This is a genomic window from Faecalicatena contorta, from assembly GCF_001404335.1.
GTDB classification, from domain to species: Bacteria; Bacillota; Clostridia; order Lachnospirales; family Lachnospiraceae; genus Faecalicatena; species Faecalicatena contortus_B.
In genome coordinates, this window is record NZ_CYZU01000018.1 from 1 (window position 1) to 55,647 (window position 55,647).

The following is a 55,647-nucleotide window of genomic DNA, read 5'->3' on the forward strand; positions in this document are numbered from 1 at the left end:
ACCACCGTCTGTTTGCTTTGCCCGCATTTTGCGGGCTTTTTTTATCAATTGGTTCGCCATTTGGCGAACTTTCCTATTATATAAGAAAAGCAGTGCTTCTTATGCACTGCTACTCTGATCGGGGTGACAGGATTCGAACCTGCGACCTCACGGCCCCCAGCCGTGCGCTCTAACCAAACTGAGCCACACCCCGCCTCACTTGTTCTATTATATAAGACTTTTGCCAAATTGTAAAGTGGAACCTTTTTAATTTTCTTCCATACTATAATATTGTAAATGATATGGAAGGAGATATCGCAAATGGCGAATTGTCAAAACAATATGCGCTACGGCAGACAAATGAACTATAATAACTGCCGCAGCATGCCGAACGGTAATAATAACTGCCGTCCTGCACCTGCCCCCATGCCAAGAACTGACCGCCAGTGCGGAGCACCGGAGCCTTGTGGATGCCGCACTCCAGAGCCACGCAAACCAGAACCATGTGGTTGCCGCACTCCAGAACCACGTAAACCGGAACAGTGCGGTTGCCGCGCTCCAGAATCCCGTAAACCAGAACAGTGCGGTTGCCACACTCCAGAACCACGTAAACCAGAACAGCGCGGTTGCCGCACTCCGGAACCATGCGGACATCATCCGGAACACCACAAACCAGAACAGTGTGAATGCCGCACTCCGGAACGCCATCCCTCACAGCCGTGTGGATGCCGTTATGATGCATTGGAAGATTTCCCAATTGCTATGGCATACGTGCCCTGGCAGAAATGGCGGAATTTATACGAACCTTGTAAAGGCTTCCAGAGAGGTACAATTTTTGAAGACCTCTCAAAACCATTTCATGGAAGAGGAGGGTGTAATCGATGAGTGAACGTCCATGCAAAAAAGATTTACTTGACCATATCAATGCGGTCAGCTTCGCGGTGGATGACGTGAAACTTTTTCTTGATACCCACCCCTGCGATGAAGATGCACTCGCTTATTTTCGCGAGTACAGCCGCATGAGAAATGAGGCTCTGAAAGAATATGCCGCATACTATGGTCCTCTTACAATTGATACCACTGTCTATTCCTGCGCTGACAGGTGGGACTGGATCAATGAGCCATGGCCATGGCAGGAAGGAGGATGTTAGTATATGTGGGGTTATGAAAAAAGACTGCAGTATCCAGTAAAAATTACACAGACCAACCCGAAAATTGCTCAGATCATTATTACACAATTCGGGGGACCCGACGGCGAACTCGCTGCTTCCATGCGCTATCTTTCTCAGAGATACACAATGCCTTACAAAGAGGTGACCGGTATTCTGACAGATATCGGTACGGAAGAACTGGCTCATATGGAGATGATCTGTGCCATTGTCCATCAGCTCACCAGAAACCTGACACCGGAAGAAATTGAGAAATCCGGCTTCGGTACCTATTATGTAGACCATACCCTTGCGCTCTGGCCGCAGGCGGCGAGCGGAATGCCGTGGACAGCAACTGTGTTCCAGTCAAAAGGCGATCCAATCACCGATCTCCATGAAGATATGGCTGCAGAACAAAAAGCTAGAACTACTTATGACAATATCCTGAGACTGGTGAAAGATCCAGAAGTCTGTGATCCTATTCGTTTCCTGAGAGAACGTGAGGTTGTTCATTATCAGAGATTCGGAGAAAGTTTGCGTATCGTTCAGGATAATCTGGACAGTAAAAACTTCTATGCCATCAATCCTGAATTCGATATTCGTCAGGACTGCGGCTGTAAATAAAGTGGCATCAGCAGGCTCTGTCAGTTGATGTAAACTCTTCATACGAACGGTTTATAAGTTTAAAATACAGGACGCTGCCTTACCATAAAGGCTGCGTCCTGTATTGTATTTATGCGGTATCTGCCGCTGTGTGTTCTTTTTATCCCTGCAGGAAATACATCGAAGAGGTCCTGCAGGTATATATCTGCGTTCCTATATGGCTATTCCGCCTTTGCACCTAATGTTACCTGATAGGTATTTTCAGTGTATTCCCCGTTACTTCCTGGAACCTGAACCGTCAGCGTCACGGTGTCACCTTTTGCATAATATCTTAACTGTTCTTTCAGTGTATTCATGCTGTCAATGGTAGTTCCATTCAATGCTGTTATAACTCCGCCCTTTGTCATTCCAGCTGCTTTTGCTCCGCCTCCGCTGGTAACATCTGTCACATAAACGCCAAGCGGCATATTAAATCTCTGCGCGTTCTCAGAGGTCACATCAATACCTTCGATTCCCAGATATCCTCTGTCTGCTTCCGCAACTTTGGATTTTGTCTGCTGATTCATAAGATTTGTAATAATATCTGACACATCGCTGATCGGAATTGCGTAGCCGACACCTTCAACAGAGCTTCCTACGAGTTTGGAGGAGTTAATTCCGATAACCTCTCCGTTTGCATTCACCAAAGCGCCGCCGCTGTTACCTGGATTGATCGCTGCATCTGTCTGAATCAGTCTGACATCGCTGGTTGTTGTTTCACCTGTCATAGTGTCTGTAGTCGTACTCTCACGATCCGTCGCGCTTATAACACCAGTCGTAACAGACTGGCCGTATCCGAGTGCGTTTCCGATGGCAATGGCCGGCTCCCCAACTTTCAACTGAGTAGAATCTCCCAGGGTAGCTACTGCAATCTTATCCATTGTATCTTTGGAAATCGTATCCAGCGGCACGGCAATGACTGCCAGGTCATGGGACGGGTCTGTCCCTTTAATATCTGCCTCAAGGCTTGTGCTGTCATCGAATGTAACTGTCAGTGTCTCACTGCCTTCCACCACATGATTGTTCGTTACAATCAGAAGTTCCGAGTCATTCTGGGCTATGATAATACCCGTACCTGCACTCTCGCTTTGCTGCTGAGATATGCCTCCGAAGAAATCCTGCACCTGCTGGACGCTCATATTGGTGATTGAAACAATGGAAGGCATAACGCTCTCCACAACACCGGACACATCCGATGTGATGACACTGGATGTTTTGGTAAGCGAACTGCTGTTAACCGGAGCCGTATTCTTGGCCGTTGTATTAGACGACTCATTCAGACCCAGTACCTTACTGCCTACAATATTAGATGTTAAAAATGTTGCGCTGGAGACAACTCCAAATAATAGAGCGCATCCGGTTACTACCACAGCCTTGGGCATTTTCTTTTTTGGTTTTCTGCTGTGACTGTTATGATCCGGCTGGCTATTATACTGAGCATTCCCCTGCTGTCCTTCGGGATTGTAATAATTATATTGGTTTTCCATACAAATACCTTCTTTCTCTTGTATTTTATATTGATATAATAGCCGCTCTTTGTGATGGAATTGTGTTTATTTATTTAACAAATTTTGAAACAGCAGTTATTTTATTCAACTGTTACCGATTTAGCGAGATTTCTCGGCTTATCCACATCGCAGCCCCTGCCTACAGAAATATAATATCCAAACAGCTGAAGCGGGATGATAGCCAGGGAATTTGTAAAATAACGGTTTGTCTCCGGTATATAGATTACATAGTCAGCTGCGCGCTCTACCTCGTCGTTGCCCTCGTTTGTAACAGCCAGAACAAACGCCCCCCGGGTCCGGACCTCCACCATATTACTGATCATCTTCTTATACAAATTCTCCTGCGTCAGAACCGCGGCTACAAGCGTCCCCTCCTCAATCAGGGAGATCGTACCGTGTTTTAACTCACCTGCAGCATATGCTTCCGAGTGTATGTAAGAAATTTCCTTCAATTTCAAGGAGCCTTCCATAGAAATCGAATAATCGATTCCCCTTCCGATAAAAAATACATCTCTGGCCGCCAGATATCGATTGGCAAATTTCTGAATTCTGTTTTTATTATTCAGAAGCAGTTCTACCTGATCCGGAATCCGTTTCAAGTCCTCAATATACGTCTTTAGTTCCGCATCGGTTATTTTTCCCCGTACTTTTGCAAATTTCATAGCCAGCAGATACATCGCGATGAGCTGACAGGAATATGCTTTGGTGGTAGCCACCGCGATCTCTGGTCCTGCCCAGGTATACATGACATTATCGGCCTCCCTGGCAATGGAACTTCCCACCACATTTACGATTCCCAGAACCTTGGCCCCTCTTGCCTTTGACTCCCTCAGGGCCGCCAGTGAATCTGCTGTCTCACCCGACTGGCTGATGATAACAACCAGGGTTCCCTCCTCAATGATGGGATCCCGGTATCTGTACTCCGAGGCCAGGTCCACTTCCACGGGAATCCTCGCCATTCCCTCGAATACATATTTACTGGTCATCCCTGCATGGTATGCGGAACCGCAGGCTACGATCATGATCTTGTCGATCTTTTGTATCTCCTCGTCCGTCATATTCAGCTCTTCGATCACGATATCACAGCCTTTGATGCGCGGTGAAAAGGTATCTGTAATCGCTTTCGGCTGCTCATACATCTCCTTCAGCATAAAGTGCTCATATCCGCCTTTTTCGGCGGCATCCACGTCCCATTCGATATGGGTGGACTCCTTTTCAATCGGTTCCTCATCCACATTGAAAAACTCCATGGAGTCCGCAGTCATTCTGACAATTTCTTCGTTTTCTATAAAATAGACGTCTCTCGTATACCTTAGCACTGCCGGCACATCGGATGCTATAATGCAGCCTCCCTCAGATTTGCCGACAATAAGCGGACTGTCCTTGCGTACCGCATAAAGCTCATCCGGATGGTCTTTAAACATAATTCCCAGCGCATAGGATCCCTCCATACGGTGCATAATCTTCGTGATCGTCTGCAGCGGATTTCCCTGGTAATAATAGTCCAGCAGATGGGCGATCACCTCCGTATCCGTATCCGATATAAATTCATACCCTTTATTTACCAGTTTGTTTTTCAGTTTCAGATAATTCTCTATAATTCCATTGTGTACAACGATGATACTCTCTTCTTTATTGAAATGCGGGTGTGCATTGACATCGGACGGTTCCCCGTGGGTAGCCCATCTCGTATGCCCGATTCCCACCGTTCCCGGCAGGGTCGCCCCGTCATGGGTCAGCTCATTCAGTACCTTGAGGCGGCCCTTGGATTTCTTCATCTCGATCTCCTGCCCGTCATATACTGCAATGCCGGCGGAATCATAACCGCGGTATTCCAGTTTTGCCAAACCGTCCAGCAAAATCGGGGCTGCCTGTTTTTCACCTACATATCCAACTATTCCACACATAATGTAACTCCCTTCATACTGTCTAACTCATCTGGTACAATAGTTCAGACAATTCTGAACTCTTACTTTTTCTGCATCTTACGGCAATGTATAAGGCGCCTGGTTAATTGCAAAATTAGGGTTATAGAACGGATCACCATTTTCCAGTATCTCCGGCCATTTCTTCTGAAATTTTTCTACTTCTTTCTCAAAACGTTTTAACTTTTCTGGAGTATCTTCGTAGCCTCTAGATTTTGATTCATAGTGATGCCACTCTGAAAATGCATTATAAACTATCAGTTTATCTGCTTTTCTTAATTTCAGGCAGAGATCCACATCATTGCAGGCAACAGCAAATTGTTCGTCAAAGCCGCCTACCTCCTCAAAAAGGGCCTTCTTGGTCATCAGGCACGCGGCTGTTACCGCACTATAGTTGCAGTTTATCCGGGCCCTCACCATATATCCATAGTCATCGCGCTTCAGTCCTACGTGTACATGTCCTGCATAATTTCCGAAACCAATGACTATCCCTGCATGCTGTACTGTATCATCAGCATACAGCAGTTTCGCTCCTACAGCTCCCACATCCTTCCGCATACAGATACCAAGCATCTCTGAAAGCGCAGATTCTGTTATCATCTCCGTATCATTATTCAGAAACAGCAGATATTCACCGGCAGCATACTGTACACCAAAATTATTGATAGCAGAATAATTAAATCCTTCTTTCCAGTATACTACTTTAACATTGGAGTATTGCTCTTCCAGATATTTATAATATTCAAAGGTTTTCTTTTCGCTGCTGTTGTTTTCTATGATAATAAATTCGTAATTTTTATAAATACTCCGTTTCTGAATTGATTTAATACAGAGGTCTAAGTCCTCTATATGGTCTTTATTTGGTATAATAATAGATATTTTAGGATCTCCCGGAGTCGCATATTTTACATGGTACATTCCCCACAGTCCCACGTGCTCAACAGACGCTTCGATTCCAACTCGTTTTAAGTGCTCTTCGATTGCATGTTTTCCTGCTTCATATGCATACATTTTGCTTGCAGGATCACCGGCTACAGAATTCATATGAATTCTCCAATGATATAATATTTTCGGTATATGCCGTATCTTATCAGACTCTTCAATGCATCTGAACATCAAATCATAATCTTGAGATCCGTCAAATTCACTTCTGAACCCACCAATTTTTTTAATAATTTCTGTCTTAACAACGAAGAAATGCGTAATATAATTATGGGAACGGAATAAGTCCATGCTGAAATCCGGCTTAAAATTCGGATCATTGAACTCCGAACCGTCTCCTGTCATCTTATCCTCATCTGTATAGAGTATATCGTATCTGTATTCCTGTAATGCACTTGCCACTTCAAAAAGGGCATCCGGTGTCAGTACGTCATCATGGTCAAACAGCCCCACATAATCTCCGCTCACTAAATCCAGCGCTGCATTTGTATTTCCTGAAATACCAAGATTTTCTTTTAGTAAACAATATTTGATTCTGCTGTCCATGACAGCATACTCCTCAAGAATTCTTTCTACGTTTTCGTCACCACCGCTTCCGTCGGCAATACACAGCTCCCAGTTCTGATAGGACTGATTCCTGACAGAATCAATCATCTCCCGTAAAAAAATCTCCGGAGTTTTATAAGTGGGAACAATAATACTGACTTTCGGCTGCCATGCAAATATGGTCTCTCTCTGCTTTTTCAAATCTGCTTCTGTTGCTTTATTTTCCTCAAACCACTGTTGATATGGTTTCCCCTGTGCATTTACACAGGACAAAATGTGATCCTTCAATCCATGCAATCCATTTTTCCGAAGGTACTTCATCCCTTTTTCTATGTTCTTTTTATTTAATGCCTTTACAAACCGTACTGCAAACTGCTTGCTGCGCTGTGCTCTCTCGTACTTTTTAAGTTTTACCGGATCAAGCCGGATCTTTTTCCGTTTCACCCCGTCTTCTATAACCAGTGTATAGCATTTTCCTGGATCGCATATAAATTCAACTATAAATCCGCATTCCACATTGTGCGCCTCAATGAGCCCTGCATCCTCTACATCTTTGCGCTTTGTCCTCTGCATTTTTACTTTTAGAGCCTTGCCCATATCATCCCTTACACTGACATGCACCTTATCTGTACCCGATGTAGATACTGCCCATCCTGATAGTATGATTTTCAGCGGCTCAACATGCACCCAGTCAATATTGTAAGAAATCGTACTCTCATCCTTTAAAGCAATGATCTCTTTACGGTCCATGGAGACAATACATTTTCTGTAACTGCCCCGGCGGATGTAAAGACGATAGCTTTCCGGAGTAACACCATTTTCGACATAAGTCTTTATGTGAAACCCGGTATCTGCAGCCGGACTATACTTTCCGTTAAACTTGCTTTGTACGTCAGGACGTACAATTTTTTTAATTCTGCTCTCCACCACTTTACCATTCACTTCTGATTCGTAGGTAAACGGCTTTCCTTTTTTCTCAAAACACCATCCATTTACACGAATATATCTTTCTGCCGGTTTTATTCTGAACTTTTTTTGATCAATATAATATTTAAAATCCATACAATCCTTCTCTTTCTGAATCTGCCTATTTGAATAACCTATACAAAAACTTAATGAACACTGCTACATATAATATAAATACCAACAGGACAATAAAGGTCTCCAGATCAAATCTTTCTGTTACTGCTTTAAGAATCATTGTTCCTGTTGTACTTACGCCTTTAATTGTGAGTTCCGTTCCTGCTTCTGTTTCAGGCTGAAAACTAAACCCTATTCCCTTAGATTCATCCACACTTTCGTTCTCAAAAATTATTTTGTACGTATTCCCCTTACAATTTTTCACAGTGTCAAATTTAAAATAATAAAAGCGTCCATTTGTTATTTTTTCAGCATCCGCAGTGCCCTGTGCCTCTAGCTTGCCGTCATTCATGTTTATCAATGAATATTTTACTTTCATTCCCGTAACATTCCCAATCACTTGGCACTTGGCACGAATTCCATCCAGTGTCTCCTCCTGACTTACAAAAGTCTGCTCTATTTCCGCTACAGCTCCTGTTGGAATATACTGACTGTTATCCACATTCTTATCATATACCAGATTATTTTTTCCTATATGGGCATACAAAAATGCAGCCGCGAGTATAAGAACAATTATAATCAGACTTTTTACTTTTTTCATCTTATCTCCTCAGCACTTATCAATAGCATTTACTATATTCTTCACAGATTTTCTCTGCATCTCCAAATTTTCTGAGCTTTCCCTTTTCAAGCCAGACAATCTTGTTGCAGATAGATTTTACCTGCTCAATGCTGTGGGATACAAACAAGATTGTTGTCCCGGAATCCATCATGTGGTGAATCCGCTCCTCACACTTTTGCTGAAAACGAAAATCTCCGACAGACAGCACCTCATCCACAATCAATATATCCGGCGTACCGATCGTTGCTATAGCAAACGCAAGCCGGGACACCATTCCTGAAGAAAAATTCTTAACCGGTACATCCATAAAGTCATGCAGCTCGGAAAACTCCACGATGTCGTCGTAATACCCCTCCATCACTTTCCTTGAGTATCCCAAAAGTGCCCCATTCAGATAAACGTTCTCCTTGGCCGTCAGATCAAAATCAAATCCTGCACCAAGTTCAATTAACGGGGCCACATTCCCATAGACTGCCACGGAACCCTGGGTAGGTTTTAATACCCCGGCTATTGTTTTAAGCATCGTACTCTTCCCGCTGCCATTGAGACCAATCAGTCCCAGAGAGTCTCCCTGCACAACCTCAAAAGATATATCTTTCAGCGCCCAAAATTCATCATAAGATACCTGATTTTTAATGCTCTTTATAATATATTCCTTAAAGCTGTCAAACTTTTCAGATGAAAGGTTAAACTTCATTGATACATTTTCTACTTTTACCACTGTTTTCCTATCCATACTCAACTCCTAAATATTTAAAATAAACTTATCCTGATTTTTATAAAAGACGTACAGACCAATCCCCAAAGACAAGCATGCCTCAACAAGTGCAATCAAAAATGAAGATAAGCTAAACATACTGTTGTTTAACATCACATCACGGAACATCATTAAAATATTAGTCAATGGGTTCAGCATGACCACTTTATATAACCAGTCAGGTAAAATCGACATCGGATAAATAACAGGTGTTAAATACAACAGACCTGTTACAAAAACTCCATATAAATGTATAATGTCTCTGAATTTAACTGTTACTGCTGACAGAATCAGACCGATTCCTAATGAAAAGAGTACCAGCAGGATCAACGGTATGGGGAATAAAAAGGCTGTCCAGTGAAGCTCTGTTCTTGTTGCCACCATAACAATCAGCATCGCTGTAAAGGATGCCATCAGATTAATCGTGCTGGAAAAAACTCTGGACAGAACAAATAAGTATTTAGGAACGTACACCTTTTTAATTAACGCTGCACTTCCTATTATAGCCGACATAGCACCCGATGTAGCATCTGAATAAAAATTAAAAATCACCTGACCGCTTAGAATATATAATGGGAAATTTTCAATATCGAATTTAAACAGATTTGAAAAGACCACGGACAAAATAATCATCATACAGAGTGGATTTAGTAAGGTCCATAGTACACCCAGAACAGACCTTCTATATTTAATTTTAATATCCCTTGCAACCAGTTCCCCCAACAGAGGTTTAAATTTCAAAAAATTTTGAATATATCTTGACAAAACAGTTACTTCTCCTCTTCTTTTGCGGTAGTTGAATCTATCAGAAGATACCCTGCAGAATAACGCGAACTGGCAGCATCCCGGGATACTGCCAGGTTCTTCCGCAAATTTTTCTTATCTATTATAGCACCCTGTTCCATATAGAGCAACGTTTTCTGTATCATGAAAAATGGCTGGTTTTCCCAGCCATTCTCTTTGATACATTCAACAGACTGTTACAAATCAATAAAATCTACTGAATAATCATCGTCATCTTTTTTCTTTCTGTTTCTGACTGAGGGTGTTTCTTCTTCATATTCTTCAAATTCGTCATCATAGGAATCATCGTCATCCTCATATTCGTCATTGAAGTCTTCGTCATATTCTTCGAAATCGTCGTCATAATCATCGTCATAATCGTCATCATATTCTTCCTTATCTTCCTGGAAACCGACAAACTGATCTCTGTCCCTCTTTCTTGACTTCGGCATATCATCCGGCTCATCCCCATCAATGTCATATTCATCATACAGGTCGTCCAACTCCTGATTCCTGCGGCTCAGTTTTACGCCCAGGACGATTATGATAATCAGCATGATAAGAAACACGCCCCATACAGCGCATAATATAATTGTCATATATTTATTTATAAAGTTTGTAAGCTTATCAGTCAGCGTATTGCTGCTCTCTTTTTTCTCTACCACTGGAAGCGTATATCTCTGGTAGGTCTTCTCTGTAGTATCATATTGGTAATATCCTTTGGTACCCTCACTGCTGAGTGCATATACTAAATAATACTCTTTTTCAGATGTATTCTGCCATGCAGTAAACACCTTTCCACCAATATCCGTTGTTGTCTCTTTATACTCTTCCGGCAGACCTTCTTTGTCCTTGTGGTCCATCAAAAAAATGGAAAGTGAAGAATTAACGTCCACTACCGCTGTCTGTGAAAAAGAGCCATCGTCACTGCTGTAAAGAAAATAGTCAGAATTGCCGTCGCTGTCCTGCAAATAGAATATATACTGCCCACTGGTCTCCTGAAGCATTGCCTTCGTCTTCTGACCGTCCAGTTCCGTATCCGCTGCCGCAAATCCATTTGGGATCACCGCCTCTGAAAAGTTTGCATTTACCGTATACTCTTTCCCGTCTACGGTTACTTTTAGCCCGTCTGAACCTGCCTGGCCTTCGTTTTCACCTGCTTCTTCCTCAGGAACCGGCGTACCACCCTGTATGGTCACCTGTGAAGTACCTAAAGTAAGATTAAGAGCTTCGTCATTGGCCAGATATGCCGTATATTCTTTTACCTCAAGTGTAGCAGTCCCTTCTTTTAGGGCCGTAAACTCCATAGAGTAACTTACTTCCATCGAAGTCCCGTCACCCTTTGCAGACAATTTGACTGTACCGTCGCCGCCAGTTGCATTTGTTCCACTTACAAATTTTAATATAGAAGGATCATAAGTGACTGTAATATCCGTGTCGCCCACAGCAACGCCTTCTGCGCCGGATATCACCTTTGCTGTGACCGTAACATTTTCTCCTGCCGCCGCTGAGGGGTCTGAAAACTGCAGAGAACCTTCTGCCGCCAATGCAACAAACGAAAAACATGAAACCGTCAGGCACAATGTCAATATTGCGGTTCCTATCTTTTTAAATGCTTTTTCCATCTTATCTACCTCTTTTGCCATCTTTTATTGTACTGCTCCACTTAACTGGTCTGAAGTTCCGCCTTCGGCTTCGCTCTCAGGATACTCGGTATTTCCACCTGTTCCAGAACTGTTTTCTCCGCTTTCCGGTACGCTGCTGCCGCCAGTGCCATCTGTATTCCCTGTACTTCCGCCGGTAACGTCCGTATTCCCTGCACTTCCATCATCATTTCCCTGGGGTGCATCATTATAATAATAGCTGCCCTCTTGTGGTTCGTAAGCTGCGGCCTCTTCATCCGAAATTATATTCGTAGCATAACTGCCTATCTCGGTACTTATCTCAGTTACAGTAGAGGACGGACTGTATCCATCATCACCAAAGAAAAATTCATGCAGCAAAAGGACATTACTCTGCAGTGTCTCCGGTACCACTGAACTGCCTACCCCGGATAAACTTGCAGTAGATTTATCGAACGGGAAACCACTCATATCTGTTAAATTATATTCAAAAGCATCTTTTGCATATGCTAAAATTTCTGTCAGTGAAAAATTAGTTTCAATCATCGGAAATACTTTATCAATGATCTTATTGATAGTAGTAAGATCAGCTGTCTGAGCTTTCTTTACAATCTGTTCCAATACCGTGCGCTGCCTCTCTGCCCGCTTGAAATCATCGCCCTGTGTATAGCGGATTCTGCAATAAGATGTGGCCTGTACTCCATCCAGTATCTGTTTGCCGGGCTGCGTCAGTTCGGTGGTCGTCTTACCTGTTACCCTTGATGTTTCCGTGCAGTAGCCGTTAGTCCAGAAAACTTCTTCTGACGTAAGATCCAGCTCAATGCCGCCCAGTGCATCTATAACATCGACCAGCGCATTAAAATTAACCGTTGCATAATGCTGTATGTCCATATCCAGATTTTTATTCAGCATGGCTACAGCCTCTTCAGGACCCCCAAAAGAATAAGCTGCATTTGCTTTATTGTATGATCCGTCCTCCTGCTGAAGCAGTGTATCCCTGAATACGGAACATAATCTGACTTCTTTATTCTCACGGTTCAGGCTTGCTATAATGATAGTGTCACTTCGTTCCCCCTCTTCGGGATTTCCCGGCCTGGTATCAAGGCCGAACAACGCCACATTCAAATATCCAGTTTCATTATGCTCAACTTCTGTCGATATATTCAGCTTTGATGCATCCAGCTTTGTGGTTTCTATCTTATTGAGCTTTGATGCCGCAAAGGCTACTCCGGCAGTTGTCAGCAGGATAACAGTCCCCCCAGCGATAGCCAGTGCTTTCTTCCATACTGCCCAAGATGCAAATCCTCTCTTCGCTCTTCTTCTGCGTCTTCTTATATTCTTTTTTCTCGCCATTGTAAATCCTTCCTAAAATATCGAATTCATGATCACAATTAATCATACAATACTTCCAGCTAAACTTCAATCTTAATTTCCGTATTCTTCCTGCTTCAATTCCAATATTTAGGATTTGAGGAGAGCTTTACTACTAGCCTTTGTGGAAGATGCTTATAACGCTGTCCCAGTTTATACCCCAGATACTTAAACCCACTTTTTATTACAAGCGGCATAATCAGCCAGGGGCTCCTTATCTTAATAAGGTATCCTGCCGTATCTCTCACCAGTCTGATTCCTTCACTCTCAGACTTAATGCCGCCAAATATATCTGGATTATCAACCTGTGAAACAGCAACATCAAAATTTCTCTTGAACTGTTGAATACAAGAATAATTATGTGAGTGAATCACCTTTGCTTCCGATGCATATACACAACTGTACCCCGCCTTCAGCATTCTCCCAGCCATAATCATATCTTCATTAAAAATTGCCTTTTTCACAAACCCCCCCAGCTCATCATAATAGGTTCTTCTGTATGCCGCACATACATTAGAACAAAAAAATGCTTTTACCCCTATTTTATCAACCGAATTTAAATCTTTTATACAACCTTCTGCCGGATAATTAAAGCTTCTCGTATAGCGTTCAATCACATCACACTTCTCGTCCGGCAACTGCCTTGCATAGGCACAGGCGACTTTATCATCCTTAAAAGCCTCAGAAAGATGCAATATAAGATCACGGTCTGCCGGAACGGCATCCTGGGTCATACAGATAAAAATATCGGCTTTACTTAAACCCGCAGCCATCCGGCGGGTTCCTCCGTGGTCAAACGCTTCCTTCTCAATCTCTTTCACTGTCACCTTGCTGTCCGGTCCCACAGCTTCCCAGGGAAATCGTCCCCCTTTTGTATGGATAATAAAAATATTCTGTATGGGATATGACTGCCTTTTCAGCCCTCTGATCAGCTTTTCAAATTTTATATCCGGTTTGTAAGCGGGAATAATAATATCTACTGTGGGTGTGTTCATAATTACTTCTCCTAATATCCTGCAGCATCTCCGTAATCAGCGCCACTGCTATCTGAGCCATCCGTATATCCATAATCTCCATTATCCTGGGTATCTGTAGATCCATAGGCATCTGTGCTTCCGGTTCCGCCTGCAGTATCCGTGTCTTCTGCACCGCCGGCGTTATCATCGTAAGAACCAGCGATTCCTGTCAGATAAGCTACATCACTGTCAATCTGCAGCACCTTGTCAGATACCTGATAATTATCCACACCAAACAAGAACTTGTGGAGCTGTCTCACATTATCAGCAAAACCAATTGATACGACAAAAGAACCCTCTAGCCCGCTTACTTCTTCCGATGTGGTAACATCAAACGGAAATCCCGACATTTCACCGATTGTATACCTTGCAGCACTTGCTGCCAGACCTACAAAATCGCTGGTAGACAAATTAGTCGAAACCTGTGGAAGTACCTGGTCAATAATTTTATTCAAAGTAGACAGGCTCGCGCTCTTCGCCTTATCAACCACCTTCTGCAGAACAGTTCTCTGCCGCTCGGCACGTTTATAATCATCCCCCTCTGTATATCTTATTCTTGCATATGAAACTGCCTGAATCCCATCTAAAAGCTGATTTCCAGGCTGGGTCAGTTCTGTTGTTTTTCTTCCTACTACCTGTGAAGTTTCCGTACAATATCCATTTGTCCAAAATACTTCCTCGGCAGTCAGATCGATTTCGATACCTCCAAGTAAATCAATCACATCTGCCAGGGCATTAAAATTCACACTCATATACTTGCTGATATCCAGGTCAAAATTCCGGTTCAGCAGTGCTATTGCCTCCTCCGGGCCTCCAAATGAATATGCGGCGTTCGCCTTCTCGTATGTCCCGTCGTCCTGCTGGGTCAATGTATCCCTGAATACAGATACAACTTTTACATTTTTTGTTTTATTGTCAATGCTTGCGATCATCATACTGTCGCTTCTTACTCCACCGTCCAGTTCTCCTTCTCTGGAGTCAAGTCCGAACAGCGCGATATTGGTAAATTCTCCCGTATCCTGATAGATCTCCAGGTTTGAGGTGTCAACCGTCTTAAAATCCAGTTTGTCCAATTTGGACATTGCATAAGCTGCTGCTCCCAAAACAAGAAGAATAATAATTTCAACTACAAGCAGTATAATTCTTTTTCTCATCTTTTTCTTATGTAACAAAGCACGCTGCTGCTTTGTCAGTTTACCCTTGGATTTTTTTCTAGCCATTTTCACTTCCCCTTAAAATTGATCTCTGCCTAATAGGCATTTTTGTTTACAAAACCCTTAAAAAACGTCAGGAACAATATTTTAAAATCAAATCCTATCGTCCAGTTCTCAATATAGTACAAATCGTATTCTATACGCTTTCTAATGGAAGTATCTCCCCTCAGGCCGTTCACCTGTGCCCATCCTGTCAGGCCGGGTCGTACCTGGTGTTTTACCATGTATCTGGGTATTTCCTCCCTGAACTTTTCGACAAAAAGCGGCCGTTCAGGCCTGGGGCCGACCAGGCTCATATCGCCTTTCAAAACGTTAAAAAGTTGTGGGAGTTCATCAATGCTTGTTTTGCGAATAAACTTACCTACGGTTGTTACTCTGGGATCATTTTTAGTAGTCCATCTGCTTTTCTCTTTTTCTGCCTCCTGCACTACCATAGAGCGGAATTTATACATGGCGAAGGGTTTGTTCTGCAGTCCCACTCTTTCCTGATTAAAAATAAGCGGACCGGGGGATGTCACTTTAATTGCCAGTGCAGTAAACAGCATAATGGGTGAAAATAATATAATTGCCACAACCGCGCCAAAAATATCGACGCTTCTTTTCACCACTTTATTCACGGTATTGTTCAGAGGAACACGCCTGATGTTAATCACCGGCAGCCCTAGCAGATCCTCAGTATATGGCTTTGTTGGAATAATATTATTATAGTCAGGAATGAATTTTGTATGCACACCTGATTTTTCACACATGTTTACAATATATTCAAGCTTATGATACTCGTCAATGCCAAGAGTTATAGCGATCTCATCCACTCTGTTTTGAGGCAGAATAATAAGAAGATTATCAATACTTCCAATGACTTTTACGCCTTTATATTCCGTGCCTCTCGGCTGATGGTCATCCAGAATTCCTCTGACGGAATATCCCCATTCCGGATTAGCCATTATCCGGTCAATATATTGTTCCGCAGCGCGGCTGTAACCAACCAGAATCATATGCTTCTGGTTGTATCCGTTTCTTCTGATATTGCGAAGAAAATATCTTATCAGGTTCCTGGACAAAACTTCCAGAAAAACATTTACCACAAAAAACACGAAAATCATTTTTCGTGAAAAGTTGGGCTGCTTTGTCAGGTAAAGAATCAGGATGAAGCCCAGCAGTCCTATCACATTTGCCTGGGTAATGTGCCATGCTTCCAGTCTTCTGCCTTGAACACGCCTTGGTGTGTACACCTGAAAGCATCCATATAGGATCAAATATCCAGGAACAATATACGTCAGCGCCCGCATATATATTTCAAAAGGCAGATACCAGCCATCTACCTCCATCAGTCCGCTTCTGAATCGCAGATACCAGGCAAGCGCATAAGAAGCTATGATGACCAGCCCGTCCAATACCACCTGCATCCGGTTCAGATATTTCTGATTGTCTTTAATCATTATTTTCACCTTGCTCGTTTATATATAATACCATATACTGCGGCTATGCCGCAGACCCGCACGCAGAACTTGTATTACGAGATGCCCTGCGGTATTCTTTAATAGTGAATCTCAATTCATAGATTAGGTTATACATTATCTGTTATATGATACAATACTTTCGGTAAAAGGACAAGTGAAATCTATGTGTTCTTTAACATTTGCTTAATATTTCCGTAATATAATTCGGTTTTTACAGAATAGCCAACTACCGGCCCAGATTGATTTTGTACCACTTGTCCGTCGGTTCTGATAAATATATAATTACGGTGTCTTCTGTTTCCTTTATGCTATTCTCCCCGGGCCATGGCTCCATTCCCGGTGTCAACTCTAAAGCATGCTCTATCTGCCCCGGTGTCGGCTGGTTCAGGCTATATCCTACTGTTTTCATAAAATTACACATCCTGGAGATATTTCCGTCATCCCATTCAAAGATGGCGCTGCCGACAGTGTCTGACTTTACGAGCCCTACGTCATCCATAGGTTCCATTCCAATAAACACAACTGCTTTCTTGTCATACTCAATCCCCTGGCTTTTGATATCGTACATCACCTGGTTCGCAACATTTTTGTCATATTCATAGGCCACATTTGCCGAGTAAAAAAGCATATTCATATTTTTCGCATTTAAAAACAGCAAGTAGGCCCCGCCAATCATCCCCAGCCGCTTAAGCAGTGGCTTCTTCAAAACAGAGAGGATCAGATACATTTCAACAGCACCTGAAAGGGCCAGTCCCAACAGAGTACGGCCATGCGTCTTGTAGGTGCCGAGGGCCAGATATAATATAAAGGGGGCGGCCGTCAGCGCGACTGTAAAAAACAGAATGCCCAGCCTCCTTACCGCATGTTTTTCTTTCAGAAAACTCCACACTGCAAAAACTACAAATAAAACAGTAACTATCCGGATCACTTCGCCGCCGTATATGTACTCTTCACCAACCGGAATTGCAAAAGATACCCTTGCAACATTAGCCAGTGCCATAAACAGAGCCTTCCCAATACCGCCCTCCTCAAACCATCCCACGTAATTATCTGCCAGATAAGTAGATGCTCCGAATAATTTCATTAGCAGAAGATTAATACCATAATACCCCGCAAGGCCGGCAGCAAATACGCCGGCCCATCTCACAAGTTTTTTCCCGAGGCCATCCATACCATCCAGATAATTTTTCAGGCAATACGCCACAACCGCAGTCACGTAAACACAGGTGTAAGCCTGATAAACAGCAAACGCATAAATCAGCATAATCAATGCATACAACCATTTTCTTCGGCATTTCTCTTCAATTGCCTCAACACTGAACATAAATCCCACTGCTGTACACAACATCCCTGACGCAATCTGTAAACTGAACATAGAAAAAGAGAACATTTCACCCATCACAAACGGTAAAGAGCAGAAGTAAGCCTGAAAAAAAAACAGCGGAACTTTTTTTGCTTTATCTCCAAATAAGGTGAAGCCAAACAGTGCTCCACCTGCGTTCCATAAGATAATAGCAAGGATATCCCATAAAACTGGCGCATACCGCCCATTATCCATGGAAAGAAAGTTAAATAAATCAATTCCCCATCTACCCTGGACAAACCATTTAGTAAAAGGTTCCTCAATCTGTATCCAGGTTTCTTCATCAATTGATACCCCCGGATTTACAAGCATATAAATAAAACACAGAAATGATAAAATACCCGCAGCAATAAAAACAGTCCTGTTTTTCTTAAAAAAATCATTCACTCTCATCTTATAGTTCTCCTGATAAACCGGAGTCTGCAGTGGTGAAACACTCCAGACTCCGGCCCTACTCTTATGTCACTGTCTATTTAGACTTCTTTTTCAGTTTTCTTTGTCCCCAGTCTGCGGCATAAGCCCATGTATTCACAAAAAGTTCCCATTCTATCCGGCAATAATGGAAAAAGAATTTCCACTGGAACGGCACTTTTCGGCACATATTCAAAGTTTTCAGTCCTTCTTTAAGTCCATCACGGTAATCCTTTCCAAATCCATTTTTACAGAAAAACAGATACTTCATTACGTAACCTGCCGTCAACGGCAGAAAATTCAATGCCAACTGAAATACTGGCATATTTTTGTAATTTAGATAAATACTGTTTCTTGCAGACAGTTTTACTTTAAACGTGTTATACTTTGATCCACTTGTACCACTGCCCACATGGCGAACCAGCGCTGTTGGACAGTAAGTATTTTTATATCCGTAAATTTTTGCTCGGTAGCCTATGTCTATATCCTCTAAATATGCAAAATGGCTTTCATCAAAATAACCTATTTTTTCGAAAACAGATTTCCGGTATATTGCAGCTCCTGCGCAGGCAGAAAAAATCTGGTCTGTCTTCCTATAATTCTTTACTGACCGACTTACTCCGCGGCAGATCCCCCAGCCCAGCAGTGTATACAGATCCCCTGCACTGTCGATCAGATCCGGGTGGTATAATTGGATCATCTTGCTGCTCACCGAAAAAATCTTACAGCTTCGTTTCATTGCCTTGACCATTTCCTCTACGTAATGTTTTTCAACAACTGTATCATTATTCAGAAGTATTACATAGGGGGTATCAGACATCTTTATGCCCTTATTCACAGCATAACTGAATCCATAATTTTTATCAAGCGCTTCTACTTGTATGTTTGGATATGAGCTTCTCATATAATCCAGGCTTCCGTCCGTCGAACCGTTGTCTACAACAAGTATCCTGAAATCTTGATAGCTTTGCCTTGCCAGAGATTTCAAACATGGCTCCATAAAATGCCTGCCATTATAATTTGGAATGATAATTGTAACTTCCATTACATATCCTCACTTTTATCTTTTTTCTATTCCTGTCATGTAGCGCATCAGCATCGTCGCACACGCTGCACGGTCAGTCGAGCTGCCCGGGGCCAGTGAACCATCACCGTTTCCGCTTATAATGCCTGCTCCTACGGCCCATTTAACCGCTTCCATTGCAAACTGGCTTGTCATTTTCCCGTCTGGAAATTGATCCAGACTGCCGCCAGCTGATACATTATAACCTCTGTATTTTGCATATCTATTCAGCATAACTGCCAGCTGTTCACGCGTGATTTCATCTCCCGGTCCGAAATATCCGTTTTCATATCCCGTAGTAATTCCTGCCGATGACGCCCATAAAGCCCCGCTTGTATAAAACTCATTATTCTTTACATCTGGAAATCTGGGTGAATATGACACCTCCGGTGACCCTGCCATACGATACAGTATTGTTACGAACTGCCCTCTGCTCACTTTTTCAGAGGCACCGAATGTGGTGGAATTCAGCCCCGTCATCAATCCATTCCAGTACATATAATAAACAGCATCATAACACCAGCTGTCCTTGCTTAAATCTTTAAAAGGCAGGGTATCATCCATCCAGAAATTCAGATCCACATTTCCGCTGATTCCATCCACTTTCCCTGAAGAGGTACACTGCCATATGTCGTAATTTCCGCTGTAATCACAGGTAGTATTATATTGTGCAACCCATTTCGACCATGAACTGTTATTGAATACAGGATCTGTCAAAAGCCTGCTCCACCAGTCCAGATTTGCATATATTCCTGTTTTGTAACCTGCATTTGAAATTGTATCACAGAAAGTTTTTGCTATACTGCCCAGCATCTTTGTTCCGACGCCTGCTGTGGAACTGTCTTCCATATCCAGATATACCGGATAGGATGGTGTATGTCCCCTTAAAAGGCGCAGAACATGCGCTGCCTCACTTTTCGCCATTGTGATATCGGTCGCATAGGAATAAATATATACTCCATATGGTATTCCAAGGCCTTCGCATTCTGATACATTTCTTGCCCACTGTGCATCGTCCTGGTATGAATAATCATCACCGTATCCACAACGCAGTATGGCAAAATCAATGCCATCACTCTTCACTTTATTCCAATCGATTATTCCCTGATGTTCACTGACATCAATCCCCTTTTTCGCTGCCCCCACAATTATATTTCCGGTATTGTTGACATAAACACCATTCACCTTTTCCCATGCATTAGGATGCTGTGCGTAAAGCTCAATCCCCGGAATCGGACTTCCGTCCTCATACCTCCAGCTGTTCTCACGTTTTCCCCCGTCTTCTGTTTGAGCTTCACCGCCTTCTGAATTGCCAGAATTTTCAGATGTAGACTGATCACTATTTGCTGCAAAATCAGCGCCGTTATCTGCTGCTTCATCCCCCGCTGCCTTTTCCACATTATTGTCTGTGTATTCGCAGTAGCCCCCGTCCGGTTCACTGCCATCTATATTCTGAATATCCTGTGCTATCGGATCTCCGCCCATCGCTGCTGCATTGCTAATCGTCCCACTGACCGGTGCTCCGAGCGTTATCATACCAATACCAAGTACCGCCGCAATTAATCTTCTTATGTGTTTTAACATCTAGCATCTCCTCTCTGTAGTTAACAATTGCCACCTGCTAAGTATATATACTTTTTCCTGCCCTTGTCAATAGAACACTTCAAGCACAAAGGCATATGCATCCTTTTTTATGGATACACATGCCTTCTTCTCACTCAATTCTAAAATAACTTCTCCGGATATACTCCCGCATCAACAAGTCCCCTTACCGCTGAAACCACAGCATCTTTATCTTCCTTATAAGTTACTCCAAACCATTTATCCCCGGACTTCAGCACCTTAACGGCCAGTTTTCCTTCTCCCAGCAGCTCCCCTATAATCGTTGGAAGGAGGTATTCGGCTTTTAGGTTCTCCTCATCTGTCATACTCAAAAACTCTTCAAAACCATCCACAAGTATCTGGAAGAAGTCCGGCCTCAGTCCCCACATGTTCATGGAAACCGGAGACTCCACATCAATCTCCCGGCTGCCGCATTCCTTCTGCACGACCGCCCGGCCGTCAACTTTTTCGATGTTATGGGTCTCCTCGATGTCTGCAAGCATGCCATTTTCATCCACGCTGCATACACCGCGGGTCACTGCCCCATTGTCGCTCAGTGTATTTTTTAACACAAAACTGATCATGCAGATCTCCATACCATCGCTTCGGGACTCCGCCGTGAGATATTCAAACCCTTCTTTGAATGCCTGCTTACCGTAATAATCATCCGCATTGATCACAAGAAACGGCGCGTCCACCACATCCTTGCAGCAGAGAATCGCCTGACCGGTTCCCCATGGCTTTGTTCTTCCGGCAAACCGCTCTTTATAAGGCTCTGGAATATCATCCACCTCCTGGAAGGCATAATCGACATCGATTACCTTCTCAATCCTGTTTCCAATCACTTCCTTAAAATCTTTTTCCAGATCCCGTCTGATTACAAATACAACTTTGTCAAATCCTGCCTCCATGGCATCATAGATCGAATAATCCATGATAATCTCACCGTTCGGCCCAACCGGCTCCAGCTGCTTAATGCCCCCGCCGAATCTGCTTCCAATACCAGCCGCCATAATCACTAATGTAGCTTTACTCATCTTTTTCTCCTTATTTCTGCCTTATCATAGACTGTATTCTATTCTCCTAAACCATCTTCTACAATACGTACCATCTCCCGGAGTGCGGTTTCCTCGTCGTCTCCTTCACAGATAATCCGAATCTCATCTCCGCTTTTAATGCAGGCGCCAAGCACGCTTAACACGCTTTTGGCATTCGCTGTTACATCCTCGGACTTTGTTTTCTTCTCCACCGTAATCTTGCTGCCATATTGCATGGCAGTTCTGCAGAACAGGCCTGCGGGCCTGAGATGCAGGCCTGTAGGGTTCTTTATCGTAACTTTTTCGCTTACCATGTGAACTCTCTCCTCCCGTTATTCTTCCTTTGTTACGCTTTGCTCCTCTTTTTCATCTTTCTCAGTAAGAGTAACCTTTACCGTTGGATTCTTCAGCAATGTAATATTGGAACCATTCGCGCCGTCCATATCCAGATCCACGTTTACCGGCACTTCGTATGACCCCGGTTTTGTATAAGTCTTTAAATCTATATATACTGCATTTTTCACATCCAATTTCTCAAGTGCTTCCTGAGCGCCTTTAAACTGCAGCTGAATATCTGTATTGTCCTCAAAGGATACCCTGAGATTATCCTGCACATTATTCACCCGGATGGATTCTGCGAGAAGCTCAATCGTTCGGGTTCCTTCCTGCTCAATGGATACGGTTACTACAACATTATTGGCGGTCTCGTCTACCAGTTTTATCCCCTCCGGCAGATATGGCACAATATCAATCGTCTGCTCCAGCTTTTCCGTAGCTCCGCTGATGTCGATCTCTGAAGCCGGTACGTCCAGTTCGGTGAACCCGCTCAGGGCCTCCGCCGTACCGCAGACCTGAATCCGCTCCGGTTCACTGGTAAGGCCGCTGTACACATATCCTTCTTCCGGAGTCCCCATAACATTGAAATTCAATGCTACGCTCTTTGTATTGAGTATCTCCACCTCGACGGTAATGCCATCCTCCCCCAGATTATCTTTCAGCTGGCTCTTATCCACCGGATTGCCGTTGCTGTCATAATAGGTAAGCTCGGCCTGCAGTACTGTCGTCTTGGACAATCCCGATACATCCACCTTTGCCACCGCTTTATCAATACTGTTGACCAGTGATTCCGCCCCGCTCACGGTAACCTTCGCCGGATTGGTCGGCGTATTGCCGACTACATACCCGTCACGCGGTATGCCCGTCACACTGACATTCACCGGGAATGGATTCTTTGTCTGATCCTCTATCTTAACCTTTAGGTTGCCTGGTGTTGCTTCCGCGGTATACTTTCCTTCATAACCTGGAACTGTTGCTGTGATGGGAATCAGTGAACTGATCTGCATCTCACTCATGTCCGCCGTCGCAATGATACTGCTGCTGGACAGCTTAGCCAAAACTGATCTCTTCGCACGCACTACCACACTTACCTTCTGTGTGTCGTCTAATATCTTATAGGTCTTTCCTTCATTTGTCACAACCTCGGTATTCTGTACCGTAACATCTATATTCCGGAAGGTCGTCGACTCCACCGGATCATCTATATTCACTACGATCAGCCACAACAGGGCAGCGAAAACCAGTGCCATAATCTTCAGCCCCAGGTTGTTCGTAAACTTATATTTCTTCATGCCTCTGCCGTCCTTTCCGTATAGTAAATTTCTTGCCTTCCGCAGTTCTATACTGGATTTGGTTCAGCCTTGTGGCAAGGTATTCCGGCGTAACTCCTCTCGCAAGCTGCCCGCCCATCGCAACGGAAACCTGGCCCGTCTCCTCGGATACAACAATAATCAGTGCATCACTTACTTCACTCATCCCCAATGCAGCTCTGTGCCTGGTCCCCAGGTCTTTGCTGATTGACATGTTATCTGAAAGCGGCAGATAACATGTGGCTGAAGTAATTCTGTCTCCTCTTATAATTACAGCTCCGTCGTGAAGCGGAGTATTATGTTCGAATATATTCAGCAGAACCTGGGAAGAGACTTTGCAGTCCAGTTCGATTCCGGTCATCTCATATTCCGTAAGACGGATGGCTTGCTCTACTACAATCAAAGCCCCTGTACATACACTCCCCATGTCAAAGCAGGCTTTTACAAGACTCTCCAGCGTTACATCGGAGAACCTCTGGTTTTCTCTGCTTCTGTCAAACAGATTGATATTGCTCAGAAGGTTTTTCTCCCCCAGCTTTTCCAGCGCCCGCCGCAGCTCCGGCTGAAAAACCACCACAGCGGCTATTGCCAGAACGTTGATCGACTCTCTGGCAAGGAACAATATGGTATGCATCCGAAATATAGCAGCTACCAGTATAAACAAGCCAAGGACGATCATGCCCTTCAAAAGCATCCATGCCTTTGTATTCTTAATCCACAGCATAATCTCGTAGACGATGATCGATACAATGATAATCTCTATGATATCTGTCAGGTGAACATTCGGAAAGTACATGTCGCTCACATAGTTGTCAAAAAACGTTTTGATCCACTGTTCCATTCTGCCACCTCCTGTCTTAATTATGAATGCTGCTCCCTTTATTCATTTAATGCCCAAAGAACATAAGTCCCTGAGTTCCCCTTAGGTATTATTTATCTTCCAGATCTTCAAGATTTATACCCAATTCTTTGGTAAGGCTTCTTGTCAGCAGAATCTCGTCCGCCGCCCTGGCGTGATCTATCTTTTTCGCGTGTTCCCCCTGTTTTGGCGCCGGGCGCTTTCTCTGCGCATGCGGCTCCCCTGCCGCCCTCTGTACATTTGAAGTATCAATCAGCACCGTCTCCTGGCTGTCCTGTGACTCCTGCCATTCACTCTGGTCCTGTCTTTCATTAATATGCTTCACACTCATCTCAGGTGCAGCTACTACAATTTTCGGAACGGCTTTTACATAATAATAATATTCATCATCCTCAAACTGCATACGCTCCGTTCTGGAATAGTTCACAGAAAAGAACAAAAACTCCAGCACCAGCCCAACCACAATCGCTGCAACACCGCTGACCACCATTGTAACGTATGACAGATGCGCGTCCAGTGTAATATTCCCCGCAGCAGCGATGACAATGCCTGCAATCGCACCAGCGACCGATCCGATCTTCCATGCATGGTCAACGGATCTTGTGCGTACGGCATATACAATCAGAAGACTGACGGCAGCCGCAATCACCATCACCCACATCTCCTTATTGGTCAGAGACTGCTTTGTGAAAACCATCAGGCTGTCCACCAGGCCTTTTGCATCCCCTCCCTTGAGGGCGGTGGATGACATCTTTACGAAATGCAGCATATAGTAAACAATCGTCCCAAATGCAACGGGAAGCACACAGACCGGCGTTCCCAGTAAGCCAAAGGCAACCGGAATCACAAACGGAACCTTCAGTGCAAACGCAACCGGCGTCAGCAGAACAAGCCATGCTTTTTTCGGTGTAAACCGGAAATAAAAGATGTACATGATCAGAAAAATCGCCAGAGATACAAGAGCTATGGGCATGGATAAGGTATAAAAATGCAGCAGTACCAGCAGCGTGGCTGCGATCACCATCACCACCAGCGGCAGAAATGCACAGACTGCGGAAAGCCCCACAGTACAGACAATAGACGACGCCGCCTTCATAAAACCGATGTTGGAATTAATCAGGCCGAAGACACAGAGTCCTAAAATAAATTGTAATGCTTTCATTATATATGTGGAATACTTCGCATATATTTTTTGCAGTTGCTCTTTCCAGACAAGTAAAGTACTCATATTTTATTTTTTCTCCTTCATACACATCTTTCCCAGGCGGGATAAATCCCGGTAATACTTTTTCACACGCTGTTTTGCTTTATTGTGCTTCGACTTGTAAAAGCTGCTGGCACATACGCAGTAAGCCACAAGTAAGATAATATATGCACCCACCACGACAGCCGCGATTATAATCAGCTTTGCAACCGTCAGATCCTTCAGCATTGCGTCGATGCTGCACAGGATAACCAAACCTGCGGCAATGGCGTATCCGATCGTGACCCAGATCGCTGTGATCAGTGTGTTGAGACTTGAATAATCTTTCTTATAATAACTGCTGATTTTCAAATCATCCGGCGCCAGAGTGTTCTCATATGCCGCCATCTTTGTCATCAGCCTGATGCGCTCCTTATCTAACATTTCCTCACCTCTAAGTTTTCTTTCAGTGCAGGCACGCCTTGGCGTACTTGCGGCGAGGCACGCGTCATGCTCTGCATGACATCATACTTCTGCGCGCCTCTGCCGCCCGCCGGCGGCTTTATTCCGGAAGGAGACCAGACTCCCTCCTAAATTTAATTTTTCTTAACCACCTGTAAAGGTGGGAGTCTTATCTCCTTTTAAGATAAACATCATTTTTAGTATAGCATATACTCAGAGTCCTTGTCCAATGCTTATAGTTAAAAAATACACTTTTTCAGCTCCTGCAAGTCTCAGCATTTTTGCGCATCTGCGGATCGTGCTGCCGGTCGTATAGATGTCGTCTACAATCAGTACTTTTGCCTTTACCGTCTCTTTTCCGGACACCCCGAAGGCCCCTTTCAGGTTGCGGATTCTCTCCGTGCCATTGAGGCTTTTCTGCGGCCTGGTTTTGCGTATCCTGTAAAGCACGTCTTTCCTAACCGGTATATGAAGAAGGCAGCCCAGCTCCTCAGCCAGTATTTCCGCCTGATTATATCCACGTTTTCTTTTTCTGGCGGGATGGAGCGGAATCGGGATGATCTCTTCAACTCCCCACCTTCTGATTTGAACCCCGCAGTGTTCCGCCATTTCCCCGGCAAATATCCGGCCGTAATTCCTTTTATTTCCATACTTGAACCGATAAATTGCGCCCGAAACAGGCTCCCTGTGCACCCATACGCTCCGCCCCTGTTCATAGGCGGCATCATGTTTTGCGCAGTCCCTGCAGTATTCCTGTTCCGCCTTTTCGAGCGGCTTGCCGCAGCGCATGCATCGTGGTTCCTGTACATAGATAATCTTCTTTTTACAGGCACTGCAGATCCCCTGTTCCGATATTCTGCCGCAAAACGGACAGACCTGCGGATAGAGCAGATTTAAAATCCGCGTATACACTCCGCCAGGCTTGTGTAACGGTTCTGTTCGTTTTTGTTCTGTATCATTTCCTGAAATGTCGCTTCACTCCCCACTATTGTCAGGCATTTTTTTGCACGGGTTACCGCCGTATATAAAAGATTTCTGTTATATAGCATGCGCGGTCCCTGCAGCAGCGGTATCACTACCGCAGGATATTCGCTCCCCTGAGATTTGTGGACCGTAATGGCATATGCCAGTTCCAGTTCTTCCAGCATCTCGAAGGGGTACTTTACCGTTCTTTTCTCATCGTACTCGACAACCATGGATTCATCATAGGAATTGATTTCCTTCACAATCCCCATATCTCCGTTAAAGACTCCCATGCCTTTATCCACAGTGAGTCCGAATTTGGTGCAGATTTCCCACTCCAGCTGGTAGTTATTTTTTATCTGCATCACTTTATCCCCAACACGGAACAATCTTTGCCCGCTTTCTTTTTCCGCTTTCTCCGGAGAAGGCGGATTCAGATAACGCTGCAGGATTGTATTCAGCCGCTCCACCCCCAGCAGTCCCTTCCTTGTGGGAGTCATGACTTGAATCTCCGTGGGCAGTGCATCGACATACCTGGGAAGCTTTTTCTGAATCAGGGTAATCACTACACTGATAATCACATCTGCTTCCTGCCGTTTTAAAAAGAAAAAGTCACGGCTCTTGTTGTTCAGTACGACAGGTTCCCCGGCATTGATCTTATGGGCGTTCACAACAATATCGCTCTCGCCTGCCTGACGGAATATCTTTGTCAGCGTTACCACCGGAAACGAGTCCGAAGCGATAATATCCTTCAGAACACTCCCGGGTCCCACGGAAGGGAGCTGGTTCACATCCCCCACTAATATAAGCCGGGTGCCTTCCACAACGGCTGAAAGCAGGGCATGCATCAGCGGAAGGTCTACCATGGACATCTCATCAATAATCAGCACATCCGTCTCCAGGGGATTCTGCCGGTTACGCATAAAGCCATTTACATTGCCCTCTTCCTCCGGATTCCCGCTGACCTCCAGGAGGCGGTGGATCGTCTGCGCCTCATATCCGGTGGCCTCTGTCATTCTTTTAGCGGCCCTTCCTGTAGGCGCCGCCAGCAGAATGCTCATCCCCTCACTCTCAAAAAACTGGATCATGGTATTAATTGTAGTCGTCTTACCGGTCCCGGGCCCGCCGGTCAGGACCAGAAGCCCGTGCTTGATGGATTCTATCACCGCCCTGTGCTGCATGGGGTCTAGGGAAATCTGTTCCTGCCGCTCCACCTTTCTGAGCCGCTTCTCCATCATGTCCTCCGGCATATTGCAGTCGATATTCAGATCATGCAGCATCCTGGCCGTATTGAGTTCCAGGTAATAATAGCGGGCCGGATAGATCCTGATCTCGCCCTCCGCCTCTTTGCGCACCGTCTTTTTCTCAATGCAGAGATCCATGATATACTTTTCCACATCCTGGATGTTCACCCCAAGAAGCTGCCCGGCGCGGGCCTCCAGTACCTGTTGGGGCAGATAGACATGTCCCTCCAGGGTGGACTGCTGCAGCGTGTAAAAAATACCGCTTCTGATTCTGAAATCCGAATCCGTATGTATCCCTATTCTGGAAGCGATTTCGTCGGCCGTCTTGAACCCCACGCCTTCTATGTTATCCGCCAGCTGGTACGGGTTCTCCTCAAGCACCTGGTACAGCTTCGTTCCATAATACTTGTAAATCTTAACGGCGAGAGTCGTGGATATCCCATATTTCTGCAGATAGATCATCGCCCGGCGCATATCCTTCTTCTCTTCTACCTGCTCGGCAATCTCCCTGGCCTTCCGCTCGCTGATCCCCTTCACCTCAGCCAGACGCTCCGGTTCCTCCTCAATGATGCGGAACGTATCCTCTTTGAACTTCCTCACGATTCTCCCTGCCAGCGCCGCTCCAACCCCCTTCACGGCCCCGGATCCCAGATAACGTTCTATAGATACAAGATCCTCAGGCTCCTTTACCTCATGGGAGTTCACTTTGAGCTGGCTTCCATACACACTGTGGTTCACAAACTCCCCGTGCAGTTCCAGCATCTCCCCCTCATTAATATAGTTAAAACTGCCAACGCAGGTAGTCTCCCCGTCTTCATTTTCCAGATTAAATACCGTATATCCATTGTCCTCATTCCGGAACACAATATGCTCCACATATCCGGTGACTACTTCCAAAATTTCCTCCTAACCGGAGCCTTTCGTCTCGCAGAGTATCCGCGGAACGTCCGGCAGGCTCCTCCGTAACATAAGTTAAGACAGACCCCTTCGACAGCGCATTGCACCGTCTGAAGCAGTCTGTCCCACCCTGACTTTCTCCCTTAGAAGTCAGTCCTGCCGCTCATAAATTCTACGAACTGACCTGTTCCAATCGCTACAACCTTCATGGGGTCTTCGGCGGTCATTGTATGAATCCCTGTCTTCTCCTCAATCAGTTCCTCCAGACCGCGCAGCATGGCGCCTCCGCCGGTCAGTACGATACCCCTGTCCAGAATATCCGCGGAAAGCTCCGGCGGTGTCTGTTCCAGTACGGCAATTACTGCCTCTACAATCTGCCCTGTAGCCTCCCTCAGCGCTTCCTCAGTCTCCGAAGACGTCACCGTGACTGTTTTCGGAAGTCCTGTCACAAGGTTCCGTCCTCTGACCTCTATGGTCTCTTCCTCGACAAGAGGATATGTTGTCCCAATTTTAATCTTAATATCTTCCGCCGTGCGCTCACCAATCAGCAGATTATGCTTCTTTCTCATGTAACGCACGATTGCCTCATCAAAATCGTCCCCTGCAATCTTGATCGAAGTGTTGACCACTGTACCGCCCAGCGAAATCACTGCTATATCCGCAGTCCCGCCTCCGATATCCACAATCATATTCCCGCAGGGCTTGGATATATCAATCCCCGCGCCGATCGCAGCCGCTACCGGTTCTTCTATCAAATGTACTTCTCTGGCTCCTGCAGCAAACGTGGCCTCTTCCACCGCTTTCTTTTCCACCTCCGTTACACCGCTCGGCACACAGATACTGATGCGCGGCTTCTTAAAAGTCCTTTTTCCAAGCGATTTCTGTACAAAATATTTAATCATTTTCTCAGTAACCGTATAATCCGAAATAACCCCCTGGCGCAGCGGCCGCACCGCAACAATATTCCCCGGAGTTCTTCCCAGCATCAGGCGCGCTTCTTCCCCGATCGCCTTGATGACATTCGTATCCCTGTCAAACGCTACAACTGAGGGTTCCTTCAACACAACCCCTTTTCCTTTTACATACACCAGTACGCTGGCTGTTCCCAAATCTATCCCGATATCTACAGACATATTTACGCTCCCTTCCACAACCCATATTACTCTTTATCTCCACTCATTCGTACTCCTCTGCCCCGCAGAAATTTTTCTTCAAGTATATTTTTAAACACGCCTTGGTCTAGATAAATTTCTCTGTTTCCTCATGCAGTCTCTCCCCAACTTGCACCAATAGTATAATAAACTTTTCCAGAAATGGAAACCCCTTTTTTGTATTTTTAGTATTTCTTAAGGATTGTAAAAATACACCCGCCAAAATACGACCTTTTTTATATTTTATGATACTGGTATGTAGTACCCAAAAATATAAGATGTTCTGTTTATACTTATTTAGTATGCAGAATTCGAAAGTTTTTATGTCAGCGTTTCAGCAATAATTAAAATAAGAGTTCTCGAGAGTGCTCAATCAATAATCTGAGGCGTGAAATCTCAGCCCGCTATGCTTTCACCATCTGGTTAAGAGTGCATATTTACCGCACAATCAGAAGGTGTCTTTTCTTATTTAAATTCGTGTGCATTGTTCACTGTTTGTTCAGGTACCCAGATGATAAAATAATCTTACATAATAAATATCATATGATAATTATCAGTCAAAGGAGGCAAGGGGGAAAAGAATGTATATTAAGAGTATTCCGATACTCGTATCTCATCTATTTTAAGTATGCTGTCTGCCTCTCCAGCAGGTGTTTTGCAGAAGCAAAGGCTCGATCTTCAGCCCAGTCCGCGAGGGCTCTTTTTTAGTAGACGTCATAAAATAAAGAGCAATGCCGAAGATAATCAGCAATACTTAGGATATGTTTTTTAAGGTTGTTTTATAAGGTTATTTCTGCATCAACAAAATCTGTGGTATTCATGTACTTATGCACTTATTGAGAGGAGTGGTTTAAAGATGAGCAACAATAATGAAACAAATTCATTTACATCGGGACCCATATTGTCCCCATTTCTTAAGTTTACGTTTCCGATTCTGATATCTATGTTTTTACAGGCTTTATACAGTGCAGTTGACTTGATTGTTATCAGCCGTTACTGTGGGCCTGCAGAAAGTGCCGCTGTTTCCTCGGGCGGTAATGTAATGTATCTCCTTCAGGTGGTTGTCACAGGGCTTGCTATGGGTGTTACTGTAGCAATAGGGCGTTATATCGGAGAGAACGACGGCGAAAGCGCCGCAAAATCTATGGGAGCTTCCATCAGCATATTTGCTGTTTTTGGCGTAATTCTAACGATTATCATGGTTTTTGTAACACCAGTATTGGTAAGTGCTATGAACGTGCCTGCAGAAGCTCATGATTTTGCCGTTCAGTATTTGTCGATTTGCTGCGGAGGATTGGTTTTTATTGTCGGATATAATCTGCTGAGCTGTATATTCAGAGGTATCGGCAATTCTATTCTTCCGTTGGTTTTCGTTATCATCGCCTGTGTAATTAACGTTATTGGTGATGTTGTTTTAGTTTCCGTATTTGATATGGGAGTAAAAGGTGTAGCTATTGCTACCGTAAGCGCTCAGGCTATAAGTCTGATTTTATCAATTATTATAATCCGCTTTACAAAGCTTCCTTTCGTCTTCAAGTTAAGCCACATTCGATTTGATAATTATATGATCAAAGAGATGTTTTCCATTGGAACACCTGTAGCAATGAAGGATCTTGTTACACAGATTTCATTTCTCGCTGTCAATACATTCGCAAACGGCATGGGGCTCATCATGTCAGCCGGATACGGTATTGCATGGCGTGTTGTTAGTTTCGTGTTATTGATACCGATCTCATACATGCAGTCAATGTCTGCATTTATTGCGCAGAACATGGGGGCAAGGAAACCGGAAAGAGCAAAGAGAACGCTCTTCTATGGTATGGGGACTTCCGTAGTAACGGGACTTATCGTGTTCTATTTTGTATGCTTCCACGGTGATGTTCTGGCTTCAATTTTTACCTCGAACCGCGAAGTTATCGCAGCAGCGGCACAGTATCTCAAAGGATTCTCTATTGACTGTATACAGGTTGGTATTTTATTCTGCTTTATGGGATTTTACAATGGCTGCAGCCGAACAAAGTTCGTATTTTTCCAGGCTTTCTGGGATTCATGGGTTATGCGTGTACCAGCCGCCTATATTTTCAGCCATATGGCAGGCGCAACACTTTTCCATCTTTCACTGGCAACGCCTACTGCTACAACGAGTACGATTATCGTTTGTATTATTTACTATAATATTATTAAGAAAAATATTTTTAATTATCCTAAGACGGCACCGAAAAAAGCAGCTGGATAAGCGTTTCATAGTTACCTGTGTTCCTGTATAAATGTGGAAGAATAACAGATAATTTCATTACCAGGCAAAACGTATCGGTCAAAAAGGGAACTGCTGTACAAAGTAATTTGTACACAGTTCCCTTTTTTAGTACCTTGTAGCCACTGTATGCTGCGGAGCTGTTTCCCGTTTATACAGGAAAACATCCTGCCCTGCTGCTTAAAGATACCTGCCGTATTAGATATTCTGACCAAGGAATCACTGCAGCACTTGTCCCAGTTCCGCCACATCAACCGGTTTCGCCAGATGTACGTTCATTCCCGCCTGCAGCGCGTCACATACGTCTTCTTCAAACGCATTGGCCGTCATTGCCACAATCGGCAGGGTTAATGCATCATCCCGGTTCAAAGCCCGAATCGCCTTTGTTGCCTGGTATCCGTCCATAACCGGCATTTGGATATCCATGAAAACCAAATCATAATACCTCTCCGCAGATTCCGACACCTTCCGCACCGCTTCCTCTCCGTTATATGCCTCCTCCACCTGGACGCCGCTCTCTTCTATCAGTGTGCGTGCAATCTCCAGATTTATTTCGTTATCCTCTACGAGCAAAACACGTTTTCCATTGAAATCTCCGGCAGTTCCATTGAACATCGGTTTTGGCGCTTCCTCGTCCCCGCTTAGCTTCCTAAGAAGACTGGATATTTTCTCACGGTAAAGAGGCTTGGTAAGAATTGCTGTTGCTCCGCAGCTGCGGGCTTCGCTCTCTAATTCCGCCTGATCGTATGCAGTCAGGACGACCGCAGGAATATCATTTTCCACCGCTTCCCGGATACACCGTGCGGCAACACCCCCATCCATATCCGGCATCTTCAGACCCAGGATCACCAGCCGAATCGGATCCTGCGTATCCTTCGCCTGTAAAACAAAGGAAACGGCCTCCTCCCCAGAGGCGGCAGAACTGGCATGCATTCCCATGTCTTCCAACAGTTCCACCATGCTTTCACTAACCTGCGGGTCGCTGTCCGCAATCAGGCATCGTGCCCCGCTCCATTCGAGGGGGGCAGTCTCCGGTCCTTTTGCCTGTAGCTTCAGCGGAATACTCACGGTAAAGGAAGACCCCTTTCCCAGTTTGCTCTCCACCCGGATACTCCCGTCCATCAAGTCCACCAGGTTTTTGGTAATGGCCATCCCAAACCCGGTACCGACAATCTTGCTGCTGGTAGTATCCTGTACCCTTTCAAAAGGTTCGAATAGTCTCTTTTGGAACCCCTCGCTCATTCCGATTCCCGTGTCAGAACAGCGGAATATAAAGCTGGAGTATCCGTTGTGACTCTCCTTTACCTGCCGCACATCCACACGTATTTTCCCATCTGAAGGCGTGTACTTCACCGAGTTGCTCAATATATTGATATAAACCTGCCGAATACGGAGAGAATCTCCTATTACTGCTTCGTTCTCCAATACAGCCAGATGCACATCCAGCTTCAGCCGGCATTCTGCCGTCTGCGGCCTGAAAAGTTCAATGACATCCGTTACCAATTCAGCAAAATTAAAAGGCTCCTCTCTGATTGACAATTTCCTGCTCTCTATCTTCGACATATCCAGCACATCGTTGATCAAACTGAGCAGATGCCTGCTGGAAATATCGATCTTTTTCAGGCAGTCCGCCACTCTGTCCGGATCATCCGGATGCGCGGCCGCAATCGCAGCCATCCCAATGACAGCATTCATGGGTGTACGGATATCATGGGACATATTTGATAAGAATTGGCTCTTAGCCACATTGGCGGCCCTGGCGCTTTCTAATGCACTCTTTAAAGTTTGCTGCTGTTGTTCCTCCTCATACCGCTGCTCATCGATCCGCCGGGAAATCAGGATCGCCAGCTTATCCTCGGAATAGGGATTGTCTACCGCAATGATTTGAGTAGAGATCCAATGATACTTCCCATCCGCCAGCAGGTGTTTATATTCCCCGCTGATTTCATCTCTTTCTCCGCCCAGGGCAGCCAGAAGGTATTCGGGCGCGAAACGCTGCTTAAAATGCTCCCGATGATCTTCGTGAATGGACGGCGCCATATCGGCATACAACTCACTGTAAGACTGCTGTCCTCCAATGGAGAGCATAAGTCCCGGCCTGATATACACAAACTTCAGAGTATCATGGGACAGGTTAAGGCTGATGATCAAAGGATACGCATTCGAGATCGCTCCCACCAGTGTTAAACGCTCCTGCAGATCCCTGCGCTTAGCCTCTTCTTCTGCCAATTTTTCCTCGGTAATGTCATGAATGGCAATGATGAATACCGGATGAGCATTTTCATCCAGAGTTTTTTCCACAATCCCGGCCGCCCAAAAGTAAGAATCCGCCCTTTTTCTGACCCGGATTTCAAAAACATTCTTATGCCCATTCTCTGCGGCATCCTGAAACAGCTGCACCGCTCTTTCATAATCCTCGGGATATACCATGCTGCGGAGACTCTTCCCTTCCAGGACGTCGTTCGGGGATCCTTTCGGAAATCCCAGAAGGCGTAACCCCTCCTCATTGACCTGCAGAAACCGGTACGGCTCCTCTGATGTCGTTAAGGCAATTCCCTCAGGAACAGCATTATACAGGTGACTGATATACTCCGCCTGATTACGGAGCCTGTGGTTCGCCCGGTTTACATAACGGAAATACAGCAGAACCAGCAGGGCTATTCCCAGGATAATACAGCCAATCAAGGCAAAGGTGCGCATTATAATCTGGCTGGTCTGCTTATTCACAACAGCGGAAGGGATAATGGAAACCAAATACCAGTCAGTATCCAGCTTCAAAGGGATATAGCAGAAAACAGTATTTTCTCCCTGATAGGTAAAGGTGGCCCATCCCGTTTTCCCCTCCTTTAGGGACTGTGTAAAACGCTCCAGCCCGGTGTGGCTGTTTTCAGGTACCTGCAGCATATCAAAGAGATTCTGTACGGTTTTGTTGCTGTTGGGATGAGGCGGCCGGATAAGGACATTGCCTTCTGTATCCAGCACATAAGAAAAGCCTGTGTCCTGATAAAACGAAACAGTAAAAGTGTCGACGATCCGATCCACCTCAAACTCTTTGAGCAAATATCCTTTTGTACCGTCTTTCAGCGTCACCTGCACATACAGGTTAAACACATTGACGCCAGTAACACTGCTGATATGCGGGGCAATAATTCCCTGTTTCCGGTCATTCTTCGCCAGTATTTCCGTTAAGTTTTCATCGATCCCCACATCATCCGGATAGCATGCTGCATTCTCCAGGTACAGGAGGATGCCTGTGTCCACCGCACTGTAATCCCTTAAACATTCGTCCAGTTCGTCGGCCTGCGAACTGGTAAACCCACTTAAATGGGCCGCCACGGTTCCCATTACTTCGTATTCCCCTTGCAGCTGGATCTGCAGCGTGTTGCGCCCCTGCTGGGTACTCTCAAGAATGGAAGCCATCGACTGCTGCCACAGCTGGCTCTGTACCGCCCTTACGAAAAAGGCTGTAATGGTACTGAGCAAAACGCCTGTAACAAGCGCTGCGGTCACAATCAGCAATTTTGATTTTTTTGGTTCTGTTGCTTCATTCTTTTTCAAGGCATCCTGTCCTCCTCCACCTGCAGATCCATCCAATCCATGACTGTATCCAGCGCTTCCCCCGCAAGCAGCTTCTGTGACGCTTCAGCAGTCAGCTCCCAGATCGGCAGATCCAGCAATGCGTCCGTGCCTATCACCGTACGCCCGCTTCTGTAACAGGACACCAGCGGCAGGATCTCCTGCGCCGGTGACGGATCTGCCCCCTGCAGCGGATTGAATGAAGACTGCTGATCTGCAAATTTTTGTATATTTTCCGCCCTGGTAAAATACTCTACAAATTTCATAGCAGCATCTATATGCCCGCTGCCGGCATTTACGCTCAATTTTGTATCCGGATTGATCACCAGCAGGGAACCGTCCTCTAAAACCGGAAGTGGATGCACCTCAAAGCCGAACTCCGGCTGCATCGCGCTGACGCGCCCGGCCGCCCATGCCCCCGTCAGCATAAAAGGAGACTCTCCCTTGATAAACTCTTTCAGATCATCGGAGGTTTTCTTCGTATCGAGTGCCTTTTCTCCGTCAATATATCCTTTCCGGATAAAACTTTCCACTATGGAGAACCCGGAACTCAGATAATGGCTCAGCGTCTCTTCACCGCTGTTAATCCGAGCAAATACTTCTGCCTGCACCTCTTCCTGATAGATAGAGTAAAATCCGTACCCGATGGCCAGTGTCTTCAGGGAAATGTCATTGTTAGCAATCATCGGTGTAATCCCCCTGTCTTTGAAATAGCCGCAGACCGTTTCCCATTCTCCGAGATTCTGAGGCACCTCCTGCCCGTGTTTTCTGAGTAAATCCATGTTACAGTACAGCCCAAACGCCGATACCGTGGTAGGCATCCAGTAGATTTTCCCGTTCTCCTCCATTTGGCTGCGCATCTGCCTGGTATACTCCGGGATCACGCTGAGTGATGACAGATCCGCCACCTGCCCGCTCTGCTGCAGCTCCAGCAAGATATCGTGATTTACCATAAAAACGTCGTTTCCCTTGCCGGAAGCCATCCTCTTTCTTAAGGCTTCAAAGTATTCGGTCCCTTTCAGGCTTTCATAGGAAACACGGATACCAGGATTCTCCGTCATGAAACCGGAAATGATCTCCTCTATGACCGTAACATTTTCCGGTTCATACTTATTCCCAAAAAAGGTAATGGTTGTAGTTTCTCCGTCCTGACCATCATAGTTTACTACTCTGCTGTTCTCTTTGCATCCGGATAATATACACAATATTAAGGCAGAAAGGATCAGCAGAGCAATCGTTCTTTTTTTCATATCTTCTATCCTTTCGCTCGTTTTCCGAATTGACGATCAATAGCATGCACGGATAATTTCATTTAAACTAAGTAAAAATCCAATATGGACCCCATCCAATATCGAATCATTATACGATGTAACTAAAATTCATGACTGAAATTCTCCATTTAAAAAATGTGCGGACATGATCTTCCCACTGACACTCATTATACCATAAACAGCCTTTTTTGCAATGTTTTCCCCTCACGGAAGGCGAGTTTCCGTGGGCTGGATGCGTAACCGTTCAGTCCGTCCTGAACGGTTACATGGTCTCGCAATTATACAGAACAAACATTCGGTTTTTACTGTACATTTTCCAGAACCTCTGCTATAATCATATCTGACACTATGAAAGTATGAAATTCCCAATTATAGGGAATTGTTTATATATGGAGGTATCGGGTTTATGGATCATTTTGAACTTGTATCGGAATACCAGCCCACGGGTGACCAGCCGCAGGCCATTGCCGAGCTGGTGCGTGGGTTTAAAGAGGGCAATCAATTTGAAACTCTGCTCGGCGTTACCGGTTCCGGTAAGACATTTACCATGGCTAACGTGATTCAGGCGCTGAACAGGCCCACTCTGATCATCGCACACAACAAGACTCTGGCCGCTCAGCTTTACGGGGAATTCAAGGAATTTTTTCCTAAAAATGCGGTCGAATATTTTGTAAGTTACTACGATTATTATCAGCCGGAAGCCTATGTTCCCTCATCGGACACATATATTGCCAAGGATTCGGCGATCAATGACGAGATCGACAAGCTCCGCCTGTCCGCCACCATGGCCCTGGCGGAACGTCGGGATGTGATCATCGTAGCCAGCGTATCCTGTATCTATGGACTGGGAAGCCCGATGGACTACCAGAACATGGTGATTTCACTGCGCCCGGGCATGACGCGGGACAGGGATGAAGTCATGGCAAAGCTCATTGAGATTCAGTATGACAGAAATGAAATGGATTTCCACCGCGGCACCTTCCGGGTGCGGGGTGACGTTCTGGAGGTGATCCCTGCTTACTCCGAGGATACCGCGATCCGCATCGAATGGTTCGGGGATGAGGTGGAGCGGATTACCGAGATTGACGTCCTGACCGGAGAGATCAAGGATGAGCTGAAGCACATCGCAATCTTTCCCGCGTCTCATTATGTTGTGGACAAAGAGAATATCGCCCGCGCTGTAACCGCTATTGAGGCAGAGCTGGAGGAGCGCGTTAAGGAATTCAAGCGCCAGGATAAGCTGCTGGAAGCACAGCGGATTGCAGAGCGCACAAATTTTGATATCGAGATGCTCAAGGAGACCGGATTCTGTTCCGGCATCGAGAACTACTCCCGCCATCTGTCCGGGCTTGCACCGGGGCAGCCGCCCTACACGCTGATCGACTACTTTCCCGATGATTTTATCATCATGATAGATGAGTCCCACAAGACCATTCCTCAGATCGGCGGCATGTACTCCGGTGACCAGTCGCGCAAGTCTACCCTCGTGGACTTCGGATTCCGGCTGCCGTCGGCAAAGGACAACCGTCCGCTCAATTTTGAGGAATTTGAGAGCAAGATCAATCAGGTTTTATTTGTATCTGCCACACCGAGTGTTTATGAGCAAGAACACGAACTGCTTCGGACAGAGCAGGTTATCCGCCCCACAGGGCTGTTGGATCCCGAGGTTACAGTCCGTCCGGTGGAGGGACAGATCGACGATCTGATCGGCGAAGTGAATAAGGAGATTGCAAAAAAGAATAAGGTTCTGGTAACCACGCTGACAAAAAGAATGGCCGAAGACCTGACCGACTATATGCGCGAGGTGGGCATCCGTGTCAAATATCTGCACTCCGATATCGATACCCTGGAGCGAACTGAGATCATCCGTGATATGCGTCTGGATGTATTTGATGTACTCGTGGGCATCAACCTTCTGAGGGAAGGGCTGGATATTCCCGAGATCACACTGGTGGCGATCCTGGATGCGGATAAAGAAGGGTTCCTGCGTTCCGGCACCTCACTGATCCAGACGATCGGCCGTGCAGCACGTAATGCAGAGGGGCATGTCATTATGTACGCGGATACCATAACAGATTCCATGCGGACAGCTATGGATGAGACACAGCGCCGCCGCGAGATACAGATGAAGTACAATGAGGAGCATGGAATCACACCGCAGACGATCCGTAAATCAGTACGTGATCTGATCAGTATTTCCAAGAAAGTTGCCGCAGAGGAGATGCGGATGGAAAAAGATCCGGAATCCATGAGCCGAAAAGAACTGGAAAAATTAATTGCAGACCTGTCAAAGCAGATGAAAAAGGCTGCTGCTGAACTGAACTTCGAATCCGCTGCTGAACTGAGAGACAAGCTGGTGGAACTCAAAAAAGTCCTGAACGATATGGACGACTGACAGATCATTATAAATACATTAGAAGGAACAGGAAGGATTACACATGGGCAAAAAAATGGACGCCAGAAAGTACATTAAGATACGCGGCGCAAATGAAAACAACCTGAAAAATATAGATTTGGACATTCCCAGAAATGAGCTGGTCGTACTGACCGGTCTCAGCGGCTCCGGGAAGTCCTCTCTTGCATTTGATACAATTTACGCGGAAGGCCAGCGCAGATATATGGAATCACTGTCCTCCTATGCAAGGCAATTTCTCGGCCAGATGGAAAAACCGAATGTGGAGAGTATTGAAGGACTCTCTCCTGCAATTTCCATCGACCAGAAATCAACCAATCACAATCCCCGTTCTACAGTCGGAACCGTAACGGAGATCTACGACTATTTCCGACTTCTCTACGCGCGCATCGGTATCCCCCACTGTCCCAAATGCGGCAAAGAGATTATGAAGCAGACCGTGGACCAGATGGTGGATCAGGTCATGAACCTGCCCGAGGGAACAAAAATACAGCTTATGGCCCCGGTGGTCAGGGGCCGAAAGGGAACCCATGCCAAGCTCCTGGAACGTGCAAAAAGGAGCGGCTACGTGCGTGTACGCATCGACGGAAACCTCTATGAATTATCCGAGGAGATTACCTTGGATAAGAATATTAAACATAACATTGAGATAATCGTGGACCGCCTTGTCGTAAAATCCGGTATTGAGAAGCGCCTGACAGATTCTGTGGAAAGCGTACTGAGCCTTGCAGAAGGCCTGCTGACTGTCGATATCATCGGCGGAGAAGCAATGAATTTCAGCCAGAGCTTTGCCTGCCCGGACTGCGGAATCAGCATTGAAGAGATTGAGCCGAGAAGCTTCTCATTCAACAATCCCTTCGGCGCATGTCCGGTGTGCTTCGGCCTGGGATATAAGATGGAATTTTCTGAGGACCTGATCATCCCCAATCCATCGCTCAGTATCAGCGAGGGGGCCATCACAGTCATCGGCTGGCAGTCCTGTACGGACAAATCCAGTTTTACCAGAGCGATTCTGGATGCGCTCTGCAAAGAATATAAGTTTGATCTGGATACTCCCTTTGAAAAGTATCCAAAGAAAGTGCATGACATCCTAATCCACGGAACAAACGGAAAATCTGTAAAGGTATATTATAAAGGGCAGCGCGGAGAAGGCGTCTACGATGTGGCCTTTGAAGGACTTCTGAAAAATGTGGAGCGCCGTTACCGCGAAACGGGATCCGACTCTATGAAGGCAGAGTATGAAACCTTTATGAATATTACCCCCTGCTCCGAGTGCGGAGGGCAGCGGCTGAAAAGGGGGGCTCTGGCCGTTACTGTAGGCGGTCAGAATATCGCCGCCGTTACCGCTCTGTCCATCAATAAACTGCAGAAGTTCCTTCAGGAGCTGCAGCTCACCGAGACACAGCTGCTGATCGGCGGGCAGATACTGAAGGAAATCAAGGCCCGGATCCAGTTTCTGATGGATGTGGGGCTGGATTATCTGACACTGGCAAGGGCAACCGCCACTTTATCCGGCGGAGAGGCCCAGAGGATCCGCCTGGCTACCCAGATCGGCTCCGGCCTGGTAGGCGTCGCCTACATTCTGGATGAGCCAAGCATCGGGCTGCATCAGCGGGACAACGATAAGCTTCTCGGCACACTGAAGCACCTCAGGGATCTGGGCAACACTCTAATTGTCGTAGAGCACGATGAAGACACCATGCTGGCTGCCGACTGCATCGTGGACATCGGCCCAGGCGCAGGCGAACACGGCGGAGAAGTGATCGCCGTCGGAACCGCACAGGAAATCATGAAAAACAAGAACTCCATCACCGGAGCCTATCTGAGCGGCAAGATCAAAATACCGATTCCCGAAAAAAGAGAACAGCCTGCCGGATACCTCAGAATTATCGGTGCACAGCAGAATAACCTGAAAAATATTGATGTAGACATTCCACTTGGAATTATGACATGTGTGACCGGTGTTTCCGGTTCGGGTAAGAGTTCTCTTGTGAACGAAATCCTTTATAAAAAATTGGCAAAGGAACTCAACCGTGCAAGGACAATCCCGGGGAAACACAAGCGCATCGAAGGATTGGATCAGGTCGATAAAGTAATCGACATCGATCAGTCCCCGATCGGACGTACTCCCCGTTCCAATCCTGCAACTTATACCGGAGTCTTCGATCTGATCCGCGATCTGTTTGCTTCAACCCCCGATGCCAAGGCGCGCGGCTACAAAAAGGGGCGTTTCAGCTTCAACGTCAAGGGCGGACGCTGTGAGGCCTGCAGCGGCGATGGGATCCTGAAGATCGAGATGCATTTCCTTCCGGACGTATACGTTCCCTGCGAAGTTTGCGGCGGCAAGCGCTACAACCGTGAGACTCTGGAAGTTAAATATAAAGGAAAGACCATCTATGACGTCCTCAATATGACCGTAGAGGAAGCCCTGCAGTTCTTCGAGCATGTTCCAAGCATCCGTAGAAAGATGGAGACCCTCAACGATGTGGGCCTTTCCTACATCCGCCTGGGACAGCCTTCAACGGAATTATCGGGCGGCGAAGCCCAGCGGATTAAACTGGCGTCCGAACTGAGCAGACGCAGCACAGGAAAGACAGTCTACATCCTGGACGAACCAACAACCGGCCTCCACTTTGCCGATGTCCATAAACTGACAGAAATCCTAAGGCGGCTCTCCGGTGACGGCAACACCGTCATCGTAATCGAACACAACCTGGATGTCATCAAAACTGCCGATTATATCATCGATATAGGACCGGAAGGGGGCGACAAAGGCGGAACCGTAGTCGCAACCGGAACACCGGAAGAAATCGCTGAGAATCCGCAATCCTACACAGGTAAATATATCAAAGGAGTGCTGAATCGGGATTGAGGGATTGCGGTAAATGGGCCGCAGACGGGAAAGGCGGCTGGGAATGGGTCTACGGATATATAATCTATAGGTTATTATCACTTTATTGTATGTTTCTTACCGAGCATTCAGGCAACATCCGCTGCTCCCGTTCTGATTTTCTCCCGAGGAGGGATGATTTTCCGACCGTCCGGATGCACCAGCTGTCTGGAATCGCGGCAGTCCTCTTTGGGATGCTTCTTTGCGGTGTTACAGCCGCTACATCAAAATGAAAGCCAGCATATGGACTAATCGCAGGACTTCCAGTCCTGCGATTAAGCCGACTCAAGCGGGTATGCATCGGCATACCCGTGTTTGTCGGCGGTGTCCATCATGCTGGCTTTCATTTTGATTAGCGGCTGTTACGCCGCAAAGCCGCATCCCAAAGAGGACTGCCGCGATTCCAGACAGCGTCCCCCCCCCATCCGTTCGTTAAAAACCTCACTCCCTAAACAAATGTGATTGATGCGTCTTTTGGGAGTGCCAGTTTACATTCTACTTCGATGCATTTGATGATTCCTGCTATGGCAGGACAAGATGCATGGCCCGGAAGTTTTTCTGCTGCATAATCGTAGAGCGGGCCGGTCCCTGGTTTTCCAAGACAGACTTCGTAGGCGTCCCATGTATCACCTAATTCTTCTGTCATTTTATTGATGGATTCGCAGCCAGATGTAATCTTTACCTGTACTTCCATCCCGTCCTCTGAAGTTGCTTCTACCTGTGTGTCAAGTCCGCATGGGCCTGGCTGAATTAATACCTTTGTCATAGTAACGCCTCCATTTTCTTTATATGTAATTGTAATACAACTATTATAGGCCTGGAATCACCGGGAAGTCAATTCTTATTATGGTTCATGGGAAGGGGAATTTGCTTCCTGGTTTTCCCCTGTCATATCGTATCATTCCATGTTATAATATTATCGCTGTTTATAACTCTTCAGAAGTACAAACGGTACTGCTGTATTTATTTTAAATATAATTAACTGCTTAGTTAGGGGAATTCATAGAATGAAAAAAGGAATTGACTTGTTAAATGGCCCCATAGCCGGGTCGCTGGCCAGACTGGCCCTTCCCATTATGGGGACTTCGCTGATTCAGATGGCCTATAATCTGACCGATATGCTCTGGATCGGACGGATTGGCAGTAATGCCGTGGCAGCCGTTGGGGCGGCCGGCATGTATATCTGGCTTTCCGCCGGATTTACCATGCTTGCAAGGATGGGGGGACAGGTGCTTACGGCCCAGTCTCTGGGCGCCGGAAAAGAGGAAAAGGCGGTACAGTATGCCACTGCTTCCCTGCAGATGGGACTGCTCTTCGGACTTCTCTACGGTGTGATATCCGTGATATTTAATAGACCACTGATTGGCTTTTTCCGCCTCAACAGCCCGGAAGTGATTCTGGATGCCCGCTGGTACCTGGCGGTCACCTGTGGAGGAATTGTATTTAACTTTATCAATCAGATTCTCACAGGGCTTCTGACGGCCATGGGAAACAGTATGATCACATTCTGGTCCACAACGATCGGGCTTGTGATCAATCTGGTCCTAGACCCGGTTCTGATATTCGGGCCTGGGCCGCTGCCCCGTCTCGGCGTTAAGGGGGCCGCTGCAGCTACTGTTTTTGCACAGATAATGGTGTTCTCAATCTATCTCCTGCGTATACGGAGGGATGCTCTGATCTTTTCAAAAGTCCGTATTCTGCAGCGGCCTGCCGTAAACCGCATGAAGGAAATTCTGCTTGTGGGTCTTCCCGCTTCCGTCCAGAATTTGATTTTCACCGGCATCTCCATGCTGATTGCGAGAATGATCGCAGGCTGGGGCGATGCAGCCGTTGCAGTCCAGAAAGTCGGCAGCCAGATCGAATCCATCTCCTGGATGACCGCGGAGGGATTTGGCAGTGCAGTCAATGCATTTACCGCGCAGAATTATGGCGCCGGCAAAAACGACCGTGTCAGAAAAGGCTACTTCAGCGCACTCAAAATCATGTGCACCTGGGGTCTTTTTACGACGCTTGCGCTCCTTCTTTTCCCGGAAATCCTGTTCTGCGTCTTCATCCCGGAAGCAGACATCCTCCCAATGGGCACAGACTACCTGCGCATTCTGGCTGTCTCACAGCTTTTTATGTGCACAGAGGCCGCATCCGCCGGAGCATTCCAGGGACTGGGCAGAACACTGCCGCCATCTCTGATCGGAATCATATTCAACACACTTCGGATTCCACTGGCAGCCGTCCTCTCGGCCAGCGTGCTGAAACTCAATGGAATCTGGTGGAGTATCAGCATCTCCAGCGTCCTGAAAGGCATCATTCTGCCCATCTGGCTGATGCTCTGCATGTACAGCCTGCACCACGTAAAAAAGAGCGGAAAACGCCGAAACGGCTTGTAAAACCATCTGCTTCCCGTCACACTCTCCTGTCTTATCAATATACTGATTATATAAGAAAGAGAAGGAGTGTATCAATATGAGACCAAATTGTTGTCCACCGCCAATTCCACCATGTCCGCCCGAACCGCCCGGGGAAAGTATCAATTTTTATGCCCAGTACGGCGTACAGTCCAGTCCGCCGTCAGGTTCAAACCTGCCTCTGATCCCCATTTTCCAGGAGGGCACTCAGATACACCTAAACGGAAACACCGAAATCATTCTGCCCCCCGGCTATCTATACCTAATAAACTATCTGCTCCTGGCCACCACAGAGCCAGACAATTACATGCAGATCGTTCCCAGAATCAACGGAACCCTGCAGCTGCTTTATTCCTTCCTTGCCCCCGCAGGCAGCGGCTCCCGCAACACCTCCGCCGCCGGAAGCTTCACCACCAACGCAGCAGCAGCCGAAGAAGCCCGCCTATCCTTCAGCCTGACCTACCCTCCGGAAGTAAGAAACATAGACATCTCCGGAGCCATATCCATAACCCCACTAATAAAAATTTCCACCCAAAGCACCTAATTCTTCAAATACGAGAACATAAAAACAATTTTAACCCCCATCCGTTTAAACCACCTCCTGATCCGTCGCACCGCCTCACCGGATGCGCCCAGCCTGCCAGCGGTTTTGGTATCAGGCACAGGGGAAGTGTGTGCTGGTTTTACAGGCATAGAATAAGCTTAGCGCAGCTTGAGAGAAAACGGCCGGATTTTATGGATGACATTTGATTCACAAAATCAAATGTCATTGAAGGCTGAGCTGCGCTGTCATCAGACAGCGCAGTGAATCCTTCATGTTCCATAAAATCCGGCCGTTTTCTCTCTAGCTGCGCTTAGCGAATGGACAGCCAGTAAAACCAGCACACACTTCCCCTGTGCCTGATACCAAAACCGCTGGCAGGCGGACCCCGAACCCCGGACCCCTACTCCCGCAGCCCCAGAACCCCCTCCACGAGTATCTTTACATCATCGAATATATAATCAAAAGCCCCAGCCTGGCACATGTTTATCAGTACCATTCCGACCGGAACCGCCAGGATCAGCCCGAGCACGCTGCTCACCTTGTATCCAATATAGAGCAGCAGCAGCGTCACAAGCGGATTCAGTCCCATGCTGTCTCCTACCAGTTTCGGCTGCAGAAGCTGACGCACCAGCTGGGTGATCACATAGATCACAAGCAGCGCCACCGTCATCTTGTAATCCCCCGTTAGGAGCTTATACAAGGCCCACGGTATCATGGCTGTGCCCGTACCAAAAAAGGGCAGGAAGTCCAGGAATGCGATTAGAAACGCAATCAGAATGGCGTAATGTACACCGAACATCCCCAGTCCTGCAAACAGGATAAGAAATACGATTCCCATGATCTTGAACTGCGCCTTGAAATATCCGCCCACCGCATATTTCAGATTGTCCATGACAAGGCTCATCCGCTTTTCCACCGATGGAGGGGAAACTTTTTTCAGCCATAGGATCACTTCTTCTCTCTGAACCGTGAAAAAATAGGCCGACATCATCGCCACAATAAAGGCTATCAGATAGGACGGCAGACTCTTTGCAAAGTTGCCCGCTGCAGTTACCGTCGGCTGGCTGATCTTAGTCACCAGCTCGCCCATCGACTGATCCAGATTTGCAACAACAGCATTCCAGCCGTTTTGTATCCCCGCAGGAAGCTTCGAGAATACTCCCGACAGTGTGCTCCCAATCTCGCGGAGGCCTTCCTCCAGCTGGGCGTAAAGATCCGGAAAATTTTTAATCAGATCCCCGATCTCCGCAGATACTTTACTGACGGCAAAGTAAATAAGCAGTACGATCAATGCCAGCACTACGATTACAATCAGGGCCGAACCCAGTTTTTTCACAATCTTCAGTCTTTTCTCCAGCCAGTTCACTACGGGCGTGGCAATCGCCGATATGATCCAGCCAATGACAAACGGCATAAAAAATCCGATTGATTTTATTCCAATAAACACAAAAGCCGCTGTCGCCGCAAGACTAAAAACAAGGCTTACAGCGACCTGCCAGTACGGCCGTCTGTTCTCCATATCTACTCCACCTCTGCTCTGTCTAAATACTCGCTTTCTATAAGCTCCCAAATCTCATCTCTGCCCTGTTTTGTGGTTGAGGAGAACGGTATAATCTTCGTCCCTGGAACCAGGTCAAGGCCCTCTCTCACCATTTTCACATGCTTCTGAATCTGGCTTCTCTTTAGTTTATCCAGCTTTGTGGCAATGATGATCGGCTGGAATCCCTGTTCCACGATCCAGCTGTACATCATCTTATCGTTAGCAGAAGGCTCATGCCGGATATCGATCAGCAGAAAAATAGCCTTCAGCTGGGTGGATCCATTCAGATAACGCTCGATCAGCTTTCCCCACTGTACCTTTTCCTTTTCTGAGACTTTTGCGTAACCATAGCCCGGCAGGTCTACAAGATACATCTCTTCGTTGATATTATAAAAATTAATCGTCTGTGTTTTACCCGGTGTAGCGGATATTCTCGCATAGGATTTCCGGTTCATCAGCGCATTGATCAGCGAAGATTTCCCTACATTAGATTTCCCTGCGAACGCGATCTCCGGCTTGTCATTGTCCGGAAGCACGCTTGTGATCCCGCAGACTGTCTCCAAATTAATGCTTTTGATTACCATTTTTATTCTCCTGTCTGCGGCTTATCCCCGCTCGTCTCCCCGGTCAGGGCCGCCTTCAGTACCTCATCCATACTTTCAACGGGCAGGATTTCCAGGCCCTTCGTGATCTCGGTGGAAAGACCATCCACATCTATTTTATTTTCTTTTGGAATCAGCACCGTCTTGATCCCGGCGTTTTTCGCCGCAAGCAGTTTCTCCTTCAGTCCCCCTATCGGGAGCACCCGGCCGCGCAGTGTCACTTCCCCGGTCATGGCCAGATCTGCGCGGACTTTCTGTTCCGTAATGGCAGAAAGCATAGCCGTTGCCATAGTAATTCCTGCGGAAGGGCCGTCTTTGGGAACCGCCCCCTCCGGAATGTGTACATGGATATCGTGCTTTTCGAAGAAATCCTCTGCAATCTGATACCGCCTGCTGATGGAACGAATATAGCTGATTCCTGTTCGCGCCGATTCCTTCATCACATCACCCAGTTGCCCTGTCAGCATAATCTCGCCATTTCCGGGCATGACGTTCACTTCAATCTGAAGCGTGTCTCCGCCCACACTTGTCCAGGCCAGGCCGCGTACAATACCGATCTCGTCCGAAGCATTTGCCATCTGATACGTATATTTTTCTTTTCCGAGATATTTATGAATATTCTTCTCTGTTATCGTGATCTTATTCTTGTTTACTGTCAGTATTTCCTTGGCAGCCTTTCTGCAGATATTCCCGATCTCCCTCTCCAGCTGTCTGACACCGGCTTCCTTCGTATAGTTGCGTGCCATCTTCCAGATCGCATGCTTACTGAAAGTCAGCTGCTCCTCTTTTAATCCGTGTTTCTCCAGCTGTTTTGGAATCAGATGCTCTATGGCAATGTGGAGCTTCTCATTCTCCGTGTAGCTGCTCACTTCAATCACTTCCATACGGTCCAGAAGCGGCCTTGGTATGGTCTGCAGCGTATTTGCCGTCGTAACAAACAGCACTTCTGACAGATCCATCGGCACCTCCAGATAATGGTCCCTGAACTTGCTGTTCTGCTCGCTGTCCAGTACTTCCAAGAGAGCGGAAAATGTATCCCCCTTATAATCGGTGCTTACCTTGTCGATCTCGTCAAGCAGCATAACCGGATTTTTCACGCCCGCAGTCTTCATCCCATTCGCGATTCTGCCGGGCATGGCTCCCACATATGTCTTTCTATGACCGCGGATCTCGGCCTCATCCCGCACACCGCCCAGGGAAATTCTGACATAAGGCTTTTTCAGCGCTCTTGCAAGGGACTTTGCAATCGAGGTCTTACCGGTTCCCGGGGGGCCCACCAGACACAGAATCGGGCTTTCTCCCTTTTTAGTCAGGGAGCGCACTGCAAGAAATTCCAGCACTCTCTCCTTCACCTGCTCCAGACCATAATGATCCTCATCCAGCACTTTCCGGGCGAATACGATATCTCCGCTGTCTTTTACCGACTTATTCCACGGCATTTCCAGCAGCGTCTCGATGTAGGTCCTGATAACGCCGCTTTCTGCAGGACTGTTCAGGGAACTTTTAAAACGGCTGATTTCCTTCGCCAGCTTCTCTTTCACTTCCTTGGGAGCCTTCAGTCCCTTCGCCGCTTTTTCAAACTCCTCTGCATCCGTGAGGGTTGTATCGTCCCCCAGTTCCTCCCGGATTAGTTTTAACTGTTCCCGGAGAATATATTCCCTTTGGTGTTTATCCACCCGCTCCTTTACTTTCATCTGGATCTCTTCTTTAAGGTTCATGATCTGTATTTCATTCACCAGTTTAAAGGCCAGCGCCTCGTAACGCTTCCAAAAATCGGTTTCATTCAGAATCTCCTGAAGATCTGTATAGAACAGCGGAGTATTGGCCGCGATCTCATCGACCAGCTTTTTCAGCCCCTTGATCTCCAGAACCTGTGCCACTGATTCTTTGGACATCTTCCCGCTCTTTGCAGCAAAGTCCACAAACATATCTTTAAGGCCGCGCTCCATGGCCTGTGCATTCAAATCATCCCTAATCAGCACATCGGATTCGTCCATAACATCCACTTCCGCGCGCAGATAGGGATCCTCGTATTCGATCTTCTGCAGGACGCCTCTCGTCTCCCCGGAAACGAGTACCCGCATGATATGCTTCGGCAGCTTAATAATTTGTTTGATCGTTCCTACGGTTCCTACTTCATAAAGATCCTCCTGCTTTGGATTTTCAGTTTCCAGATCTTTCTGTGTTATCATGAAAATCTTCTGATCTTCTACCATAGCCTCCTGGATCGCCGCTATTGAACGCTGGCGGCTTACATCAAAATGCACCACCATCTCCGGCATGATAGTCATACCACGCAGCGCAACCATCGGAAGGCTCTGTTTTTCACTTTTCATATTATCTCCTCCACCCACAATACTGCCTTATCGGCTTCTTATGTGCATGTGAAAAGGCGGATACATGGTATACCACTGCACCCGCCTGTCTTTCTTATGCACTCTCCGATGCCAGGAACGATCTGCGTTCTTCTCCATCGCATTCATACAATGGTTTTCCCGTCCCTTTCACCACTTCTTTTGTGATACGGCATCCTTTGATCGTATCATCAGACGGCACCTTAAACATGGTGTCCATCATAATATCTTCCATGATCGCCCTAAGGCCTCTGGCTCCCGTCTTTCTTGCAAAAGATGTCTCTGCGATTGCGTAGAGAGCATCCTCATCAAAGTCAAGCCTAACGCCGTCTAATTCCAGCAGCTTCTGATACTGCTTCACAATTGCACTCTTCGGCTCTGTCAGTATCCGGATCAGGGCCTCTTCATCCAGCATATCCAAAGTCACCGTCACAGGCAGACGTCCGACAAGCTCCGGTATAAGGCCAAACTTTACCAGATCCTGCGGCAATACCTGATGCAGCAGCACATCCACATTGTATTCATGCTTGGATGCAATCTCCGCATTGAATCCAATCGACTTCTTATCGATACGGGTCTCGATCATCTTATCGATCCCCTCAAAAGCTCCGCCGCAGATAAACAGGATGTTAGTCGTGTCTATCTGAATCAATTCCTGATGGGGATGTTTTCTCCCACCCTGAGGGGGAACCGATGCAACAGTACCCTCAATTATTTTCAAGAGTGCCTGCTGTACTCCCTCACCGGATACGTCGCGTGTGATGGACGGATTTTCAGATTTTCTTGTAATTTTATCGATCTCATCGATATAGATGATGCCGTGCTCTGCGCGGGCAATGTCTCCGTCTGCAGCCTGAATCACCTTCAGAAGGATATTCTCAACATCCTCTCCCACATAACCGGCCTCAGTCAATGCCGTGGCATCCGCAATAGCAAATGGTACATTCAGAATCTTCGCAAGAGTCTGGGCAAGCAGCGTTTTCCCGCAGCCAGTCGGCCCAAGCATCAGTATATTACTCTTTTGCAGCTCCACTCCTAAATCCTGCTCTGCCATAATCCGCTTGTAATGATTATATACAGCTACTGAAAGGACTTTCTTTGCTTCATCCTGTCCGATTACGTACTCGTCCAGAAATGCCTTTATCTCCTCCGGCGTCAGAAGATTAATATCATCAAACGCTCTTATCTCATCGTATTCGAATTCTTCCTCAATAATCTCGGCACACACGTCAATGCACTCATCACAGATATATGCCCCGTTCGGACCTGCGATCAGCTTACGCACCTGCGCCTGCGTCTTATTACAGAAAGAACATCTAACTGTATCATCGCTTACTTTTCCTGCCATAATGCTTTTCACCTCATATTGCCCTTAATGACTGGCAATTACCTCATCTATTAATCCATACTCCTTAGCCTCCAGAGCCGACATATAATTGTCCCTCTCCGTATCGACCTTGATCACGTCCAGGCTCTGTCCGGTGTTCTCGGCCAGTATCTGGTTCAACTTCTGACGTGTCTTCAGAATATGCTCTGCTACGATCTGAATCTCTGTCGCCTGTCCCTGTGCTCCGCCTGACGGCTGATGAATCATAATCTCGGCGTTAGGAAGCGCAAAGCGTTTGCCCTTCTTGCCGCCTGACAGCAAAAACGCCCCCATGCTTGCCGCCATACCGATACACACGGTAGAAACGTCGCACTTGATGTACTGCATGGTGTCGTAGATTGCCATTCCTGAGGTTACAGAACCGCCAGGGCTGTTGATGTACAGCTGGATATCCTTATCCGGGTCCTCCGCTTCCAAAAAGAGAAGCTCTGCAACAATTACGCTTGCCGACACATCATTTACCTCTTCTCCAAGGAAAATGATTCTTTCTTTTAATAATCTTGAGTATATGTCGTAGGAACGTTCTCCACGGCTCGTCTGCTCAATGACATAAGGTACTAAACTCATTGATGTCCCTCCTAATAATTATTGAATACGGACTGCCCGGATTGTACCGGGCAAGTCACCGGGTTATCTCTGCTCAGCCATAAAGCCCATTGATTTACTCTTCCACAGCAGAAGCTACCAGCAGTTTAATGGCTTCCTGTACGGCAAGGCCATCCTCCATCTGCTTCTTTTCGTTCTCTCCCATGAATCCTCTGAGTTTCTCAACTTCCATCTCATAAGCATCCGCCATCTTCTGCAGTTCTTCCTGCAGACGTTCCTCGGATGTTTCAAGATTCTCAGCTTCTACGATTGCTTCCATAACCAGTTTCGTCTTAATGCGTTTCTCTGCCTCCGGCCTTAATTCCGCAAGCATCCCCTCTTTTGACACACCTGTAAACTGAAGGTACTGCTCCATGCTCAGGCCCTGCTGCTGTATGCGCTGTTCTAATTCTCCCAGGATCTCTCTCATCTTCAACTGGATCATCGCTTCCGGAATGTCTACCTGCGCATTCTCTGCAGCCATATCAATGACTTGATTCTCTTTCTTTTCTTTTCCTTCGCGCTCTTTGCGCTCTTTGATCTTTTTCTTTACTTCTGCCTTATAGTCCTCCAGCGTCTCACACTCGGATACTTCAGAAGCAAACTCATCGTCCAGTTCCGGAAGTTCCTTTGCCTTGATTGCATGTACTGTACATTTAAATACAGCATCTTTTCCGGCAAGTTCTGCTGACTGATATTCCTCCGGGAATGTCACATTGACTTCCATCTCTTTGCCGATCTCAGCGCCGATCAACTGTTCCTCGAATCCCGGGATAAAAGATCCGGATCCGATTACCAGCGGATAATCCTGTGCCTTTCCACCTGGGAATGCCACTCCGTCAACAAATCCTTCAAAATCCAGAGTGATCTGGTCGTTATCTTCCACTGCGCGGTCTGTCACATCAACTGTTCTCGCATTGCGCTCGCGCTCTTTGTCGATCTCTTCATCGATCTCTTTTGCGGTAACCCTGGTAGATATCTTATCTACCTTTAATCCTTTATATTTGCCAAGGGTCACTTCCGGCTTTACTGCTACTTCTGCAGTAAAGATAAATGGCTTTCCCTTTTCCAGCTGTACAACATCGATCTCCGGTGGTGTCACAAGCTCCAGCTCGCACTCATCAAAAGCTTTTGCGTAGGCTTCCTGAACCAGCTTGTTTGCCGCATCATCATAGAACACTTCCGGTCCGTACATCTTCTCAACCATCTGTCTCGGCACTTTTCCTTTGCGGAAACCAGGCATGCTGATCTGATTGCGCTGTTTTAAGTATGATGCCTGGAGAGCCTGCTCCACTTCCTCGGCCGGAACTTCGATTGTAAGTTTCGCCATATTATGTTCTAACTTTTCTACCTGTAAACTCATTTTTTATCTTCCTCCTTGATTCGTACCATTCGTCATGCAGTTTTGTATCAGTCAGGCGGTTCCGCCTTTCGGTTCACACCCTTCGGACGTGCACAGTCACGGTTCCGTACCTGATAATATACATTCACAGTCATTAAAGGAGTATAGCACATTCGTCAGTAAATTTCCAGTACTTTTTACTCGTTATTCCTTATTTTTAGGGGTTTTTTAAGCCTTTCGGACACTTTTTATCCAAATATGATTGACGCTCTGACTTCGTCTGACTTTTCAGCCCCGTACAGTATGGAAATCAATTCCAGAGAAAATGAAATTGCAGTACCCATTCCACGGCTTGTTATGATGTTTCCATCCACTGCCACAGGCGTCCGTACCACTTCCGCGCCGGTCAGTTCCTTCTCTTTTGAGGGGTAGGAACATGCCCTGCGTCCTTTCAGAAATCCAAGTCCTCCCAAAATACTCGGCGCCGCACAGATTGCCGCAATATATTTTTCTCTGCCGTAAAAGTCCTTTAAAAGCCCATTCAGCCCCGGATGTTCCTGGAGATGCACTGTCCCCGGCATGCCTCCCGGCAGTACCAGCATATCTGTCCCGGCGAAGTCTGCCTCCTCAAACAGCGTATCCGCTTCCACCTTGATTCCGTGGGCGCCGCTGATCACAGAGCGTCCGGTTACGGATACTGTTTCGACGGCAGCCCCCGCCCTCCGGAGCAGATCCACAACGGTGAGTCCCTCGATTTCTTCAAAGCCGTCCGCCAGAAATACTTTCACATCCTTCATCACTGATTCCTCCTTCAAATTACGCTTTACTGTCTGCATTTTCAGCACAATTTCAGTGTATCAAATGAAGTCAGGAAATGCAATGGTTTACAATTTATACGCGCAGTATTATGATAATAAAAAAATGATAAGGAGCACTTTATGGAAATCGAACGCAAATATTTGATCGATAAAGACAACATTCCCTGCCGCCTGGAAGAATATCCAAGCCGGCAGATCGAGCAGGGCTATCTCTGCACAGAACCCGTGGTGCGCATCCGGAGAGACAACGAAGAATATGTACTCACCTATAAATCAAAAGGGCTGATGGTACGCGAGGAATACAACCTCCCCCTGACCTCAGAGGCCTATCAGCACCTGAAGGCCAAAATAGACGGACGGCTGATCCAAAAGACACGCTATATGCTGCCGCTGGACAACGGACTTACCATTGAGCTGGATCTTTTTCACGGCGATCTGGCGCCGCTGATTCTGGCTGAAGTTGAATTTCCGGATAAGGAAACCGCCGTCTCCTTTCAGGCGCCATCCTGGTTCGGCGAGGATGTCACCTTCTCCTCCAGATACCACAACAGCACATTAAGCAGATAAAACAGGTGGCAACGAAAAGTTGCTTTTCACATCAAATATACGTTTCGTGGCAACAATATCTATTTGCAGGAAAAATTGCTATAATTTATGAAGATTTCAATTTCCCTGTGAATGGAGGTGTCGCATTGGCCAATATACAACTGGTTAAAAACTTGAAGCGTTACAGAACGGCCCGCAAATTGACTCAAAAAGAACTTGGTAAAATGCTGAACATCTCCCGGCAGGCATATTCAAATTATGAAACCGGCAAAAGAACGCCGGATTTAGATCTGCTCCTTAAAATCGCACAGATTTATAACATCACACTGGACGATCTGATTAAACATCCCTACAGGGCAGACGGCATAATCCATGAAGATAAAGGACCGTTTCAACCAGGAATAGAACTCCTGACTGGTAACACCATATATCTTTCAGAAGAAGAGGTCGCAATTGTCCTGGGCGTCCGGAATGCAGGTGAAGACGTAAAAGCTGTAATCAAAAGGCTGCTTGCTGAATAGTGGAGGGTACGCGGACGCCGGAGGAGATGGGAATATGGCCTGGCTGAGGGCTGCCGGCGGCGGTAAGCGCCCCTAATCAAAAAGAGCATTGAAATATTGGACACCG

The 55,647-nt window shown here is 46.3% G+C and carries 44 protein-coding genes and 1 tRNA gene; 10 read left to right on the forward strand and 35 right to left on the reverse strand.

The genetic code is table 11. The features are described 5' to 3' along the window. Positions 1 to 118 precede the first annotated feature (118 nt). Positions 119 to 193 (reverse strand) — tRNA-Pro (locus ARB69_RS10645). Between the two features lie 69 nt (positions 194 to 262). Further along, positions 263 to 721 (reverse strand): hypothetical protein, encoded by a 459-nt coding sequence (locus tag ARB69_RS10650; protein ID WP_055153047.1) that lies wholly within the window; start codon positions 719 to 721, stop codon positions 263 to 265. A gap of 20 nt (positions 722 to 741) precedes the next feature. Between ARB69_RS10650 and ARB69_RS25970 the strand changes: the two genes are divergently transcribed. Genes ARB69_RS25970 through ARB69_RS10660 form a run of 3 tightly spaced genes read left to right on the forward strand, consistent with a single transcriptional unit; the run spans position 742 to position 1,751 of the window. Further along, on the forward strand, positions 742 to 864 hold the full coding sequence (locus tag ARB69_RS25970) for a spore coat associated protein CotJA (protein ID WP_083487071.1): 123 nt from the start codon (positions 742 to 744) through the stop codon (positions 862 to 864). Continuing rightward, positions 861 to 1,130, forward strand: a complete 270-nt coding sequence (locus ARB69_RS10655) for a spore coat protein CotJB (RefSeq protein WP_055153049.1) — start codon at positions 861 to 863, stop codon at positions 1,128 to 1,130. Before ARB69_RS25970 ends, ARB69_RS10655 begins: the two co-directional genes overlap by 4 nt. A 3-nt stretch (positions 1,131 to 1,133) precedes the next feature. Then, positions 1,134 to 1,751 (forward strand): manganese catalase family protein, encoded by a 618-nt coding sequence (locus ARB69_RS10660; protein ID WP_050640920.1) that lies wholly within the window; start codon positions 1,134 to 1,136, stop codon positions 1,749 to 1,751. Between the two features lie 200 nt (positions 1,752 to 1,951). On the opposite strand, the gene ARB69_RS10665 is transcribed toward ARB69_RS10660, so the two are convergent. The 23 genes from ARB69_RS10665 to ARB69_RS10775 form a co-directional block, all read right to left on the reverse strand. Beyond that, positions 1,952 to 3,256, reverse strand: coding sequence for a S1C family serine protease (locus ARB69_RS10665; protein WP_055153051.1), 1,305 nt, complete (start codon positions 3,254 to 3,256; stop codon positions 1,952 to 1,954). Between the two features lie 101 nt (positions 3,257 to 3,357). Then, positions 3,358 to 5,184 (reverse strand): glutamine--fructose-6-phosphate transaminase (isomerizing), encoded by a 1,827-nt coding sequence (gene glmS / locus ARB69_RS10670; protein WP_050640925.1) that lies wholly within the window; start codon positions 5,182 to 5,184, stop codon positions 3,358 to 3,360. A gap of 78 nt (positions 5,185 to 5,262) precedes the next feature. Beyond that, complete coding sequence (locus tag ARB69_RS10675; protein ID WP_083487070.1) at positions 5,263 to 7,752, reverse strand: glycosyltransferase family 2 protein; 2,490 nt, start codon at positions 7,750 to 7,752, stop codon at positions 5,263 to 5,265. 25 nt (positions 7,753 to 7,777) lie between these two features. Further along, the gene (locus ARB69_RS10680) at positions 7,778 to 8,371 is read right to left on the reverse strand and encodes a hypothetical protein (RefSeq protein ID WP_050640926.1); all 594 of its coding nucleotides are present in this window, start codon (positions 8,369 to 8,371) and stop codon (positions 7,778 to 7,780) included. A gap of 19 nt (positions 8,372 to 8,390) precedes the next feature. Continuing rightward, the gene (locus ARB69_RS10685; RefSeq protein WP_050640927.1) at positions 8,391 to 9,128 is read right to left on the reverse strand and encodes an ABC transporter ATP-binding protein; all 738 of its coding nucleotides are present in this window, start codon (positions 9,126 to 9,128) and stop codon (positions 8,391 to 8,393) included. 9 nt (positions 9,129 to 9,137) lie between these two features. Further along, positions 9,138 to 9,914 carry an ABC transporter permease gene (locus ARB69_RS10690; protein WP_050640928.1) on the reverse strand — a complete coding sequence of 259 codons (777 nt, stop codon included), beginning with the start codon at positions 9,912 to 9,914 and terminating at the stop codon, positions 9,138 to 9,140. 215 nt (positions 9,915 to 10,129) lie between these two features. Further along, positions 10,130 to 11,578 (reverse strand): cohesin domain-containing protein, encoded by a 1,449-nt coding sequence (locus ARB69_RS10695; protein WP_055153053.1) that lies wholly within the window; start codon positions 11,576 to 11,578, stop codon positions 10,130 to 10,132. Positions 11,579 to 11,581: 3 nt separating this feature from the next. Continuing rightward, positions 11,582 to 12,907: an LCP family protein gene (locus tag ARB69_RS10700; protein ID WP_050640930.1), complete on the reverse strand. Its 1,326-nt coding sequence runs from the start codon at positions 12,905 to 12,907 to the stop codon at positions 11,582 to 11,584. A 95-nt stretch (positions 12,908 to 13,002) separates the two neighbouring features. Then, positions 13,003 to 13,920 (reverse strand): glycosyltransferase, encoded by a 918-nt coding sequence (locus ARB69_RS10705; protein WP_055153055.1) that lies wholly within the window; start codon positions 13,918 to 13,920, stop codon positions 13,003 to 13,005. Between the two features lie 11 nt (positions 13,921 to 13,931). Next, a complete protein-coding gene (locus ARB69_RS10710; RefSeq protein WP_055153057.1) occupies positions 13,932 to 15,161 on the reverse strand; it encodes an LCP family protein in 1,230 nt (409 codons plus the stop codon). 29 nt (positions 15,162 to 15,190) lie between these two features. Then, positions 15,191 to 16,594, reverse strand: a complete 1,404-nt coding sequence (locus ARB69_RS10715) for an undecaprenyl-phosphate glucose phosphotransferase (RefSeq protein WP_050640933.1) — start codon at positions 16,592 to 16,594, stop codon at positions 15,191 to 15,193. Between the two features lie 247 nt (positions 16,595 to 16,841). Continuing rightward, positions 16,842 to 18,371 carry a glucosyltransferase domain-containing protein gene (locus ARB69_RS10720; protein ID WP_055153059.1) on the reverse strand — a complete coding sequence of 510 codons (1,530 nt, stop codon included), beginning with the start codon at positions 18,369 to 18,371 and terminating at the stop codon, positions 16,842 to 16,844. Positions 18,372 to 18,447: 76 nt separating this feature from the next. After that, positions 18,448 to 19,434 (reverse strand): glycosyltransferase family 2 protein, encoded by a 987-nt coding sequence (locus ARB69_RS10725; protein ID WP_050640935.1) that lies wholly within the window; start codon positions 19,432 to 19,434, stop codon positions 18,448 to 18,450. A gap of 15 nt (positions 19,435 to 19,449) precedes the next feature. Further along, positions 19,450 to 21,036, reverse strand: a complete 1,587-nt coding sequence (locus tag ARB69_RS10730; RefSeq protein WP_055153061.1) for an S-layer homology domain-containing protein — start codon at positions 21,034 to 21,036, stop codon at positions 19,450 to 19,452. 140 nt (positions 21,037 to 21,176) lie between these two features. Beyond that, entirely contained in the window at positions 21,177 to 22,091 is a 915-nt protein-coding gene (locus ARB69_RS10735) for a nucleotidyltransferase family protein (RefSeq protein ID WP_055153063.1), read from the reverse strand. 38 nt (positions 22,092 to 22,129) lie between these two features. After that, positions 22,130 to 22,405 (reverse strand): HPr family phosphocarrier protein, encoded by a 276-nt coding sequence (locus ARB69_RS10740; protein ID WP_025655660.1) that lies wholly within the window; start codon positions 22,403 to 22,405, stop codon positions 22,130 to 22,132. A gap of 18 nt (positions 22,406 to 22,423) precedes the next feature. Continuing rightward, positions 22,424 to 23,719 (reverse strand): YbbR-like domain-containing protein, encoded by a 1,296-nt coding sequence (locus tag ARB69_RS10745; protein ID WP_050640938.1) that lies wholly within the window; start codon positions 23,717 to 23,719, stop codon positions 22,424 to 22,426. Further along, positions 23,706 to 24,578, reverse strand: coding sequence for a diadenylate cyclase CdaA (gene cdaA, locus ARB69_RS10750; protein ID WP_025655658.1), 873 nt, complete (start codon positions 24,576 to 24,578; stop codon positions 23,706 to 23,708). Before cdaA ends, ARB69_RS10745 begins: the two co-directional genes overlap by 14 nt. An 88-nt stretch (positions 24,579 to 24,666) precedes the next feature. Then, a complete protein-coding gene (locus ARB69_RS10755) occupies positions 24,667 to 25,824 on the reverse strand; it encodes a hypothetical protein (RefSeq protein ID WP_055153065.1) in 1,158 nt (385 codons plus the stop codon). A 3-nt stretch (positions 25,825 to 25,827) separates the two neighbouring features. Beyond that, positions 25,828 to 26,223 carry a hypothetical protein gene (locus ARB69_RS10760; RefSeq protein ID WP_050640940.1) on the reverse strand — a complete coding sequence of 132 codons (396 nt, stop codon included), beginning with the start codon at positions 26,221 to 26,223 and terminating at the stop codon, positions 25,828 to 25,830. 231 nt (positions 26,224 to 26,454) lie between these two features. Then, the gene (locus ARB69_RS10765; RefSeq protein ID WP_055153067.1) at positions 26,455 to 27,153 is read right to left on the reverse strand and encodes a ComF family protein; all 699 of its coding nucleotides are present in this window, start codon (positions 27,151 to 27,153) and stop codon (positions 26,455 to 26,457) included. After that, positions 27,135 to 29,345: an ATP-dependent RecD-like DNA helicase gene (locus tag ARB69_RS10770; RefSeq protein ID WP_055153069.1), complete on the reverse strand. Its 2,211-nt coding sequence runs from the start codon at positions 29,343 to 29,345 to the stop codon at positions 27,135 to 27,137. The genes ARB69_RS10765 and ARB69_RS10770 overlap by 19 nt, the downstream gene beginning before the upstream one ends. 143 nt (positions 29,346 to 29,488) lie before the next feature. Beyond that, entirely contained in the window at positions 29,489 to 30,478 is a 990-nt protein-coding gene (locus ARB69_RS10775; protein WP_025655654.1) for a rod shape-determining protein, read from the reverse strand. An 874-nt stretch (positions 30,479 to 31,352) separates the two neighbouring features. Between ARB69_RS10775 and ARB69_RS10780 the strand changes: the two genes are divergently transcribed. Beyond that, entirely contained in the window at positions 31,353 to 32,732 is a 1,380-nt protein-coding gene (locus ARB69_RS10780; RefSeq protein WP_070102401.1) for an MATE family efflux transporter, read from the forward strand. Positions 32,733 to 32,969: 237 nt separating this feature from the next. Here the strand turns inward: ARB69_RS10780 and ARB69_RS10785 are convergent, their stop codons facing one another. Both ARB69_RS10785 and ARB69_RS10790 read right to left on the reverse strand, forming a co-directional pair. Then, on the reverse strand, positions 32,970 to 36,308 hold the full coding sequence (locus ARB69_RS10785) for a response regulator (RefSeq protein ID WP_055153071.1): 3,339 nt from the start codon (positions 36,306 to 36,308) through the stop codon (positions 32,970 to 32,972). Further along, positions 36,305 to 37,576 carry an ABC transporter substrate-binding protein gene (locus ARB69_RS10790; RefSeq protein ID WP_055153073.1) on the reverse strand — a complete coding sequence of 424 codons (1,272 nt, stop codon included), beginning with the start codon at positions 37,574 to 37,576 and terminating at the stop codon, positions 36,305 to 36,307. Before ARB69_RS10790 ends, ARB69_RS10785 begins: the two co-directional genes overlap by 4 nt. 427 nt (positions 37,577 to 38,003) lie before the next feature. On the opposite strand from ARB69_RS10790, the gene uvrB reads away from it, so the two are divergent. Together uvrB and uvrA are read left to right on the forward strand one after the other, a co-directional pair. Beyond that, positions 38,004 to 39,992 (forward strand): excinuclease ABC subunit UvrB, encoded by a 1,989-nt coding sequence (gene uvrB, locus ARB69_RS10795; RefSeq protein WP_050640945.1) that lies wholly within the window; start codon positions 38,004 to 38,006, stop codon positions 39,990 to 39,992. A 43-nt stretch (positions 39,993 to 40,035) separates the two neighbouring features. Further along, positions 40,036 to 42,882, forward strand: a complete 2,847-nt coding sequence (uvrA, locus tag ARB69_RS10800; RefSeq protein ID WP_050640946.1) for an excinuclease ABC subunit UvrA — start codon at positions 40,036 to 40,038, stop codon at positions 42,880 to 42,882. A 466-nt stretch (positions 42,883 to 43,348) separates the two neighbouring features. On the opposite strand, the gene ARB69_RS10810 is transcribed toward uvrA, so the two are convergent. Further along, positions 43,349 to 43,666, reverse strand: a complete 318-nt coding sequence (locus tag ARB69_RS10810; protein ID WP_025655649.1) for a DUF6951 family protein — start codon at positions 43,664 to 43,666, stop codon at positions 43,349 to 43,351. Positions 43,667 to 43,907: 241 nt separating this feature from the next. Between ARB69_RS10810 and ARB69_RS10815 the strand changes: the two genes are divergently transcribed. Both ARB69_RS10815 and ARB69_RS10820 read left to right on the forward strand, forming a co-directional pair. After that, positions 43,908 to 45,284, forward strand: a complete 1,377-nt coding sequence (locus tag ARB69_RS10815) for an MATE family efflux transporter (RefSeq protein ID WP_055153077.1) — start codon at positions 43,908 to 43,910, stop codon at positions 45,282 to 45,284. 76 nt (positions 45,285 to 45,360) lie between these two features. Further along, entirely contained in the window at positions 45,361 to 45,846 is a 486-nt protein-coding gene (locus ARB69_RS10820; RefSeq protein ID WP_050640949.1) for a hypothetical protein, read from the forward strand. 400 nt (positions 45,847 to 46,246) lie between these two features. Here ARB69_RS10820 and ytvI read toward each other — a convergent pair whose 3' ends face one another. The 7 genes from ytvI to ARB69_RS10855 form a co-directional block, all read right to left on the reverse strand. Then, positions 46,247 to 47,365: a sporulation integral membrane protein YtvI gene (gene ytvI / locus ARB69_RS10825; RefSeq protein WP_050640950.1), complete on the reverse strand. Its 1,119-nt coding sequence runs from the start codon at positions 47,363 to 47,365 to the stop codon at positions 46,247 to 46,249. 2 nt (positions 47,366 to 47,367) lie between these two features. After that, entirely contained in the window at positions 47,368 to 47,970 is a 603-nt protein-coding gene (gene yihA, locus ARB69_RS10830) for a ribosome biogenesis GTP-binding protein YihA/YsxC (protein ID WP_050640951.1), read from the reverse strand. 2 nt (positions 47,971 to 47,972) lie between these two features. Then, positions 47,973 to 50,324, reverse strand: a complete 2,352-nt coding sequence (lon, locus tag ARB69_RS10835; protein ID WP_050640952.1) for an endopeptidase La — start codon at positions 50,322 to 50,324, stop codon at positions 47,973 to 47,975. A 94-nt stretch (positions 50,325 to 50,418) separates the two neighbouring features. Beyond that, complete coding sequence (gene clpX, locus ARB69_RS10840; RefSeq protein WP_050640953.1) at positions 50,419 to 51,690, reverse strand: ATP-dependent Clp protease ATP-binding subunit ClpX; 1,272 nt, start codon at positions 51,688 to 51,690, stop codon at positions 50,419 to 50,421. A gap of 24 nt (positions 51,691 to 51,714) precedes the next feature. After that, entirely contained in the window at positions 51,715 to 52,296 is a 582-nt protein-coding gene (gene clpP / locus ARB69_RS10845; protein ID WP_025655644.1) for an ATP-dependent Clp endopeptidase proteolytic subunit ClpP, read from the reverse strand. Positions 52,297 to 52,390: 94 nt separating this feature from the next. Next, positions 52,391 to 53,677, reverse strand: a complete 1,287-nt coding sequence (gene tig / locus ARB69_RS10850) for a trigger factor (RefSeq protein WP_055153079.1) — start codon at positions 53,675 to 53,677, stop codon at positions 52,391 to 52,393. A gap of 227 nt (positions 53,678 to 53,904) precedes the next feature. Beyond that, positions 53,905 to 54,453 carry a DJ-1 family glyoxalase III gene (locus ARB69_RS10855; protein ID WP_050640955.1) on the reverse strand — a complete coding sequence of 183 codons (549 nt, stop codon included), beginning with the start codon at positions 54,451 to 54,453 and terminating at the stop codon, positions 53,905 to 53,907. Between the two features lie 141 nt (positions 54,454 to 54,594). Here ARB69_RS10855 and ARB69_RS10860 point away from each other — a divergent pair, with 141 nt between their 5' ends. Both ARB69_RS10860 and ARB69_RS10865 read left to right on the forward strand, forming a co-directional pair. After that, entirely contained in the window at positions 54,595 to 55,041 is a 447-nt protein-coding gene (locus ARB69_RS10860; protein WP_055153081.1) for a CYTH domain-containing protein, read from the forward strand. A gap of 5 nt (positions 55,042 to 55,046) precedes the next feature. Further along, positions 55,047 to 55,541, forward strand: coding sequence for a helix-turn-helix transcriptional regulator (locus ARB69_RS10865; RefSeq protein ID WP_242857579.1), 495 nt, complete (start codon positions 55,047 to 55,049; stop codon positions 55,539 to 55,541). Positions 55,542 to 55,647: the final 106 nt, after the last annotated feature.

What these genes read in the sequence shown, in the direction of transcription:
- ARB69_RS10650 (WP_055153047.1), bottom strand. Translation starts at nt 721, where the DNA reads ATGCATCATAACGGCATCCACACGGCTGTGAGGGATGGCGTTCCGGAG.
- ARB69_RS25970 (WP_083487071.1), top strand. Translation starts at nt 742, where the DNA reads ATGGCATACGTGCCCTGGCAGAAATGGCGGAATTTATACGAACCTTGT.
- ARB69_RS10655 (WP_055153049.1), top strand. Translation starts at nt 861, where the DNA reads ATGAGTGAACGTCCATGCAAAAAAGATTTACTTGACCATATCAATGCG.
- ARB69_RS10660 (WP_050640920.1), top strand. Translation starts at nt 1,134, where the DNA reads ATGTGGGGTTATGAAAAAAGACTGCAGTATCCAGTAAAAATTACACAG.
- ARB69_RS10665 (WP_055153051.1), bottom strand. Translation starts at nt 3,256, where the DNA reads ATGGAAAACCAATATAATTATTACAATCCCGAAGGACAGCAGGGGAAT.
- glmS (WP_050640925.1), bottom strand. Translation starts at nt 5,184, where the DNA reads ATGTGTGGAATAGTTGGATATGTAGGTGAAAAACAGGCAGCCCCGATT.
- ARB69_RS10675 (WP_083487070.1), bottom strand. Translation starts at nt 7,752, where the DNA reads ATGGATTTTAAATATTATATTGATCAAAAAAAGTTCAGAATAAAACCG.
- ARB69_RS10680 (WP_050640926.1), bottom strand. Translation starts at nt 8,371, where the DNA reads ATGAAAAAAGTAAAAAGTCTGATTATAATTGTTCTTATACTCGCGGCT.
- ARB69_RS10685 (WP_050640927.1), bottom strand. Translation starts at nt 9,128, where the DNA reads ATGGATAGGAAAACAGTGGTAAAAGTAGAAAATGTATCAATGAAGTTT.
- ARB69_RS10695 (WP_055153053.1), bottom strand. Translation starts at nt 11,578, where the DNA reads ATGGCAAAAGAGGTAGATAAGATGGAAAAAGCATTTAAAAAGATAGGA.
- ARB69_RS10700 (WP_050640930.1), bottom strand. Translation starts at nt 12,907, where the DNA reads ATGGCGAGAAAAAAGAATATAAGAAGACGCAGAAGAAGAGCGAAGAGA.
- ARB69_RS10705 (WP_055153055.1), bottom strand. Translation starts at nt 13,920, where the DNA reads ATGAACACACCCACAGTAGATATTATTATTCCCGCTTACAAACCGGAT.
- ARB69_RS10710 (WP_055153057.1), bottom strand. Translation starts at nt 15,161, where the DNA reads ATGGCTAGAAAAAAATCCAAGGGTAAACTGACAAAGCAGCAGCGTGCT.
- ARB69_RS10715 (WP_050640933.1), bottom strand. Translation starts at nt 16,594, where the DNA reads ATGATTAAAGACAATCAGAAATATCTGAACCGGATGCAGGTGGTATTG.
- ARB69_RS10720 (WP_055153059.1), bottom strand. Translation starts at nt 18,371, where the DNA reads ATGAGAGTGAATGATTTTTTTAAGAAAAACAGGACTGTTTTTATTGCT.
- ARB69_RS10725 (WP_050640935.1), bottom strand. Translation starts at nt 19,434, where the DNA reads ATGGAAGTTACAATTATCATTCCAAATTATAATGGCAGGCATTTTATG.
- ARB69_RS10730 (WP_055153061.1), bottom strand. Translation starts at nt 21,036, where the DNA reads ATGTTAAAACACATAAGAAGATTAATTGCGGCGGTACTTGGTATTGGT.
- ARB69_RS10735 (WP_055153063.1), bottom strand. Translation starts at nt 22,091, where the DNA reads ATGAGTAAAGCTACATTAGTGATTATGGCGGCTGGTATTGGAAGCAGA.
- ARB69_RS10740 (WP_025655660.1), bottom strand. Translation starts at nt 22,405, where the DNA reads ATGGTAAGCGAAAAAGTTACGATAAAGAACCCTACAGGCCTGCATCTC.
- ARB69_RS10745 (WP_050640938.1), bottom strand. Translation starts at nt 23,719, where the DNA reads ATGAAGAAATATAAGTTTACGAACAACCTGGGGCTGAAGATTATGGCA.
- cdaA (WP_025655658.1), bottom strand. Translation starts at nt 24,578, where the DNA reads ATGGAACAGTGGATCAAAACGTTTTTTGACAACTATGTGAGCGACATG.
- ARB69_RS10755 (WP_055153065.1), bottom strand. Translation starts at nt 25,824, where the DNA reads ATGAGTACTTTACTTGTCTGGAAAGAGCAACTGCAAAAAATATATGCG.
- ARB69_RS10760 (WP_050640940.1), bottom strand. Translation starts at nt 26,223, where the DNA reads ATGTTAGATAAGGAGCGCATCAGGCTGATGACAAAGATGGCGGCATAT.
- ARB69_RS10775 (WP_025655654.1), bottom strand. Translation starts at nt 30,478, where the DNA reads ATGTCTGTAGATATCGGGATAGATTTGGGAACAGCCAGCGTACTGGTG.
- ARB69_RS10780 (WP_070102401.1), top strand. Translation starts at nt 31,353, where the DNA reads ATGAGCAACAATAATGAAACAAATTCATTTACATCGGGACCCATATTG.
- ARB69_RS10790 (WP_055153073.1), bottom strand. Translation starts at nt 37,576, where the DNA reads ATGAAAAAAAGAACGATTGCTCTGCTGATCCTTTCTGCCTTAATATTG.
- uvrB (WP_050640945.1), top strand. Translation starts at nt 38,004, where the DNA reads ATGGATCATTTTGAACTTGTATCGGAATACCAGCCCACGGGTGACCAG.
- uvrA (WP_050640946.1), top strand. Translation starts at nt 40,036, where the DNA reads ATGGGCAAAAAAATGGACGCCAGAAAGTACATTAAGATACGCGGCGCA.
- ARB69_RS10810 (WP_025655649.1), bottom strand. Translation starts at nt 43,666, where the DNA reads ATGACAAAGGTATTAATTCAGCCAGGCCCATGCGGACTTGACACACAG.
- ARB69_RS10815 (WP_055153077.1), top strand. Translation starts at nt 43,908, where the DNA reads ATGAAAAAAGGAATTGACTTGTTAAATGGCCCCATAGCCGGGTCGCTG.
- ARB69_RS10820 (WP_050640949.1), top strand. Translation starts at nt 45,361, where the DNA reads ATGAGACCAAATTGTTGTCCACCGCCAATTCCACCATGTCCGCCCGAA.
- ytvI (WP_050640950.1), bottom strand. Translation starts at nt 47,365, where the DNA reads ATGGAGAACAGACGGCCGTACTGGCAGGTCGCTGTAAGCCTTGTTTTT.
- yihA (WP_050640951.1), bottom strand. Translation starts at nt 47,970, where the DNA reads ATGGTAATCAAAAGCATTAATTTGGAGACAGTCTGCGGGATCACAAGC.
- lon (WP_050640952.1), bottom strand. Translation starts at nt 50,324, where the DNA reads ATGAAAAGTGAAAAACAGAGCCTTCCGATGGTTGCGCTGCGTGGTATG.
- clpX (WP_050640953.1), bottom strand. Translation starts at nt 51,690, where the DNA reads ATGGCAGGAAAAGTAAGCGATGATACAGTTAGATGTTCTTTCTGTAAT.
- clpP (WP_025655644.1), bottom strand. Translation starts at nt 52,296, where the DNA reads ATGAGTTTAGTACCTTATGTCATTGAGCAGACGAGCCGTGGAGAACGT.
- tig (WP_055153079.1), bottom strand. Translation starts at nt 53,677, where the DNA reads ATGAGTTTACAGGTAGAAAAGTTAGAACATAATATGGCGAAACTTACA.
- ARB69_RS10855 (WP_050640955.1), bottom strand. Translation starts at nt 54,453, where the DNA reads ATGAAGGATGTGAAAGTATTTCTGGCGGACGGCTTTGAAGAAATCGAG.
- ARB69_RS10860 (WP_055153081.1), top strand. Translation starts at nt 54,595, where the DNA reads ATGGAAATCGAACGCAAATATTTGATCGATAAAGACAACATTCCCTGC.